General features: G+C 64.2%; 42 protein-coding genes and 1 pseudogene. 18 read left to right on the top strand and 25 right to left on the bottom strand.

Going from position 1 to position 40,586, the window contains the following annotated elements:
* Positions 1-2,497: TonB-dependent receptor (locus H0W65_RS04885; protein ID WP_367120126.1), on the bottom strand; the 2,497-nt coding region annotated here is incomplete at its 3' end.
* A gap of 749 nt (positions 2,498-3,246) precedes the next feature.
* On the opposite strand from H0W65_RS04885, the gene H0W65_RS04880 reads away from it, so the two are divergent.
* Positions 3,247-4,026 carry a Crp/Fnr family transcriptional regulator gene (locus H0W65_RS04880; protein ID WP_294004601.1) on the top strand — a complete coding sequence of 260 codons (780 nt, stop codon included), beginning with the start codon at positions 3,247-3,249 and terminating at the stop codon, positions 4,024-4,026.
* Positions 4,027-4,051: 25 nt separating this feature from the next.
* Here the strand turns inward: H0W65_RS04880 and H0W65_RS04875 are convergent, their stop codons facing one another.
* Positions 4,052-4,519 carry a vgr related protein gene (locus H0W65_RS04875; RefSeq protein WP_294004598.1) on the bottom strand — a complete coding sequence of 156 codons (468 nt, stop codon included), beginning with the start codon at positions 4,517-4,519 and terminating at the stop codon, positions 4,052-4,054.
* 214 nt (positions 4,520-4,733) lie between these two features.
* Here H0W65_RS04875 and H0W65_RS04870 point away from each other — a divergent pair, with 214 nt between their 5' ends.
* From H0W65_RS04870 to mltG, 3 genes are all read left to right on the top strand, one after another.
* The gene (locus H0W65_RS04870) at positions 4,734-4,970 is read left to right on the top strand and encodes an acyl carrier protein (protein WP_294004595.1); all 237 of its coding nucleotides are present in this window, start codon (positions 4,734-4,736) and stop codon (positions 4,968-4,970) included.
* Between the two features lie 105 nt (positions 4,971-5,075).
* Entirely contained in the window at positions 5,076-6,332 is a 1,257-nt protein-coding gene (gene fabF / locus H0W65_RS04865; RefSeq protein WP_294004592.1) for a beta-ketoacyl-ACP synthase II, read from the top strand.
* On the top strand, positions 6,329-7,291 hold the full coding sequence (gene mltG / locus H0W65_RS04860) for an endolytic transglycosylase MltG (RefSeq protein WP_294004589.1): 963 nt from the start codon (positions 6,329-6,331) through the stop codon (positions 7,289-7,291). The genes fabF and mltG overlap by 4 nt, the downstream gene beginning before the upstream one ends.
* Before the next feature lies 1 nt (position 7,292).
* Here mltG and H0W65_RS04855 read toward each other — a convergent pair whose 3' ends face one another.
* The 6 genes and pseudogenes from H0W65_RS04855 to H0W65_RS04835 all read right to left on the bottom strand — a co-directional run bounded on the left by H0W65_RS04855 (position 7,293) and on the right by H0W65_RS04835 (position 11,834).
* Complete coding sequence (locus tag H0W65_RS04855) at positions 7,293-7,574, bottom strand: hypothetical protein (protein WP_294004586.1); 282 nt, start codon at positions 7,572-7,574, stop codon at positions 7,293-7,295.
* Positions 7,575-7,593: 19 nt separating this feature from the next.
* Positions 7,594-7,950, bottom strand: a complete 357-nt coding sequence (locus tag H0W65_RS04850; protein ID WP_294004616.1) for a MarR family winged helix-turn-helix transcriptional regulator — start codon at positions 7,948-7,950, stop codon at positions 7,594-7,596.
* A 148-nt stretch (positions 7,951-8,098) separates the two neighbouring features.
* Positions 8,099-9,493, bottom strand: coding sequence for a M17 family metallopeptidase (locus H0W65_RS04845; protein WP_294004583.1), 1,395 nt, complete (start codon positions 9,491-9,493; stop codon positions 8,099-8,101).
* A 9-nt stretch (positions 9,494-9,502) separates the two neighbouring features.
* Positions 9,503-9,890 (bottom strand): annotated as a pseudogene (locus H0W65_RS12185) (CHRD domain-containing protein).
* Positions 9,805-11,196: a 30S ribosomal protein S12 methylthiotransferase RimO gene (rimO, locus tag H0W65_RS04840; protein ID WP_294004580.1), complete on the bottom strand. Its 1,392-nt coding sequence runs from the start codon at positions 11,194-11,196 to the stop codon at positions 9,805-9,807. Before rimO ends, H0W65_RS12185 begins: the two are co-directional and overlap by 86 nt.
* 62 nt (positions 11,197-11,258) lie before the next feature.
* Positions 11,259-11,834, bottom strand: a complete 576-nt coding sequence (locus H0W65_RS04835) for a cysteine hydrolase family protein (RefSeq protein WP_294004578.1) — start codon at positions 11,832-11,834, stop codon at positions 11,259-11,261.
* Positions 11,835-11,940: 106 nt separating this feature from the next.
* On the opposite strand from H0W65_RS04835, the gene H0W65_RS04830 reads away from it, so the two are divergent.
* From H0W65_RS04830 to H0W65_RS04815, 4 genes are all read left to right on the top strand, one after another.
* Positions 11,941-12,363 (top strand): Lrp/AsnC family transcriptional regulator, encoded by a 423-nt coding sequence (locus H0W65_RS04830; RefSeq protein WP_294004575.1) that lies wholly within the window; start codon positions 11,941-11,943, stop codon positions 12,361-12,363.
* 84 nt (positions 12,364-12,447) lie between these two features.
* A complete protein-coding gene (locus H0W65_RS04825) occupies positions 12,448-13,764 on the top strand; it encodes a UDP-glucose/GDP-mannose dehydrogenase family protein (protein ID WP_294004572.1) in 1,317 nt (438 codons plus the stop codon).
* A gap of 15 nt (positions 13,765-13,779) precedes the next feature.
* Positions 13,780-15,063, top strand: coding sequence for a nucleotide sugar dehydrogenase (locus H0W65_RS04820; RefSeq protein WP_294004569.1), 1,284 nt, complete (start codon positions 13,780-13,782; stop codon positions 15,061-15,063).
* 36 nt (positions 15,064-15,099) lie between these two features.
* Complete coding sequence (locus H0W65_RS04815) at positions 15,100-16,383, top strand: sugar transferase (RefSeq protein ID WP_294004566.1); 1,284 nt, start codon at positions 15,100-15,102, stop codon at positions 16,381-16,383.
* Positions 16,384-16,593: 210 nt separating this feature from the next.
* Here H0W65_RS04815 and H0W65_RS04810 read toward each other — a convergent pair whose 3' ends face one another.
* The 5 genes from H0W65_RS04810 to H0W65_RS04790 all read right to left on the bottom strand — a co-directional run bounded on the left by H0W65_RS04810 (position 16,594) and on the right by H0W65_RS04790 (position 21,749).
* The gene (locus tag H0W65_RS04810; protein ID WP_294004563.1) at positions 16,594-17,313 is read right to left on the bottom strand and encodes a hypothetical protein; all 720 of its coding nucleotides are present in this window, start codon (positions 17,311-17,313) and stop codon (positions 16,594-16,596) included.
* Complete coding sequence (locus H0W65_RS04805; protein WP_294004560.1) at positions 17,310-17,525, bottom strand: hypothetical protein; 216 nt, start codon at positions 17,523-17,525, stop codon at positions 17,310-17,312. Before H0W65_RS04805 ends, H0W65_RS04810 begins: the two co-directional genes overlap by 4 nt.
* Positions 17,526-17,876: 351 nt before the next feature.
* Positions 17,877-19,859, bottom strand: a complete 1,983-nt coding sequence (parE, locus tag H0W65_RS04800) for a DNA topoisomerase IV subunit B (protein ID WP_294004557.1) — start codon at positions 19,857-19,859, stop codon at positions 17,877-17,879.
* Positions 19,860-20,005: 146 nt separating this feature from the next.
* Positions 20,006-21,037, bottom strand: a complete 1,032-nt coding sequence (locus tag H0W65_RS04795; protein WP_294004554.1) for a phytanoyl-CoA dioxygenase family protein — start codon at positions 21,035-21,037, stop codon at positions 20,006-20,008.
* A 13-nt stretch (positions 21,038-21,050) separates the two neighbouring features.
* Positions 21,051-21,749, bottom strand: a complete 699-nt coding sequence (locus H0W65_RS04790) for a GcrA family cell cycle regulator (protein WP_294004551.1) — start codon at positions 21,747-21,749, stop codon at positions 21,051-21,053.
* Between the two features lie 62 nt (positions 21,750-21,811).
* On the opposite strand from H0W65_RS04790, the gene H0W65_RS04785 reads away from it, so the two are divergent.
* The 4 genes from H0W65_RS04785 to argF all read left to right on the top strand — a co-directional run bounded on the left by H0W65_RS04785 (position 21,812) and on the right by argF (position 25,529).
* Positions 21,812-22,639 carry an ABC transporter permease gene (locus H0W65_RS04785; protein WP_294004549.1) on the top strand — a complete coding sequence of 276 codons (828 nt, stop codon included), beginning with the start codon at positions 21,812-21,814 and terminating at the stop codon, positions 22,637-22,639.
* Between the two features lie 118 nt (positions 22,640-22,757).
* Positions 22,758-23,267 carry a hypothetical protein gene (locus H0W65_RS04780; protein WP_294004546.1) on the top strand — a complete coding sequence of 170 codons (510 nt, stop codon included), beginning with the start codon at positions 22,758-22,760 and terminating at the stop codon, positions 23,265-23,267.
* Between the two features lie 148 nt (positions 23,268-23,415).
* Positions 23,416-24,603 (top strand): aspartate aminotransferase family protein, encoded by a 1,188-nt coding sequence (locus tag H0W65_RS04775; protein WP_294004543.1) that lies wholly within the window; start codon positions 23,416-23,418, stop codon positions 24,601-24,603.
* Positions 24,600-25,529, top strand: coding sequence for an ornithine carbamoyltransferase (gene argF / locus H0W65_RS04770; protein WP_294004540.1), 930 nt, complete (start codon positions 24,600-24,602; stop codon positions 25,527-25,529). The genes H0W65_RS04775 and argF overlap by 4 nt, the downstream gene beginning before the upstream one ends.
* 61 nt (positions 25,530-25,590) lie before the next feature.
* Here argF and H0W65_RS04765 read toward each other — a convergent pair whose 3' ends face one another.
* The 4 genes from H0W65_RS04765 to secB all read right to left on the bottom strand — a co-directional run bounded on the left by H0W65_RS04765 (position 25,591) and on the right by secB (position 29,604).
* Positions 25,591-26,358, bottom strand: a complete 768-nt coding sequence (locus tag H0W65_RS04765) for a DUF4136 domain-containing protein (RefSeq protein WP_294004537.1) — start codon at positions 26,356-26,358, stop codon at positions 25,591-25,593.
* Positions 26,359-26,460: 102 nt separating this feature from the next.
* Entirely contained in the window at positions 26,461-27,456 is a 996-nt protein-coding gene (gene trpS / locus H0W65_RS04760) for a tryptophan--tRNA ligase (protein WP_294004613.1), read from the bottom strand.
* An 11-nt stretch (positions 27,457-27,467) separates the two neighbouring features.
* Positions 27,468-29,081, bottom strand: a complete 1,614-nt coding sequence (murJ, locus tag H0W65_RS04755) for a murein biosynthesis integral membrane protein MurJ (RefSeq protein WP_294004534.1) — start codon at positions 29,079-29,081, stop codon at positions 27,468-27,470.
* The gene (gene secB / locus H0W65_RS04750) at positions 29,053-29,604 is read right to left on the bottom strand and encodes a protein-export chaperone SecB (protein WP_294004531.1); all 552 of its coding nucleotides are present in this window, start codon (positions 29,602-29,604) and stop codon (positions 29,053-29,055) included. Before secB ends, murJ begins: the two co-directional genes overlap by 29 nt.
* Positions 29,605-29,741: 137 nt before the next feature.
* Here secB and H0W65_RS04745 point away from each other — a divergent pair, with 137 nt between their 5' ends.
* The 4 genes from H0W65_RS04745 (at position 29,742) to H0W65_RS04730 (ending at position 33,923) form a co-directional block, all read left to right on the top strand.
* Positions 29,742-30,458 (top strand): Tim44/TimA family putative adaptor protein, encoded by a 717-nt coding sequence (locus H0W65_RS04745; RefSeq protein WP_367120125.1) that lies wholly within the window; start codon positions 29,742-29,744, stop codon positions 30,456-30,458.
* Positions 30,455-31,636, top strand: coding sequence for a murein transglycosylase A (locus H0W65_RS04740; RefSeq protein ID WP_294004528.1), 1,182 nt, complete (start codon positions 30,455-30,457; stop codon positions 31,634-31,636). Before H0W65_RS04745 ends, H0W65_RS04740 begins: the two co-directional genes overlap by 4 nt.
* Positions 31,617-32,144 carry a Smr/MutS family protein gene (locus H0W65_RS04735; protein WP_294004525.1) on the top strand — a complete coding sequence of 176 codons (528 nt, stop codon included), beginning with the start codon at positions 31,617-31,619 and terminating at the stop codon, positions 32,142-32,144. The genes H0W65_RS04740 and H0W65_RS04735 overlap by 20 nt, the downstream gene beginning before the upstream one ends.
* Positions 32,145-32,522: 378 nt before the next feature.
* Positions 32,523-33,923 carry an EAL domain-containing protein gene (locus tag H0W65_RS04730; RefSeq protein ID WP_294004522.1) on the top strand — a complete coding sequence of 467 codons (1,401 nt, stop codon included), beginning with the start codon at positions 32,523-32,525 and terminating at the stop codon, positions 33,921-33,923.
* Here the strand turns inward: H0W65_RS04730 and dapE are convergent.
* A complete protein-coding gene (dapE, locus tag H0W65_RS04725; RefSeq protein ID WP_294004520.1) occupies positions 33,920-35,050 on the bottom strand; it encodes a succinyl-diaminopimelate desuccinylase in 1,131 nt (376 codons plus the stop codon). The genes H0W65_RS04730 and dapE overlap by 4 nt on opposite strands.
* Before the next feature lie 26 nt (positions 35,051-35,076).
* Between dapE and H0W65_RS04720 the strand changes: the two genes are divergently transcribed.
* The gene (locus H0W65_RS04720) at positions 35,077-35,526 is read left to right on the top strand and encodes a cupin domain-containing protein (protein ID WP_294004518.1); all 450 of its coding nucleotides are present in this window, start codon (positions 35,077-35,079) and stop codon (positions 35,524-35,526) included.
* 24 nt (positions 35,527-35,550) lie between these two features.
* Here H0W65_RS04720 and H0W65_RS04715 read toward each other — a convergent pair whose 3' ends face one another.
* From H0W65_RS04715 to H0W65_RS04685, 7 genes are all read right to left on the bottom strand, one after another.
* Positions 35,551-36,222, bottom strand: coding sequence for a glutathione S-transferase family protein (locus tag H0W65_RS04715; protein ID WP_294004515.1), 672 nt, complete (start codon positions 36,220-36,222; stop codon positions 35,551-35,553).
* Complete coding sequence (gene yihA, locus H0W65_RS04710) at positions 36,219-36,857, bottom strand: ribosome biogenesis GTP-binding protein YihA/YsxC (RefSeq protein ID WP_294004512.1); 639 nt, start codon at positions 36,855-36,857, stop codon at positions 36,219-36,221. Before yihA ends, H0W65_RS04715 begins: the two co-directional genes overlap by 4 nt.
* Positions 36,854-38,581, bottom strand: coding sequence for a membrane protein insertase YidC (gene yidC / locus H0W65_RS04705; protein WP_294004509.1), 1,728 nt, complete (start codon positions 38,579-38,581; stop codon positions 36,854-36,856). The genes yihA and yidC overlap by 4 nt, the downstream gene beginning before the upstream one ends.
* Before the next feature lie 36 nt (positions 38,582-38,617).
* Positions 38,618-38,830, bottom strand: coding sequence for a membrane protein insertion efficiency factor YidD (gene yidD / locus H0W65_RS04700; protein WP_294004506.1), 213 nt, complete (start codon positions 38,828-38,830; stop codon positions 38,618-38,620).
* Positions 38,827-39,150 carry a ribonuclease P protein component gene (gene rnpA / locus H0W65_RS04695; protein WP_294004607.1) on the bottom strand — a complete coding sequence of 108 codons (324 nt, stop codon included), beginning with the start codon at positions 39,148-39,150 and terminating at the stop codon, positions 38,827-38,829. The genes yidD and rnpA overlap by 4 nt, the downstream gene beginning before the upstream one ends.
* Entirely contained in the window at positions 39,150-39,284 is a 135-nt protein-coding gene (gene rpmH, locus H0W65_RS04690) for a 50S ribosomal protein L34 (protein WP_294004604.1), read from the bottom strand. The genes rnpA and rpmH overlap by 1 nt, the downstream gene beginning before the upstream one ends.
* 84 nt (positions 39,285-39,368) lie before the next feature.
* The gene (locus H0W65_RS04685; protein WP_294004503.1) at positions 39,369-39,713 is read right to left on the bottom strand and encodes a hypothetical protein; all 345 of its coding nucleotides are present in this window, start codon (positions 39,711-39,713) and stop codon (positions 39,369-39,371) included.
* Positions 39,714-39,858: 145 nt separating this feature from the next.
* Here H0W65_RS04685 and H0W65_RS04680 point away from each other — a divergent pair.
* Positions 39,859-40,586: magnesium chelatase domain-containing protein (locus H0W65_RS04680; RefSeq protein WP_294004500.1), on the top strand; the 728-nt coding region annotated here is incomplete at its 3' end.

Here is a 40,586-nt window from a genome sequence, read left to right as displayed (position 1 = left end):
TCACCGAGCCGTCCGAGCAAGTCTGCGTTGCCGGAGGAGGCGGCGGCGGCGGCGGCGGCGGGGGCGGAGGTGGCGGCGGCGGCGACGATCCAAATGCCTGGCGAACGGTCAGGCCGATCGTCCGCGGCTGGCCGATGTTATAGCCGAGGCGCGCTCGTCCGTCCCGCTCGCGGTCGAACGACAGCCTTGGATTTTCGTCGAAGACATTATTTGCGTACAGCGCCAATCCGAGCCCGCTGTCGAAGTCGACCCCGATAGACAGGTTGACCAAATTGTAGCTCGGCAACTTGAGGTCAACCGTCGTGCCCAAGCCCACCGGTATATTCCCAAAATTGGCGTCGATTTGGCGAGGTCGCGTCAACGGCGAGCGGTAGACGAATGTGCGCGGATTATTTTCCTGGTCGGATGGTTGAGTATAGCGGTTCCCAACGTGTTGGAGACTCGCCGTGGCGTGCCATTCCGCGCTGTCGCTGAACCTGGACGAGTAGGTCGCGGCGGCAGCCATTTGGAACTTGGGTACGGACGGCAGGCGGTTCCCGTCGCGGATACCGGTGCTGACCGCTAGAGCTCCAGGCAGGGTGGTGTCGAATTCGGCTTGGATCAAGCTTCCGGACAGGGACAAGTCGAGACCTTCGACAGGCTGGACCGCGAACTCCGCCTCGATGCCTTTGGTGTGCGCTTTCTTCACGTTGAAGACCAGGCGCGACGAGCAGCTGCCCGCGTCCAACGTGACCTGAAGGTCCTTGATGGCCGTGTAGAAGGCGGCGGCGTTGAAGGTGACGCCGCGACGCTGATATTTGACGCCCGCCTCATAATTCCACAGCGTTTCGTCTTTGTAAGATCCCGAAAATGGCCCGAAAATAGCGACGTCTTCGGGCCTACAGATAGGAATATTCAGAGGATCGTTCGCACCGCCAAGGCGGAAGCCTTTCGCCGCCTGGAGGTTGAGACTGAGGTTCCGGCTCGGCTCGTATGTGAGAATGACGCGCGGGCTGAAGCCGTCCGACTTCGTCGTCTGGCTAAGGGTGTTGCTCGATGAGAAAATGCCCCGATTGTCGAAGGTGCGATCTTCTTTGAAATCATAGTAACGACCGCCGGCGGTCAGCTTGACCTGGCCAAAGTCGTAGCTCGCCTCGCCGAACACCGCCTTTTGCTTAATCTTATAGGTAAGGAAGCTGTTGTAGGGTGAATCCGGGTCGGCGGTGCCTCCAGTGGGAATGCCGACTGCTGCTGCGTAACCGGGGGTGGGGAGAGTTTGGGAATAGTCGCGGTCGACGCTCGAATAAAAGCCGCCGAGGAGCCACTGGAAGGGGCCAGAACCCGTCGACGACGCGCGAACCTCCTGAGTCCAGCTTTTGAGGTCGGTCGTGTCGAACAGGTTCGATGGCAAGAGTACTGCAGAATCAGGCAGTCCGACTGCATCATCGGAAATGGACCCTGTCAGCGCCGAGGCGTCGCGCGACACGAGAATGTCGCGATTGATGTAGCTGGTCACCGACGTCAGCTCGACCGGCCCCAAATCATAGGAAGCCGTCAAATCCGCGAGCAAGGTGTCGTCCTTGAATTTTTCGCGGAGCAGCAGATATTGCTCACGCTCGTCCAAGTCGACTTTCGGACGCGTCGTGCTGAGCAGGTTGCCGTAGAGGTTGAAGAACTCTTCACGATTGAACCCGTTGGCTTTGACCTTTTGATAGACGACACGCGGAGTGATCTTGAGTTCGTCGGTCGGCTGCCACAGGATCGAGGCGCGGACGCCCGCGCGGGTCCCGTCGTTGATGTTCTTGCCGGCCGCCGGGCCGACGGCATCGACGAAGCCGGCGTATTTCTGATAATAGCCGACAATGCGGACCGCCGCGGTGTTGCCTAGCGGCACGTTGATCGCGCCCTTGAGATGGCCGCCGATGTCGCTTTCTTCGACCGTGTTGATATTGGCCTCGACGAGGCCCTCGGTCCGGCCCAGCTTGGGCTGATTGGTGATGTAGCGCAGCGTGCCGCCGACGCTTCCCGAACCGAACAACGTGCCTTGCGGACCGCGCAGCGTTTCGACCCGGTTCAAGTCGAACAGGTCGAAATCCGGAGTGAATAGTGACAGGGATACGACAGACTCGTCGAGATAGACGCCGACCTGTTCCTTGACGCCGGGCTGATCGCGGACGATCTGACCGGCCGATACGCCGCGCACCGACACCTGGCTCTGGCCCGGCCCGAGGTTCTGCACGGCAAGGCCGGCGACGTTGCGGCTAATTTCCTCGATGGTCGAAGCATTGGCGCGCTGGATGTCTTCCTGAGTCTGCGCGTTGATCGAGAAAGGGACGTCCTGCACCGTCGAAGCGCGCTTGGTGGCGGTGACGATGATGACATCGCCCTGACTATCGTCGGGCTGGTTGGCGGCCTGCGCCTGCGCTTCCTCGGCGGTTTGCGCCCACGCAGGGGCGGCGATGGCTAGGGCGGCAGCCCCAGCGAGTAAACTACGCGCGGCGTGGCGACGGATAGACATGAAAATTCCCCCCTTGGAACGTAACGATCACGGCTGAATAGGACGCTTCGCGCGTGTGAAAAAGAGGGGTCGGCGATTCGATGTCACATGTTGCGAAAGGGTAACAGTTTTCGTGAACGGCAGGCAGCCGCCATCCGTAAGCGCGCGGTTCAGTGGCTTCCTGTTAACGTCCGCCTTCGACCCATTGCCGACTTGAGGCTCACCGCGGCAACGCTTCAGCCACCGTCCCGGCAGCGAACCCACCGTCGCTCAGCAGCCCGTTGTAGAGTCCCGTCGTACGCTCGACCATTTCGTTTCACGCTCATACGGAGCTCGTGTCGAACGGCGTTCGAATCAACGAGGTCGAGCCGCAGCCCATTCGGCTCCAGCCAGGATTGCGCGACGCGAACGGGCACTTCGCGACCGCCGTCGCGCAGACGCGCCGAGACAATCGACGGAACGACCGTGTGGCTGATCACCAGATCAATTTCGGTCGGGTGACTGCCAGCCGTGCGACAGACAAGGCGGCCAGTTGCATGAGCGGGTGCTGCGGCCAGCAAAGACAGCAGTGCAGAAGTGATCAACATTCTCATTGAGGACCAGTGCGCCTTACTTACTGAACGGCCGCTTTCGATCCATTGCGAACACTGGCATCTGAAGTCGGGTTCCGAAATAAATCGGGGCATCACTTTGTGACGGTCAGGGCAGTCGCAAAACCTTTTCGCCAATAACTCCTAAAACTTGCTACGGCAGGGGTGAGAGGAGCGCGCATGGCATCTGACGGCGTCGCGGAGTTTCTTCGGCGTCTTATGCTGCGCTCGCCGCTGTCGGCCGAGGAGCAGCACGCCGTCCTGCACTTATCGGGTCAACGGTATGCAATGGCCTCAGGCCAAGACATCGTTACGCCTGGGCAAACCGTTGATCACGCTTGTTTGGTCGTGACCGGCCTTGCCGGCAGGTTCGATTTAGATGGGGAGGGCTGCCGTCAGTTTACGGCTTTCTATCTGCCGGGCGACATGTGCGATTTACACTCCGTGCCTTCACCGCACACCGGGTGGGGGATATCCGCCTTAGTTCCAATGACTATCCTCAGAATTCCTCACGCAGAACTCCGCGCCCTGGTTTCGCGATACAATGCCGTTGCGCTGGCGCTCTGGCTCGACACGGTCGTTGACGCATCGATCCTAGCTAAATGGCTTGCCATATTTGCTCATAAGACTGCGAAGGCTGGCCTCGCGCATCTGCTATGCGAAATGGGCATTAGAATGGAAACTGTCGGACTGGGGGCCAAAACCCATTTTACATTCGAGGCAACGCAGGAGCATCTGGCGGACACGTTGGGGCTAACGAAGGTGCACATGAATAGAACGCTACAGGCCCTAAGGAAGGACGGCTTGGTCGAATGCGTGGGGCGAGTGATCGATATCCCGGACTGGCCAAGGCTTGCGAAATTAGCAGAGTTTGATCCGGCCTATTTGCTACTTAAGCCTCAGCCTACTCATTTCACCGCTCAAATCCATGAGCGAGGGATCGCGGCAAATCCAGATTGAATGTCCGCTCCACCCATAGCGGACGTTACCCAATTCCAAACGGCAGCTTCCTCGCCAACATTGCTAAGGCCTCTTGACCCGGCAATGTTGTTCCCTGCCGACTCAGAAAAATGTGTCGCATAATCTCCGCTTGCTGCTCCAATCCGTAGCTGTCGAATGCTTTGCCGTCTCTTACCTCATAGCTATACCGACAGAACGGGTGGCGCATCAGAGGCAGGTAGAAGCGCCCTCGCTCATGGCTCTGCATCACATGCGTCATTTCGTGAATGAACAGGCCCTGCAACGACAACCGTTCCGCGGAAAAATCCTCCGACCATAAGGGGCTGTCGGGATGGAAGTGGATGTTGCCCGTCGGGGCCATGACGATGCCGCGGGGCTGAAACGGCCACCATTTGCGGCGAACCATACGCACGCGATCATAGTCGATGGCCTCGCCGAAGATCGATCGGGCGAGGGCGATCTCGCCGAGGGTGAGGGGGCGGGCGGATTTCATGTCGCGGAAACTATGGGCTGACGGACGCGAGGTCGAGGGCCGTGCTCTCCTGTCCCCCGGACAGGCTGCGCGCGAGGGCCGTGCTCTCCTGTCCCCCGGACAGGCTGCGCGCGAGGGCCGTGCTCTCCTGTCCCCCGGACAGGCTGCGCGCGCCCCTTGCCCAGTGCCTCGGCTCCCGCTAGGGCAGCGCCAAATCTAACGGAGGATAGTCCACATGAGCGAGACCGCCGATCGGGTGAAAAAGATCGTCGTCGAACATCTCGGCGTCGAAGCCGAGAAGGTCACCGAGGAAGCGAGCTTCATCGACGACCTCGGCGCGGACAGCCTCGACATCGTTGAGCTGGTCATGGCGTTCGAGGAAGAGTTTGGGGTCGAAATCCCGGACGATGCGGCCGAGAAGATTTCGACCGTCAAGGACGCGATCGACTTTATCGACAGTAACAAGAGCTGATCGGGACCGATCGGCTGCCGCCCGCCCAATGACGGCGGCACAAACGGCTTCCCGCTCGAAACGGGAGGCCGTTTGCATTTGGACGAAGCGACAAGGGGTGAGCGCATGCGCCGTGTGGTGGTAACGGGGATGGGTCTGGTGACGCCGCTGGGTGGCGACGTCGAGACGACCTGGGCGAACATCCTGGCCGGCAAATCGGGCGCGGGGCCGATTACCCGCTTCGATGCGTCGGACCAGAAGTGCCGCATCGCCTGCGAGGTCAAGCCCGCCGACCATCCCTATGGGTTCGACCCCGGCAAGCGCGTCGACCATAAGGTCCAACGCCAGGTCGATCCGTTCATCATCTTCGGCATCGACGCCGCCGGCCAGGCGATCGAGGACGCCGGCCTCCTAGAAATGGATGAGGCGACGCGTTTTCGCGCCGGCTGTTCGATCGGATCGGGCATCGGCGGATTGCCCGGCATCGAAAGCGAGAGCCTGGTGCTCCATGAAAAGGGGCCGAGCCGGGTTTCGCCGCACTTCGTCCACGGCCGCCTGATCAACCTCATTTCGGGCCAGGTCAGCATCAAATACGGCCTGATGGGTCCCAACCACGCGGTGGTCACCGCCTGCTCGACCGGCGCCCATTCGATCGGCGACGCGGCGCGGATGATCAAGGACGACGACGCCGACATCATGCTGGCGGGCGGCGCCGAGGCGACCATCTGCCCGATTGGCGTCGCCGGTTTCGCCCAGGCGCGGGCTTTGTCGACCGCCTTCAACGATCAGCCCGAAAAAGCGTCGCGCCCCTACGACAAGGACCGCGACGGCTTCGTCATGGGCGAGGGCGCGGGGGTGGTCGTGCTCGAGGAATATGAGCATGCCAAGGCGCGGGGCGCGAAAATCTACGCCGAAGTCGTCGGCTATGGCCTGTCGGGCGATGCCTATCACGTGACCGCCCCGCACCCTGAGGGCAAGGGTGCCGAGCTGGCGATGCGGATGGCGCTAAAGAAGGCGGGTATGGAGCCGTGCGACATCGACTATATCAATGCCCATGGCACCTCGACGATGGCCGACACGATCGAGCTCGCGGCCGCCAAGCGCGTGTTCGGCGACGATCTGTGCGGCGCCTCGATGAGCAGCACCAAGTCAGCGATCGGCCATCTGCTGGGCGGGGCCGGCGCGGTTGAGAGCATCTTCTGCATCCTGGCGATCCGCGACCAGATCGTCCCGCCGACGCTCAACCTCGATAATCCAAGCGATGGGGTGCTTGGTGTCGACCTGGTGCCGCACAAGGCCAAGAAGCGCTCGGTGCGCGCCGTGCTCAACAACAGCTTCGGTTTTGGCGGGACCAATGCCAGCCTGGTCCTGAAGGCGGTGTGAGGAAGCTGTTGGGACTGGCCGCGCTGCTCGTCCTGGGCGCGTCGGCGGCGATTGCCCTGCTGTGGTGGAGCGCCGGCTCGGCTTCCGGCCCGCATCGCGTAACTGTGGCAGAGGGCTCGACCCTTTCTTCGGTCGCGCAGCAGCTTGAACGCCAGCGGCTCCTCCCCGGCAGCGCCGCCACCTTTCGCGCGATGGCGAGGGTTCTCGGTTCGTCGGACCCGGTCCAGGCTGGAGAGTTCGACATCCCCGCGGGCACCAGCGCCGCCCGCCTGCTCGACATCCTCCAGCATGGGCGGCCAGTCGTCCGGCTGATCACGATCGCCGAGGGTATGCCGTCGGTCATCGTCCAGGAAAAGCTCGCCGCGCTGGCCGGCCTGAGGGGGGCGGCACCGCTGCCGCCGGAAGGGTCGGTCCTTCCCAGTAGTTACGACTGGCAAAAGGGGGAGGAGCGAAAGGTTGTGCTGGCGCGGATGACGTCGGCGATGGATAAGGCGCTCGCCGCGCTGTGGAGCAAGCGCAAGCCGGGATGCCCGGTCTCGACCCCGCATGAAGCGGTCACGCTCGCGTCCATCGTCGAAAAGGAAACCGGCAAGGCGAGCGAGCGGAAGTTGGTCGCCGGGGTCTATTGCAACCGGCTGACGATCGGCATGAAGCTCGACGCCGATCCGACCGTGATTTATCCAATCACCAAGGGCAAACCGCTCGGCCGCCGGATCAAGCGGTCGGAGCTCGACGCCATCACCGGCTACAATACCTATCGCGAAGCGGGTCTGCCGGCCGGACCGATCGCCAACCCGGGCCGCGAAAGCATCGCCGCCGTCCTCGATCCGGCGCCGACCAAGGCGCTTTACTTCGTTGCCGACGGCACCGGCGGCCATGTCTTCGCCGACACGCTGGCCGAGCACAACGCCAACGTCGCCAAATGGTATGCCATCCGCCGCGCGCGCGGGGAAATGTAAGCTAAACTCGGACCGCTTCGCTGCGGACATAACCGACGCGGCCGTCGGGGCCATAGCCCCATGCCCAGCCAAGACTGTTGTCGAGCATGAGCAGTTCTTCGCCGGCGTCGAGTTCGGAAACCAGCTCCGCGTCATCGGCGGGCGCTTTCATCAAGCGCGCGGCGACGGCGATGCGGCGCGCCAGCGGCTCGGCATAATGCGAGGCGATCACGCGTCCGGCGAGCGCGGCGTCGGCCAGATCCTGGCGATAGGCGTGGGTTGCCGGATCGGGCAGCTCCGACACGCCGGACAGCGCGAAACCCTCAACGGGCCGCGTAGGCGGGTTCCTTGTTGCGCTGGCCAATGGCGGGACGTGTGTCGGCCCCTTGGTCCCCGGCCCTAAGGTAACGCTTGAACCCTTCAAGGAAATTGGCCCCATCATTGGTGCGCACGACGAACACGTTGCGACGGTCGTCCTGATCACGTTCGCGGCGCAGATAGCCCAGCGAACCCAAGGTGTTCAAGGCGCGCGTCACGACCGGCTTCGACACGCTGAGCAGCCGGGCCAAGCCACGTACCGTATGGGGGCCGGGCGTCAGGTAGACCAGCATCAGCAGAGCCATCTGCCGGTTGGTCAGGTCGGGCTCGCCGGAGCGGACATAACCGATCAGGGCGCGCATCCAGCCGGTTAGCGAAACCTCGCTCATGGGGAGGGAATCTCCATCATCATTCAGTCGACAAAGACAACCGAACAGAGAGGGAATGGTTGCGTCGGCTACTTCGAAACCGGCGAAAAATCCGCCGCTTAGGCCGATCGATGCGGGAGCGTTACGCCCCGAATCTGGCCGAAACCGCCGCGAAAACGACGCGCAGGCCTATCGCCTCACCGCCCTTGGGCCGGCCTGGCCGCGCGGCAGGTCGCCAGGCAAATGTATCGAAATGGGCCCAGGGCACCCCCTCGGGGACGAAGCGCCGCAGGAACAACGCGGCCGTGATCGCGCCGCCCATCGGCGAGTCCGCGGCATTGGCGAGGTCCGCCAGGTCGGATTTGAGCATTTCGTCATAGCCGTCCCATAGCGGCATCCGCCACACCGGATCCGCCACCTCCTTAGCTGACCGTTCAAGCTCGTCCGCCAGCTCGTCGTCATTGACGAACATCGCGGGCAGGTCGGGACCGAGCGCGACCCGCGCCGCCCCCGTCAGTGTGGCGAAGTCGACGATCAACGCCGGCTGCTCTTCGCCCGCTCGCGTGAGGGCATCGCCGAGCACCAGCCGTCCTTCGGCGTCGGTGTTGTCGATCTCGACCTTGAGACCCTTGCGGCTGTCGATAATGTCGCCGGGCCGGAACGCGTTCGCGGAGACGCTGTTCTCGACCGCGGGGATGAGCATGTGGAGGCGGACCGGAAGTTTGGCGGCCATGACCAGCCGCCCCAGCGCCAGAGCATGGGCCGCGCCGCCCATATCCTTTTTCATCAGCCGCATTCCGCTGGCCGGCTTGATGTCGAGCCCGCCGGTGTCGAAGCACACGCCCTTGCCGACGATGGCGAGGCGCGGATCGCCTTCCTTGCCCCAGCGAAGCTCGATCAGCCGTGGAGCGCGGTCCCGGGCGGCGCCCTGGCCGACGGCGGCGATCATCGGATAGCCTTGCGCCAGCGTATCACCGCCGGTGACCTCGACCTTGGCGCCAAATTCGCTGGCGAGGGCGCGAGAAACTTCCTCCAATTCGGCCGGACCCATGTCGGCGGCCGGGGTGTCGACCAGGTCGCGGACCATCGCGGTGGCTTCGGCCAGGCGGACGGAGGCGTTAATCTCCGCAGCCTCCTTGGTGAGCAGGACACGTTGGCCGCGGTCGGGCCGGGGCGAGGATTTGTACCGGTCGAAGCGGTGCTGGGCGAGCAGCCAGCCGAGCACTGCCGGGCCGGGATTACCTTGGGCAAGCCGGTAGCGGCCTTCGGGCAGGTCCGCGCCGAGCTTGGCAAGGCACCAGGGCGAGAGCGCCGCAGCGTCGGCCACCGTCGTCACAACCTCAAATTCCCCCTTTGCTGCAGGCAGCAGAGCGAATTGATAAGCATTGGTGCCGTCGAAGTGAGTAGCCTTCAGCAGCGCGCGGCGCTCCGCGGGCTGAAGCTTGGCCCAGCCCTCGAAACTGGCCTTGTCGACGAGGTGAATGGCCCGCGCCGGTTCGTCGCGGTCGGGTATCAAGAGGGCTGCGAAGTCGGTCATCGCCCGCCTTTAGCCGAGGCGGGCGATGGGCGACAGGGTGCTACTTGGCCAGCTGCCCTGCGCGACTTTGACGCAGCCAGAACTTTGGCTGCTCGCCGGGGCCCTCAAGGTGACCACGACAGGCCCGGCAACTCCGGCGGCGCCAGCATGGATGTGGGCCATGGTCGCGGTGGCGATGTTGGACGCTGAGCTTGTAGCAGAGCTGGGCCTGGCCGCTATTGACAGTGACCAAGGCCGATCCGGTGGCGTCGCTATCGCCGGGCCCCGGCACTTCGGCGGTGCCGGTGAGCGTTGCGTCAAGCTTGCTAACGTTAAGCGAGCGCCCCGAACAGGTCGTGCTCGTCACTTTCTTCGATGACCACGCGGGCGATATCTCCCGGCGAAAGGTGGCCCGCATCGCGCAGATGGACTTCGCCGTCGATTTCCGGCGCGTCGGCCTTGGAGCGGCCGGTGGCGCCGCCTTCTTCGGCATCGACCGCGTCGATCAATACGTCAATCGTCCGGCCGACCTTGGCGGTGAGTTTGTCCGCCGAGATGCGTGCGGTCAGCTCCATCACTTGGGCGTAGCGCTCTTCCTTGACCTCTTCGGGCACCGGGTCGGGAAGGGCATTGGCCGCCGCGCCTTGGACCGGTTCGAAGCGAAACGCGCCGACGCGGTCGAGCTGCGCTTCCTCGAGCCATTGCAGGAGATAGTCGAAATCCGCTTCGGTTTCACCGGGGAAGCCGACGACAAAGCTCGAGCGGATGGCGATGTCCGGACATTCGCGCCGCCAGGCGGCGATGCGCTCAAGCACTTTCGCCTCGTTGGCCGGGCGTCGCATGGCCTTGAGGATCTTGGGAGAGGCGTGTTGGAACGGAATGTCGAGATAGGGCAGCACCAGCCCTTCGGCCATCAGCGGGATGACGCTGTCGACGTGCGGGTAGGGATAGACATAATGAAGGCGCACCCAGGGGGTTTCGCCTTCCGGCGTGCGCAACCGGCCAAGCTCGCGAGCGAGGTCGGTCATGTGCGCGCGCACGCTTGTTGGCTCATTTGGGATCGGCTCGGCATTGCGCGGCTTCCACGGCCAGGCGGCGAATTTCAGGTCGACGCCATAGGCCGAGGTGTCCTGGCTGATGACCAGCAGTTCTTTGGTCCCCGCCGCGACAAGCTTCTCCGCTTCGCGCAAGATGGCGTCGGGCCGGCGGCTGACGAGGTCGCCGCGGATCGAGGGGATAATGCAGAAAGCGCAACGGTGGTTGCAGCCCTCGGAAATCTTCAGATAGCTGTAATGGCGCGGGGTGAGCTTGATCCCCGGCCCGACGTTGGCCGAGGGGACGAGATCGAGGTAGGCGTTGGGGACCGGCGGAGCGGCCTCGTGCACCGCCGCGACGACGGCGTCATATTGCTGGGGGCCGGTGACCGCGAGCACGCTGGGAAAGCGCGCGCGGATGACGTCGGCTTGATTGCCCATGCAGCCGGTGACGACAACGCGGCCGTTCTCGGCAATCGCTTCTCCGATCGCCTCGAGGCTTTCCTCTTTGGCGCTGTCGAGGAAACCGCAGGTGTTGACCAGCACGACGTCGGCGCCGGCATAGTCAGGCGACATCTGATAACCGTCGGCGCGCAACTTGGTCAGGATGCGCTCGCTGTCGACCAGCGCCTTGGGACAGCCGAGCGAGACCATGCCGACGCGCGGCGGGGAGGGGAGGATGGTAGCCATGGGAAGCTGCCGCCCCTAAACGCTTTTTCCGGCAAAATCGAGGCGGGCGTTGGCGCCGTCGGTCAGGCAGCCTCTTTCAATGCCAGTAACTGCGCCGCGGGGATCGTGCGGCAGAATTCGAACGCCAGTGTCGCGACATGGGCGGCCTGAATTTGCTCGGCGGGAATCACGCCTCCCTGGCCGTCGGGAAGATCGAAGCAGTCGCAGGCGTCGGGGACCAGGATCATGTCCCAGCCCATGTTCGCCCCGGTGCGAATGGTGGTGGAAACGCAAATGTCGGTGGCGATCCCGAAGACGATGACATGGCGGGCGCCAAGACGCTTGAGCCGCAAATCGAGATCGGTGCCGATGAAGGCCGAGTTGACGCTTTTCGTTACCAGTGCCTCATCGCCGACCGGGCCGAAGCCGGGGCGGAAGCCATTGCCGGGGCTGCCGGGAAAGAGGTTGGAACCGGGCGTTAGCGAATCATGGCGGACATGAATGATCGTTCGCCCCGCGCTGCGCCATTCCTCGATCAAGGCAATTCCGTTCGCGTCGACCGAATCGTTCCAGCGTCGCGGCCACTGCGGCCCGTCGAAAGCGCGCTGCATGTCGATTGGCAGAAGCACGGTATGGTCGAGGTCAAGGTCCATGGTCATGAGGGTCTCCATTGGAAAGGATCGTTATCGCGGTTCCTTCGGCCGGTTTCCTTCGGCATGATGCCGGAACCGCCGGCACTATGCCGGTATTTGGCGGGGGAATGCTGTGGACGAGCGTGACCGATTGTTGCTGATGTTGTTGCGGCGCGATGCGCGGCGCTCGATCGTGGATCTTGCGCGCGCTATCAATCTGTCGCGAAGCGCGACCCAGGAACGGCTGGCGCGACTTCAGACGACCGGCGCGATCCGTGGCTTCACCATCGTCGAGAGGTCCGAGGGCGGCGACTCCCAGTCGGCCTATCTGACCCTCGGCTTCCACCCTAGCTATCGCTGCGCGCAGATCGTGCCCAAGCTAAAGGATATCCCCGGGGTCGCCCTGATCCATTCGGTAACCGGCGAGACCGACGTCATCATTCGGGTGGATGGTCAGAGTATCGCCGACATCGAGCGCTGCCGATCGGCGATTGCCGCGGTGCCGGGTATCGCGACGGTGGCGACATCGGTCGTGCTCGATAAGCATCTCGGCTAGGAAACCCCGCCGGCGGACTGGCCAACGACCCGAGGGCTGGCTAAGGCACGCGCTCGATCATTCGGCCGAAACGGACATTTTTAAATGCGTATTGCGATGATCGGCACCGGTTATGTCGGGCTCGTTTCAGGGACCTGCTTTGCCGATTTCGGGCATCATGTAACCTGCGTCGACAAGGACGTGACCAAGATCGACGCGCTGCTTGCGGGACGCATGCCGATCTGGGAGCCGGGGCTTGAATCGCTGGTCAAGTCCAATGTCGAGCGCGGGCGATTGGCGTTCACCACCGACCTGACCGAAGCGCTCAAGGGGGCCCAGGCGGTGTTCATCGCCGTCGGCACGCCCTCGCAACGCGGCGACGGCCATGCCGACCTGACCTATGTCTATGCGGCGGTGAAGGAGCTGGCCGGGTTGCTCGACCAGCCGCTCGTCGTGGTCACCAAGTCGACCGTGCCGGTCGGAACCGGCGATCGGATCGCGGAAATCCTGGCGGAGGAAGGCGCGCCCAAGGGCTGCTCGGTCGCGTCCAACCCCGAGTTTTTGCGCGAAGGCGCGGCGATTGCCGATTTCAAGCACCCCGACCGCATCCTGGTTGGCGCCGAGGACGATGGCGCGCGTGCCGTGCTAGCCGAGATCTACCGGCCGCTGTTCCTCAACAAGGCGCCGCTGCTGTTTACCAGCCGCCGCACCGCCGAGCTGACCAAATATGCCGCCAACGCCTTCCTGGCGATGAAGATCAGCTTCATCAACGAGATGGCCGACCTGTGCGAAGCGGTCGATGCCGACGTCCAGGAACTCGCCCGCGGCATTGGCCTCGACAATCGGATCGGCGGCAAATTCCTGCACGCCGGGCCGGGATATGGTGGCAGCTGCTTTCCCAAGGACACGCTGGCGCTGCTCAAGACGGCGGATGACGCTGGGGTCGAGCAGCGGATCGTGTCGACGGTGGTCGCGGTCAACGACGACCGCAAGGCGGCGATGGCCGAGCGCGTTCGGGCGGCGCTCGGCGGCAACCTCGAGGGGAAGCGGATTGGCCTGCTCGGCCTGACCTTCAAGCCCAACACCGACGACATGCGCGACGCGCCGTCGATCCCCTTGGTCGAGGGACTGCTTACCGGCGGCGCCAGCGTCGTCGCGTTCGATCCGGTCGGGCGGGTACAAGCTGAGTCGCTGCTGGGCGAAATCGATTATGCGGCGCGAGCCGAGGATGTCGCCGACGGCGCCGATGCGCTGGTGATCGTCACCGAGTGGGACGAATTCCGCGCGCTCGACCTGGCGGACTTGGCCCGCCGGATGCGCGGCAATGTGCTGGTCGACCTCCGCAATATCTACGACCGGTCGGACGCCGAACGGGCCGGCCTCGCCTATCGCGGCATAGGCCGCGGACGGCCCAATGCCTGACCGGGCTTGAGCGGCGTGGAGGGACAGTCTCGCCGGATCGTGATCGTCGGCCTTGGCTATGTCGGGCTGCCGTTGGCCGTGGCGCTGGCCAAGGCGCACCCTGGAGACGAGGTGATCGGATTCGACATCGATCGCGGCCGGATCGACCAGCTGGTTGCCGGCCATGACCGCACCCGAGAGGTCGAGACGGGAACTCTCCAGTCGACCCGGCTTACCTTCACCACCAGCGATGCGGACTGCGCCGGGGCCGACATCGTCATCGTCACCGTTCCGACTCCGGTCGACGCTGCCAACCGCCCCGATCTCGGCCCTCTGCTCGCGGCCTCGCGGCGGCTCGCCGGCTGGATTAATCCGGCGAAGCGGACCATCGTGGTGTTCGAGAGCACCGTCTATCCCGGCGCGACTGAAGAAGAATGCGGGCCGGCGATCGAGGCGGCGTCGAAGTTCAAGCGGGGCAGGGATTTCCGGCTGGGCTACAGCCCCGAGCGGATCAATCCCGGCGACAAGGTCCACCGCGTCGAGAAAATCGTCAAGGTCGTCGCGGGCGAGGATGACGAAACACTCGACGAGCTGGCCGAGCTTTACGGTGCGGTCACCGAAGCGGGTGTGTTCCGCGCCGCGTCGATCCGCGCCGCCGAAGCGGCCAAGGCGATCGAAAACGCCCAGCGCGACATCAATATTGCCTTCATGAATGAGGTCGCGCAAATATTGGCGATGACGGGCACTTCGGTATGGGACGTGCTCGACGCGGCGCGAACCAAGTGGAATTTCCTGCCGTTCGAACCGGGTTTAGTCGGCGGGCATTGTATCGGCGTGGACCCCTATTACCTCAGCTTTCACGCCGAAACCCTTGGTCACCACCCCCGCGTCATCCTGTCCGGCCGCGGCATCAACGACGGCATGGGCCGCTGGATCGCTGAACGGCTGCACGCGCAACTGGGCCTCCAGCCTAAACGAATCCTCTTCTTGGGGATCACCTTCAAGGAAGACGTGCCCGACGTGCGCAACAGCCGCGCGATCGATGTCGTTCGTCGGCTCGAGGAGTTAGGCCATCACGTGACCGTGGCCGACCCGCTCGCCGATCCGACCGAAGTCGCGCGCGAATATGGTGTGACGCTGGTGGCCGAGCCCGGCGGGGATTATGATTGCCTGTTCGCGGCGGTCGGTCACGCCGCTTATCGCGCGATGGGCGCCGACGAAATTGCGGGCTTGACGAAGGAGGGGGCGTTGGTCGCCGATCTGAAGGGCATCTGGCGGAGGCTAACGCTACCGGCGCATATCCGGCGCTGGTCGCTTTAATGGCAACTACCGGGACGGCCGCCGGTTAAAGGACTGATGATTCACGCCCCACCCACCATGTTGAAGACCCGCCGCAGCTTCTTCGCGCGGCAGCGGTTCAACCTGATGGGCGCCTTGGTGGTGACCGCCGGCCTGCCATTTTTCCTGCGGTCGCTGATCGTCCCGCAGGACACCTTCCTTGCAAGTTCGATCAATTCGCTGATGTTCAACGTCATCGCGGTCGCGGTGGCATTTTGGACGCGGTTGTCGATCGAGACCTATCCGGGCAACCGGTCGACCCATGTCATCCTGCCGTCGGTCATCGTCGCTCACGGGCTGATCGTAACCATATTATTGATGGCTCGCCTGCCTTACGACCGCCTCGCGTTGGTTGCTGGCGCTATCGGGCATCTCGTGTGGAGCTATGGGCTCTACGTCGCGGTGCAACGCCACATCCGTTACCGTATCGCGATCGTCCCCTACGGCGCGGTCGACCGGCTGGCGACGATCGACCAGGTCGACTGGCAGATGCTGGAGCGTCCCGACCTTGCCGAAGCGGCGACCTGCGACGCGCTGGTGGCCGACTTCTCCGCCGCCGTCCCGGACGAGTGGGAGGGCCTACTGGCCGACGCGGCGATCCAGGGGCGGATGGTCTATCAGGTCAAGCAATTGTCCGAATCGCTGACCGGGCGGGTGGCGATGGACCATTTGTCCGAAAACAGCTTCGGCAGCCTGGTTCCGGCGCGCGGCTATTTCCATCTGAAGTCGATCGCCGACCTGCTTTTCGCGCTGGCGATCCTGCCCTTCGTTCTGCCGTTGCTGCTAGTGATCGCCATCGCGATCCGGCTCGACAGCGAGGGTCCCGCGCTGTTCCGACAGCGCCGCATGGGGCAGGCCGGCACCTGTTTCGAAGTGGTCAAGTTTCGGACGATGGCGATGCGCTCTCCCTTGGACGACGACAGGGACAGCGCGATCACCACTCATGCCGATCATCGCGTGACACGGGTCGGAGCCTTTCTCCGCCGTAGCCGGCTCGATGAACTACCCCAGATTTTCAACATCATCGCAGGGCAGATGAGTTGGATCGGCCCGCGGCCCGAAGCGGAGGTGCTGTCGGCCTGGTACACCGGCGAAATCCCATTCTACCGCTACCGACACGTGGTGAGGCCAGGGATCAGCGGCTGGGCGCAGGTCAATCAGGGTCATGTGGCGAGCGTCGACGAGGTCCACGCAAAGCTGCAGTATGATTTTTACTACATCAAATATTTCTCGGCCTGGCTCGACATCTTGATCCTGTTCCGAACGATGAAGACGATGCTAAGCGGGTTCGGAGCGCGATAGGGCGCTAAATTGCGCGTTCTCGCGCCCGGATACGCCCGTTTGGACTCTAATTCGGCGCCCGGCCTGAGCGACCGTAGAGGCGAAAGCGGCTTAAAGTCACAAGAGTCACGGACCCAGCAGACGTTTTGTGCCGGAAACCCCGGAAAAGCGAGATAAACGCCAGCGATCGAATCGGCGCATTGTCATCGGGGTAGCGCATCCCAGAGCCACTCAATCCAATATGGCATCCGCCAGACTAAAGCAGTGGCTTGCTTGATAGGCATTCCGGCCCCGGTTCAAGTGGGTCAGATTGAACCTCCGAATGGCCCGCAGCGCGCGGGGCTCCATGAGGAATTTATGGATCGAGGCGGAGCCGCGGATTTTGATGCCGAAGGTGTCGGCTTTCCAGTTGAAATGGCTGACGTCCTCGGGCCGCGAGACGGATCGTTCGAGAAAGGCCTGGTCGAGACGGTCGGGTTCAGGCGAGCCGTCGGTGGTGAAATCCGACAGATGGACGATGATCCGCGCGCGGAGATGCTCGCCTGTCCCGAGCGGCGTCGCAAGGCCGTCCGGCAGTAAGGTGAACAGCTCCATCCAGCTCGCATTGACCCGGGCGAGCGGCTTGTCGGAGGTCGACGGCAGGCAGGACACCGACCAGAACCAGCGCTCGGTCTGGCGCGGGATCGGCAGGCAGTTTTCGGCGTAGCGGCGGAGAATGTCGAGGACGTCCCCAGCCTGAGGCTTGCGCAAAAGTTTCTCGAAGCGGGCGGCGTATTTGAAGCGCTGTTCGAGAGATTGCTGTTCGAGGGACTCCCGGCGCTCGTCAGGCAGGGCCGTTTCGCCTTCCATCCAGCTGTGCTGTTGTTCGGGACTCAGGAACTGGCGCAGGCCTTTGACGTCGCCGCGATCAGGCGAGCTTTTAAAGGGGGCGATGATCGGTCGCCCGCTCACCGATGGGCTTGAGTCGGCGGCTTTCCGTCGGACAGGAATGCTGCGCTGAACGGGCCCTTCCCGGTCGATGCGGTGCAGTCGATGTGGCTCGGACCGGCATAGAGGTTGGTGTAGGTGCACGTACCTCTCGCCGTCATTTCGTTGGAATGGTCAGCAGGCGGGCGGACTCCGGGGCCGACTTGATTGACGATCACTTCGTCCACTTGGACCATTCTCTCGCGCCCCTTGGCTGGCGCTTCAAACCCGGCGAACGTCACCATGCCGAAATCGCGGACCAGAAGTAGAATTCGGTGCCGGCGGTTGCACTGGACGAGCTTAAAAGCCTGCCTTCGCATTGGCCGCTTGAATCCTTTCCGCCGATGATAAGGCGCGAACAGGAACCGTTCACGGAAGTGAAATTGTGAGGTTTCGAGCCGCTGCGCTGGTTTCGGGCTGCGAAAGCGGCGAATGACCCGGAAGCCGCGAACATGATGCAACTCAAGACCAATAAGCGTCCGGTCTTCACTCACTTTCCCCTTGGTATAACCGCAGCCAGGCCAGCGCCGCGAACCGTTGGCCGTTGATCAGGCATCGATCGTGTCCTCGTCGACTGCGGCCGCGCTTGCCTGGATGAAGTTGAAGCGGTGCTCCGGGTTTTTGCCCATCAGGCGCTCGACGAGGTCCTTGACCGGCTGACGATCCTGCCATTCGCCGGGCAGGGTGATGCGGATCAGCGAACGGCTCGCCGGGTCCATCGTCGTTTCCTTGAGTTGGTCGGGGTTCATTTCGCCGAGGCCCTTGAAGCGGGCGACCTCGACTTTCTTGCCCTTGAACTCGGTCCGTTCGAGCTCCGCGCGGTGGGCGTCGTCGCGGGCGTAGGCCGACCTGGAGCCGCTGGTCAGGCGATAAAGCGGGGGCTGCGCCAGGAACAGATGACCGCGCCGCACCAGCTCGGGCATTTCCTGGAAGAAAAAGGTCATCAGCAACGTGGCGATGTGGGCGCCGTCGACGTCGGCATCGGTCATGATGATGATCCGTTCGTAACGCAGCGCATCCTCGATCCATTTGTCGCGGATGCCGCAGCCCAGCGCCTGCTGCAGGTCGGCGATCTCGGCGTTGGCGCGGATCTTGTCGGCGGTGGCCGAGGCGACGTTCAAAATCTTGCCGCGTATCGGCAGGATCGCCTGGGTCTTGCGATTGCGCGCCTGTTTGGCTGACCCGCCGGCACTGTCGCCCTCGACGATGAACAGCTCGGTCCCGGCGGCGTCGTCATTGGCGCAATCGGTCAGCTTGCCGGGAAGGCGCAGCTTGCGCGCGCTGGTCGCGGTCTTGCGCTTGACCTCGCGCTCGGCGCGGCGCTTCAAGCGCTCGTCCATCCGCTCGAGGATCGCGCCGAGCAGGGCGCGACCGCGGTCCATATTGTCGGCCAGATAATGGTCGAAATGGTCGCGCACCGCCGCCTCCACGAAGCGCGCTGCCTCCAGGCTGGTCAGGCGGTCCTTGGTCTGGCTTTGAAAATGCGGATTGCGAATGAACACGCTGAGCATCAGCTCGACCCCGTTGAAAACGTCGTCGGCGGTGATGTCCTTCGACTTTTTTTGCCCGACGAGGTCGCCGAACGCGCGGATGCCCTTGGTCAGCGCGGCGCGCAGGCCGGCTTCGTGCGTGCCGCCATCGGGGGTTGGAATGGTGTTGCAATAATAGGATTCGTTGGCACCCTCGCTCCACAGCGGCCAGGCGACTGCCCATTCGGCCGCGCCCTGCTCGTCGGGAAAGTCCTGCTTTCCGGCGAATGACGCGGAGGTGACGCACTCGCGGTCCTGAAGCTGTTCGGCAAGATGGCCGGCGAGACCGCCGGGGAATTGGAAAACCGCGTTCTCGGGAACCGCATCGCTCGCCAGCGACGGATCGCAGCGCCAGCGAATTTCGACGCCGGCGAACAGATAGGCTTTCGATCGGGCGAGCTTGTAAAGCCTCTCGGGCGAAAAACGGGCGTCCGCTCCGAAGATATCGGGATCGGGAACGAAGCTGACGGTCGTGCCGCGGCGGTTGGGGGCGGCGCCGATCTCCTCGAGCGGCGAGGTGGCGATGCCCTTCGAGAACAGCTGACGGTAAAGCTTCTTGTCGCGCGCGACCTCGACGATCGTCTCGATCGACAGTGCATTGACGACGCTGACCCCGACGCCGTGAAGGCCGCCGCTGGTCGAATAGGCCTTGCCCTCGAACTTGCCGCCCGAGTGAAGCGTGGTGAGGATCACTTCGAGCGCCGACTGCTGCGGATATTTGGGGTGCGGGTCGACCGGAATGCCGCGGCCGTTGTCGGTCACGGTCAGGCGATTGCCGGGCTCCAGCGTTACCTCGATCCGGCTGGCGTGCCCGGCGACAGCCTCGTCCATCGAATTGTCGATCACTTCGGCGGCAAGGTGATGGAGCGCGCGGGCGTCGGTGCCGCCGATGTACATGCCGGGGCGGCGGCGAACCGGCTCGAGCCCCTCGAGAACCTCGATCGAGGACGCATCGTAACTGTCGGGTGTGGGGGCGGAACCGGAAGCGAAAAGATCGGACATGCTGGCCCCGCTATAGGGGCCGCTCAAGCGCTAAGCCAAGCATCTTGAAATGATCATTTCATTCCATAAAATTCGACATGACACCCTCGTCGTTGGCGAGGAATCCGCCCCGGCCCGCGCGCGGCGCGAATCCGCGCTTTCCTCGCTTAGCGCGGGCGGCCCAGCGGAATGCGCCCGACCGCTCGCCAATGCTGTTGGCGCCAGCCTCCCCGGTCCAGCCAGTCGGTGATTGCGTAAAGCCAATCGATGCGGCGCAGCGCCAATCCCGGGAGGGACAAGGGGTCGCCACCGCTCCAGGGCAGGAACGGGGTGCGGCGGCGATATGCCCAAATCTCAACCCGGACAGCGGGGATGTTTGACTGGCCGCGGGCGTGGAACCCGAACGTATCGGCAACGACTAGCGTATTGGCCGCGACGGCGAATCGGGTTGGCTCTGGGAGTCCCAAGCCGGAAAGCTCGTCGCGCGAAATGCGGAACGATCCCCGCTGCGACAGCCGGTCGTCGATCGTTTGGACGACCATGCTCTTGCGTTTCTCCCAGGCGGTCCGGGCCGGTGTCAGGCGGTGCGATCCGGCGACATAGAGGAGGGGGCTTGCTCGATCATCGACTTCGGTCAGGAACAGCCAGGCCTTCAGCGCCGGTTGAAACGAGTCGGAATGGAGATTGAATTGCGGATCGGGGGGCCCATCGGGCGAGGTGATGATCGTTTGGAGATAGTAGAGCGGCTCGCCGCCAGTGCTGGCGACATAACGCATCAGGCCTTTCCAACGCCGACTTCGCAATAGGCCGCCGAGTTGGGGAACGTCGCGCACGAGGCGAGGATTGATCGCCACCCGCCTCGTGACAGTGCTACCTTGCTGTTGCTCCCGTGCCTCGAATTTAGACGAGAAAAGCGCGGCCTTCAGAGCGTTGAATTCAGCGGCCGGCAAAAAATCCGGAATAGCGACGAAGCCGTTCTGGTCGAAGGCCGCTCGGTCCCTCGGGTCGACCGCACCGGCTAGCCTTGACCGCCGCCACCAAGCCAGGCGATGCGCCAGCTTCATCCGCGCCAGGTGAAGCCCGCGCCGGTTGAGCGCGGGCGACCCAAGGAAGGGATTGTCGACGAAGCTTTTCGCGCCGGTGGCGAGCTGAAGGATCCACCAGGGTGCCTTCCACCAGCCGGGTAACCGGCTTTTCATAAGTTCGACGCCCTTAACGAACCCTTGGTCCACCGAATGGCAGCGGCGGAGGTGGTCGACGGTCGCGCCGGGGCAGCTGGGCCTGATAGGCAACCCCGCAATGATCGACGCAATAGGGGTAACCGGGATTGGAGGATTGGCCGCAGAAGTGGAAGTCGGGTTCGCCCGGATGGCCCATCGGCCAGCGGCAGACGCGATCGTTCAGCTCGAGAAGCGAGGTTTTGTCGGCGACGTCCGCCGACGGTTTGGCCGGGACCAGGCGGCGCGGCGGCGCAGGTGGAATTGGCGCCTGGGTGTCGCCCGGTCCTTGGCGGATGAAACCGCCAGGTCCGACCGAACGATACTGAATGGTGGTCTCACCCTTTGGCGCTGGCGAAGGCGGGGCGCCATCCGCAGGCGCGGCCTCGGGGGTGATCGCTTTGGAATCGCCGGACGCGGGCGCAGCCGGCATTGGCGCGGGCGCGGGAGCCGGGCGCGCCGCCTTGGCGACAGCCCCCGCCTTGGCTGCGGCTCCCGCTCGAGCGGGTGCTTTCCTGTCCTTTTCTTCGCCCGGCTTGACCGGCGATGGGCGGGCCTCGAGGCCGAGTCGATGCGCCTTGCCGATTACCGCATTACGGCTGACCCCGCCCAGCTCCTCGGCGATTTGGCTAGCGGTGGCGCCTTTGGTCCACATCGATTTGAGGCGCTCGATGCGCTCGTCGGTCCAACTCATCTAACTTTAAACTCCGTAAGGCGTGTTGCGTGCCGCCGCCGCTGCCGATAGGCGATTGTCCCGTGAACGACCAGCCTCCACCGTGGGTTCGAGCCGAACCCGGCAAACCAACGCTCGAAGGGGTTAATTGGGGCGGCCTTTGGACTCTCTATATCAAGGAGGTCAGGCGGTTCTTCAAGGTGCAGACGCAAACCGTCTGGGCACCGGCGATCACCACCCTGCTTTACCTGATCATCTTCACCGTCGCGCTGGGCCGCAGCAGCAAGACCGTGATGGGTGTGCCGTTCGCCGATTTTATCGCGCCCGGCCTGATCATGATGGGGATGCTGCAGAACAGCTTCGCCAACGCCTCCTTCTCGCTGATGATCGGCAAGATCCAGGGAACGATCGTCGATTATCTGATGCCGCCGCTGTCGGTCGGCGAATTGATCGCCGCACTGGTTGGGGCGGCGGTAACCCGCGCGTTCCTGGTCGGCGCGGCGGTGTGGCTGGTGATGACGATCTGGCCCGGCGTCCATGTTGGCGTCGCGCAGCCGCTGTGGGCGCTCTGGTTCGGACTGATGGGGTCGCTGATGCTGGCCTTCCTCGGCGTGATTACGTCGGTCTGGGCGGACAAGTTCGACCAGGCGGCGATGGTCACCAATTTTGTCGTGACCCCGTTGTCGCTGCTGTCGGGCACCTTCTATTCGGTGGAGCAAATGGCGCCGGCGTTCCGCGCTGTCAGCCATGCCAACCCCTTCTTCTACATCATCTCCGGGTTTCGCCACGGTTTCCTCGGGACGTCCGATTCGCCGCTTCTGTTCGGCGCGATTGGGCTCCTGGCGCTGAACACAATCTTGTTCGTCGCCTGCTACGCTCTCTTGCGCAGTGGATGGAGGATCAAGAATTGAACCTTTCCAAGGGCATCACGCAATAAGGCTGGTGAACGCTCGATAAAGAGCGCGTTCAGCACCCCCTCAACCGCGACGGTCCAGAAACAGCGCATTACAGCTCGAAAGGAGAGCCTACATGCGTAAGTTTCTAATCTCCGCGGCCATCCTGGCCTCGACCGTCGCCGTCGCCGCCCCGGCCGCCGCGCAATGGGCCCCGCCTGCTCCGCAGGGCTATGCCTATGGCTATAGCAATAATTATGGTCAGACCCGTCGTCTCGAGGTCCGGGTCGCCCAGCTTCGTCAGCAAATCCGCCAGCTCGACCGCCGCAACGTGCTCAGCGATCGTGAGGCCAATCGCCTGGATACCGAAGCGCGCAACCTCCAGTATCGCATTCGCCAGCTCGGCTATAACGGCCTCAACCGTCGCGAAAGTTACGAGATCGAGCGCCAGATTGCGCGTCTCGAACAGCGCATTCGCTATGAGGCGAGCGACGGCAACCGCCGTGCCGGCTACAACGGCTATAATAACGGTTATGGCGGCAACAACGGTTATGTCGACAACGACCGCGACGGCCGCGACGACCGCAACGAGCATGAGCGCTGGCATGAAAACCATGAGGGCGATCGTGACGATGACGACGATTAAGCGCGCGTAATGCGCTAAGGAAGGGGCGGCTCCGCAAGGAGTCGCCCCTTTCGTTTGACCTCTGTTCGGGGGCGGCGGTATAGGCGGCAACGGGCGGTCCGCGGGGGATCGCCCTTCTGTCTTTTCACGTCGCTCAACGAGGTTCCCCATGGCCATCACGCCGCTCATGCCTGTCTATCCGCGCTCCGAAGTGCGGCCGGTGAGGGGCGAGGGGGTCTATCTCTATGGCGAGGGGGGCGAAAAATATCTCGATTTCGCCAGCGGCATCGCGGTCAATTTGCTGGGCCACGGCCATCCACACCTGACAAAGGCGTTACAGGAACAGGCGGCGACTTTGCTGCATGTAGGGAACCTCTACGGCTCGCCGCAGGGCGAGAAGTTCGCCCAGCGGCTGGTCGACCTGACCTTCGCCGATACGGTGTTCTTCACCAATTCAGGCGCGGAGGCGGTCGAATGCGCGATCAAGACCGCGCGCCGCTACCACCACGTTAAGGGCCAACCGCACAAACACACGCTGATCACCTTTTCGAACGCCTTCCACGGGCGAACGCTGGGCACGATCAGCGCCACCGACCAAGCCAAGATGCGCGACGGGTTCGAGCCGCTGCTGCCCGGCTTTGTCGTCGTTCCGTTCGACGACCTGGCGGCAGCGCTGGCGGCGATTGACCAGAACACTGCCGGATTCCTGGTCGAACCCGTTCAAGGCGAGGGCGGTGTTCGTCCGGCGTCGAAGGAATTCATGGTGGGGCTGCGTATGGCGTGCGACGAGCGTGATCTGATGCTGGTGCTCGATGAAGTGCAATGCGGCGTTGCCCGCAGCGGCACACTGTATGCACATGAGCAATATGGTATTGTTCCAGACATCATGGCGTCGGCGAAGGGTATCGGCGGCGGCTTTCCGATGGGCGCCTGTCTGGCCACCGAAAAAGCCGCGGCCGGGATGGTCGTCGGCACCCATGGCTCAACCTATGGCGGCAACCCGTTCGCGATGGCGGCGGGGCAAGCGGTGTTCGACATCGTCGCCAACGACGAATTTCTCGCCCGGGTTCGCTCGATGGGCGATCGCCTGCGCGCTGCGCTCGAGCAAATGATTCCCAATCATGACGCACTGTTCGACAGCGTACGCGGAATGGGCCTGATGCTCGGCATCAAGATGAAGACAGACAGTCGCGCCTTCGTCGGATATCTGCGCACCAAGGGCATCTTGACCGTTGCGGCGGGCGACAATGTCGTGCGCGTGCTGCCGCCGCTGACGCTGGAGGAAGCGCATATAGCCGAGTTCGTCGAAGGCCTGTCGGCCGCGGCGGCCGATTACGACGTGCCCGAGGCCGCATGAGCCTGCGCCATTTCCTTCACCTGTCCGATGTCGGCGGGGAGGGAATAGCGCACATCCTTAACGAAGCGATGGAGCGCAAGGAGCGCCGCGCCGGTTGGCCCAGGGGGAAGCCCGACGCCGACAAGCCGCTCGAGGGCCATGTGTTAGCGATGATTTTCGAGCGGAATTCGACCCGCACGCGGCTGAGTTTCGACATGGCGATGCGCCAATTGGGCGGGACGACGATCGTCATCGACGGTGGATCGTCACAGCTCGGCCGCGGCGAGACCATCGCCGACACGGCCCGTGTCGTGTCGCGCTATGTCGATGCGATCATGGTCCGCACCGACCACCACGACAAAGCAGAGCTGCTGGCCGAACATTCGGACGTGCCGGTGATCAACGGTCTTACCGACCTCTCTCATCCGTGCCAGTTGCTCGCCGACATGCAGACCGTGATCGAACGTCGTGCCAAGCTGGCGGGCAGCCGCTGGGCATGGCTCGGTGACGGCAACAATGTCTGCAACTCGGTGATCGAAGCCGCCTCGCTGATGCATTTTGGCCTCGCCGTCGCCTGCCCCAATGGCTTCGAGCCCGATGTGGCAATGTGCGCCATGGCCAGCACCCGCGACGATATCTACTTCACCGATAACCCGAGGGAGGCGATCGAGGGAGCTGAAGTGGTCCTTACCGACACCTGGATCTCGATGGGCCAGGAGGACGGCGAATATCGCAACGAAGCGTTTGCGCCGTTCCAGGTCAACGAGGCTCTGATGGCCTTCGCCGCGCCCGGCGCGACCTTCCTCCATTGCCTGCCCGCGCACCGCGGCGAGGAGGTGACCGATGCGGTCATCGATGGACCGCAGTCGGCGGTGTGGGACGAGGCCGAGAACCGCCTTCACGCGCAAAAGGCGCTGTTGCTTTGGGCGCTGGGGAAGCTGGACTAAAGAGAAAGGCCCGCCCCGACGCTGATGTCCGGACGGGCCCATTAACCCGCTCAGTTATAGGTTAGCCCCGGACCCGGCGCTCGGGCGGAACGGTGATCTTGACCACTTCGCCATTGCGGCCTGGAAAGCCGATGAACATCGCCTCGATCAGGTTCGGAACCAGCGTGCCGAGGTTGTCGGTCGTCGAGCGCGCCTGCGCCTTGCCTTCGAACAGCGAGGCATTGTCGGCCTTGCGGCGAATATCGAGCTGCAGCTCACTGCGGTAATAGGTGTAGCTGCGGACGTCGCCGCCGTACCCGAACGGCGAATACCAGAACGGATCTTCCCAACCGTAGAAGAAGGCCGAGCGCGGGCCGTAATAGCCGTAGCGCGAGTAATAGGGCTGGTAACCGCCATAGCCGCCATAGCCGCCATAGCCGCCGTAGCCGCCGTAGCCGCCGTAGCCGCCATAACCACCGTAACCGCCGCCGTAACCGCCGCCGTAACCGTAGCGGCCATAGCGGCCGTGTGAGAAGGGATCGCTAACCACTTCGGTATGGCCCTCGTCGACCCCGTAGCCGACGCGCACGATCATCGATGCGGCCGCGACCGACGGCGCCCGGGCATAGCCCTGGGCCTGCATCGCCTGGGCTATTTGCTCGGCATAGCGCGAAAATTCAAGGCCGCCCATGTTACTCCCGTCAAGCGGCATCACGACGAAGCTCTGCCCCTGCGGAGCGGGCATCGCCTGGAACCGCGAGACTTTGGCCGGGAAGCCGGTGGCGCAGGCCGACAGGCCGAGCGCGGACGCGCCGAGCAACACCGCTGCGACAATTTTGTTGATACGCATGATTTTACCTCGACTCGGAAATTTCCGTTGTGAGGCGGGGGCATAGCATGAATCGTGCTGAATAGGCGATGAAGCGAGCGAGTCGGGCGTGTGACTCGGATATTAGTTCTTGAGGCCGACCGCCCGGTAAGCGGCAAGCAAGGTCGGCGCGGCGAGCGCAGCTGCCTTGGCGGCGCCTGCGGCCAGGATCGCGTCGAGCGCCGCCTCGTCGCGCCGGAGTTCCACCAGCCGCCGGCGCAGCGGCGCGATGGTCGCAATCGCCGCCTCGGTCAGCTCCGGCTTGAACGCGCCGAAGCCTTGTCCGGCATATTGTTGCAAGACAACGGCTGGCGTCCGGTCGGTGAGCGCGGCCATGATGCCGACGAGGTTTCTGGCCTCGGGGCGCGTGCCGAGCAGGGCCGGGTCGTCGGGTAGGGGCTCGGGATCGGTCTTCGCCTTGCGGATTTTCTGGGCGATCGCCTCGTCGCTGTCGGTCAGGTTGACGCGGCTCGCCTCGGACGGATCGGATTTGGACATTTTTACCGAGCCGTCGCGCAAGCTCATGACGCGCGCCGCGGTGCCGCCGCCAACGAAGGGTTCTGGCGCGACGAACAGATCAACATCGAAATCATTGTTAAACTTCAACGCGATGTCGCGCATCAGCTCGATGTGCTGCTTCTGGTCCTCGCCGACCGGAACATGGGTGCCGTGATAGAGAAGCACATCGGCGGCCTGGAGCACCGGATAGTCGAACAGGCCAACCGAAACGCCCTCGCGATTCTTGCCCGACTTTTCCTTGAACTGGGTCATGCGGCTCAACCATCCCATCCGCGCCGTGCAGTTCAGGATCCAGGCAAGCTCGGGATGGGCCGGCACCGCACTGTGCGCGAACAGGATCGACTTTTCGGGGTCGATGCCGCTGGCGATCAGCGCCGCCGCCATCTCACGGACGCTGGACCTGAGCTGTGCCGGACTAATGTCGACGGTCAGCGCGTGAAGGTCGGCGAGGAAGAACAGGCATTCAGCCTCATCCTGCATCTTGACCCAGCGCAGGATCGCGCCGAGCAAATTGCCGAGGTGGAGATCGCCGGTCGGTTGAATGCCCGAGACGACACGCATTGCCGGTTTCGTCATGCCGCGTCGCTCCCGCGCTTGCCGCGCCGGCGAAGCAACGCACGAATGTCGTCCTTACCCATCCCGCCGATCACCCAGACGAGTGGGAAATAGACCGCCAGGCCGCTGCCGATCAGCGCGCCAACGCCGATCAGCCGATGGCCGACCGATCCGGCGAAAAAGGGATTGAGCGCGCCTTTGACGAAATAGAGCATGGCGACCATCGCGCCACCGGCGAGAAGCTGTTTGACGATGCGGCTCGCCAGCCAGCCTTCGATCCGGAAATGGCCGCGGCGATGAAGGATGACGTAGAGAATGACGCAGTTGAGCCAACTGCAGATGGCGATCGCGGCGGCCAGGCCGTAAAGTTTAAAGGGCGGGATCAGCGCAAAATTCAGCGCGATATTCACCGCCAGAACCAGCAGCGCGATCTTGACCGGCGTGGCGGTATCCTGCCGCGCATAGAAGCCCGGCGTGATGACCTTGACCAGCACGTAGGCGGGCAGGCCCGAGACGATGATCGCCAGCACATTGCCGGTCACCCGCGCGTCCTCGGCAGTGAACCGGCCGCCCTGGAACATGGCCGCGATCAACGGCCCGGCGGCAACCGCCAGGGCGAGCGCGGCGGGCAGGCACAGCAGCATCGCCAGCTCGGCCGCCTGGCCTTGCACCTTCGCCGCTCCCTTCGGATCACTGGCGCCGACGAAGCGGCTCACCTGCGGCAGGATGGCGGTGCCGAGCGCAGCGCCGATCACGCCGAGCGGAAGCTGATTGAGGCGATCGGCGTAGTTCATATAACTCACCGACCCGGTCGGCAGGCGGGTGAGGAAGAAAGTATCGATGAACTGGCTAACCTGATAGACGCCGGCGCCAAAGGTGGCCGGGAGCACGACACGCACGAACTGGCGCACCCCAGGGGTCATTCGCGGGCGGCGCAGCTTCAGTGAGACCCCGGCACGCTTGGCCGCAAGCCATAGCAGACCGATCTGCAGAACTCCGCCGACGGTCACACCGATCGCCAGCGCATAGGCGGTCTTGGTCCCGCCGACCGGTACGAAGATCAGCGCGCTGAGCATGGCCAGGTTGAGCAGCGCTGGAGCAAATGCGGCGGCGGTAAAGCGGGTCAGCGAGTTCAGGATGCCCGAGAACAGCGAGACCAGGCTGATCAGCAGCAGATAGGGAAAGGTGATGCGCGTCAGCGCCACCGTCAGCCAATATTTGTCGCCCTCATAGCCCGACGCGATCGCCGCGACGAACAGCGGCATCGCCAGTTCGAACACCAGGGTGAACAGGAACAGGGTCGGCAAAAGGACCGCCAGCACCTCCTCGGAGAAGCGTTTGCCGTCCTCCATCCCGCCCTTGCCATGAAGGCGCTGGCTGAACAGCGGAACGAACCCGGCCGAAAAGGCGCCTTCGCCGAACAGGCGGCGAAAGGTGTTGGGCAGGCGGAAGGCGACCAGGAAGGCGTCGGCCGCCGCGCTGGCGCCCATGATCCGGCTCATCAACATCTCGCGAGCGAAGCCCGCGATCCGGCTGACCAGCGTAAGCCCACCGATCGTACCGGTCGCCTTGACGAGGTTCATCGGCTTGCCGCGCGGGGCGTCAGGCATGGCCGACGGGCGGCTCGCCATCGCCGCCGGGTTGTCCCTCGACTTGCTGCTGCGCCTCGACTTGCGCCACATAGGCGGCGCCAAAGTCGATCGGGTCGAGCAGAACCGGCGGGAAGCCCAGGTTTTGCACCGCCTCGGCGACGATCTGCCGGGCGAACGGGAACAGCAAGCGCGGCCCTTCGACCAACAGGAAGGGCGCCAGGGCATCTTCCGGAATATTGCGGAATCCAAACAAGCCGCCGTAGGTCAAATCGACGATGAAATGGGTGCCGCTGTCGGATTTGGCGTTGACCTCGATCTTGAGGATCACTTCATGCACGTCGTCGGCGACCTTGCCGCCATGGATTCCGAACTGGACGTCGAGCGCGGGCTGAGTCTGCCACTGGAAAACTTGCGGCGATGACGGGCTTTCGGCCGACAAATCCTTGACATATTGAGCGATCGTCGCAGCCTGCGCGCTCTCGCCGTTATCCTCGTCAGGGCCGGCCACGGCTGGAGTCGGGCCAGAGGCGGCTTCGGGGTTGATCGGATCCTGGTCGGCCATGGAGATTCCTTGATGTCGCAATAAGGTTGTGGTGCAAGGGAGGCCCGAACGGGGCGTCCGCGGTCGGGGCGAGCGACTAGCAGTAGCCTGTTCGAGGTGCAATGCTGCACGGCAGCGGTGGACCGCACTTTGAATCCATGCGTTATCCGCATTATGTTGCCCGTGACATCGACCTCAAGCGAACGGAACATCTGTTGACCGCCATTGTCATCCTCGCGCTAGTCGCCCTGTTCATCGGCCTTCGCCTCTACAGCGTGCTGGGTGAGCGCACAGGGCACGAGCAGCCGATCCTCAAGCCCGCCGATCCAGATCATGCAGATCCGCGAGTCGAAACAAAGACGCCGCTGCGGGGCGCGACGACCGTAACGCCAGTCGAAGGGGACAATCTTGCCTATCTGCCAACCGCGGGTCCCGGGGTGCGCGCGCTGCTTGCCGCCGATCCGTCGTTTGATGTCGCGCGTTTTCTGGACGGCGCCAAGGTCGCATACCGGCTGATCCTCGAGGCTTTCTGGAAGGGCGACTTGGAAGCGATGCGGCCGTTCGTCGACGCGCACGTGTTCGAAACCTTCGCCAGCGCGGTCGAGCAGCGGTCCAAGGACGGGTTGGTGCTCGACAATCGCCTGGTCACGGTCGACGAAGCGGTGATCGCTAGCGCGGAGGTCGAGCGCAGCGTCGCCCTGGTGACCGTGCGGTTCGAGGCCGATATGGCCGCGATCACCCGCAACGGCGCTGGCGAGGTAGTTGCCGGGTCCTTGTCCGACGCGGTCCAGACCCGCGACCGCTGGACCTTCCGGCGCGACATCGCGCGCCACGATCCCAACTGGCTGCTGGTCGAAACCGACGAGGAAGAGTGAGGGGCGTTCTTCGCGCCGCTGCGCTGGCCGCCAGCCTGGCGCTCACCGCATGCGCCACACGCACGCTCCCGCCGGCGGCGCCTCCGCTCCCGCCGGCAGTTCCGCTTCCGGTTCCCGTTCCACCGCCCGCTCCGGTGCCCGAGAACGCCAGGACGGCCGGCGTTGCGCTGGCGGTGCCGGCCGAGCTCAACCAGCTCGAAGCCGAGCGTGCGCTCGCCGCGTTCCGCGCCAGCTGCTCGGTGCTGGTCAAGCGCCAGGATACCAGCGGCTTGACTCTGGCGACCGATTGGCAGCCGCTTTGCGACGAGGCCGCGGCCCTCGCTCCGGCCGCCGCGGGTGCTTTTTTCCGCGATCGATTCGACTGGATCCGGGTCGGCAAGGGCGAAGCCTTTGCCACCGGCTATTACGAGCCAGAAATTCGCGGGTCGCGCACCCGCCTGCCAGGCTATGAGGTGCCGATTTACGGCGTTCCGGCTGATTTGGTGCGGTGCACACCGCTGGGCGGCATCGAGGGGAAGGGGAGGCTCGACGAGGCCGGCGCCTGCGTCCTCTATTTCAACCGCACCGAGATCGAAGATGGCGCGCTTGCCGGTCGCGGGCTGGAAATTGGCTGGGCGGCCGACCCGGTCGAGCTGTTTTTTCTGCAGATTCAAGGGTCTGGCCGGCTAAGATTACTCGACGGGGCGGTAATGCGCATCGGCTATGCCGGTCAGAACGGCCGCGATTATGTCGCTGTAGGCCGGCTGTTGCGCGAGCGGGGCGTGCTGCCGCCGGGCGGGGCTACCATGAAAGGCATCGTCGAGTGGATCCGCACCCATCCGGATGAAGGCCGCGCGCTGATGCGGGAGAATCCGAGCTACGTCTTCTTCAGGGAGTTGACCGGTCCCGGCCCGCTCGGTGCGCTGGGGGTCGCGGTCACGCCGCGCGGCAGCGTCGCCGCCGATCCGAAATTCGTGCCGCTCGGCGCGCCGGTGTTCCTACGCCTCGACCGGCCCGAGGCGTCAGGCCTGTGGGTCGCGCAGGATACGGGCGGAGCCATCAAGGGCGCCAATCGCTTCGATACCTTCTGGGGCGCGGGCGCGGGCGCCGAAGCCACCGCGGGCGGCATGTCGGCCAGCGGCCAGGCGCTGATTCTGCTGCCGAAGGGGACGGCAGCCCGTGCGCAGCCTCTCCCCTGAGGAAGCGGCACTGTGGGCAAGGGTCGCTGCGACCATCCGCCCCCTCTCGCGCGAACCGATCGATCCCACACCGGTAGAGGAGGTTCGCCCTGCACCTGCTCCTGCAGTTCGCGGGCGAATTCCGCCGGTCAGGCCTACGGCCGCCGCTCTGCCGCCGTCGCGCCGGCTGCAGGATGCGACCCTCGACGGAGGCTGGGACCGGCGTGTGAAGTCGGGCCGGATCGAGCCTGATCGGGTGCTCGACCTCCACGGCCACAACCTCGATCGCGCCTGGGCCGCAATCGACCTGGGGCTTGAGCAGGCGATTGCCGCGGAACAGCGAGTGCTGTTGCTGGTCACCGGGCATGAGCGCCGCGGCGAGCCGCCGCTCGAACGAGGCCGGATTCGCGCCGCGGTTCACCATTGGCTCGCCGCGTCGCGCCATGCCCGCCACATCGCCGCGGTTCGCGGCGCGCATCGCCGTCACGGAGGCGGAGGGAGCCTCTATATTATCCTTCGCCGCCGCTGACGTTTTGCACGCTTTCTTAACCTAGCTTGTTTAGTTCCAACTCTTCACGAGGCCGCCGCGATACGAAGTGAAGAGGGCAGGGCGATTTCCAGGGCGACAGAAGGCAAGGCACAAAAACTGAGCAACGCGCTTCTGTCCGGAGCGGCGGGGGTCGCCTCGTTCCTGTTTTCGCTGGTCGCCTTCCTCTACATTACCAGCTTCAATGAGCAGCTGATCGCCTCGATCGTCGCCGGAGCGTTCTGCCTGCTTATTTGCTACATCGCGTCGGAGCGGCCCAACAGCGAAAGCGCTCGGGCGTTGACGGCGCTGGGCGATCGTCTTTTGGCCGTCGAACAGGGCGATTTGACCAGTCCCACGCCGCGGATCGTTCGCGACACCATGCCCAAGCTCGCGACGGCGGTCGACAGCCTGTTCGCCGAAGTCCGTTCGTCGATCGAGAATGCCCACGCGCTTGGCATGTACGACCCGGTAACTTCGTTGCCCAACCGCCTTCATTTCCGTTCCGAAGCCGACAAGATGCTCGCGGCCCGCGCGGCGGCGACGCTCGCGGCCATGCTGTTCGTCGATCTCGATCGGTTCAAGAACGTCAATGACAGCCTGGGACATGCGCGCGGTGACCATCTGTTGATTATGGTCGCCAACCGGCTTCGCGTGGTGGTCACCGCCGAAGTGGGCGAGAGGCCGGGGCAGCGCCCCATCCTGGCCCGACTGGCGGGCGACGAGTTCACCATCTTCTTCCCCGAAATCGAAACCGTCGCCGATGCCGAGCGGGTCGCTCGCCGGATCGCGCTGGCAATTTCCGAGCCGTTCGAGCTGTCGGGGCACAGCATCGATATCGGTGCGTCGGTGGGCGTGGCCATCGGCCCCGACCATGGCACCACGATTGAAACACTCATGCGCGCCGCCGACATCGCGATGTATCAGGCCAAGAACAACGGTGGAGGCCGCTACTGCCTGTTCAGCGAGGAACTGGCCGCCGAACATCAGCGCAAGGTCGATACCGAGGCGGCGCTGGGCGAGGCCGTCCAGCGCGGCGAATTCCTGCTCGCCCTGCAACCGCAACTCAGCCTTATCACCGGCGAGATCGTCGGCGCCGAGGCGCTGCTGCGCTGGAATCACCCTCGCGAAGGGATGCGAGCACCGGCGACCTTCATTCCGATCGCCGAACAAACCGGAATCATCGGCGAGGTCGGCGACTGGGTGATCGCCGAGGTCGGTTCGATGCTGTCGGAATGGCAAGCCCAGGGCATCGCCCGGCGGGTTTCGTTCAACGTCAGCCCGCGCCAGCTAGACCGTGCCGATTTTTTCCAACGGCTGCGCGCCGCCTTCGTCCAGGTCGACGTGCCGCTGTCGCTGATCGAGCTGGAATTTACCGAGTCCGCTGCGATGGAAGTTTCGGAGACGGTCCTGGAAGAAATCGCGGCCCTGCGGCGTGATGGCGCGACGATCGCGATCGACGATTTCGGCACCGGCTATTCGAATATCGCGCGATTGCGCGCCATGCCGCTCGATCGGGTCAAGCTTGATCCGTCGTTGATCGCCGAGATCGAGACCTGCGAAAAAGCCCGCGTCGTGGTCCAGGCGGTGGTGCAGTTGATCAAGGGGGTCGGCGCCGAGATTGTCGCCGAAGCGGTCGAGAATGTCGCCCAGGCCGACATCTTGCGTGCGATGGGCTGCGACACGATCCAAGGATTCATCTTCGCCCATCCGATGTTCGAGGAGGAATTCCTCAACTGGACGAGGAACGCCGAGCGCGGCCGATCCCGCGACGTCGCCTAGCCAAAGACTTTTTCCAGCACGCGGCGGTAAATGCGGGTGAGGGCGCGAATATCTTCGACCCGGGCCTGCTCGCCGACCTTGTGCATGGTCACATTGGGCAGGCCGAAATCGACCACCGGGCAGAGCTGGATGAGAAAGCGCCCATCCGAAGTACCGCCGCCAGTCGACAGGTCCGGCTCGATTCCCGTTTCCTCGCGAATCGCCGACACCAGCACGTCGTAAAGCGCGCCCGGCGGAGTGAGGAACGCCTCGCCCGAAATCAGCGCTTCGACGGTTCCTCCGGGGGCGTGACGCTGGACCACCGCCCGCACCCGCTCGACCAGCTCGGCGCCGCGTTGCAGATTGTTGAAGCGGATATTGAGCCGCGCACCCGCCCGGCCGGGGATGAGGTTGGTCGCGCCGGGCGGGGTTCCAACCTCGGTGAATTCGAGGTTGGAAGGAGGGAAGGAATCGTTGCCCTCGTCGAGTTGCCATGCATCGAGCTCGGCGACGATGCGAGCGAGCGGCCCGACCGGGTTGTCGGCGCGGTGAGGGTAGGCGACATGACCCTGGGTGCCCGGCACCTCGATCCACATGTTGACCGAACCACGCCGCCCGATCTTGACCGTGTCGCCAAGGGTCGCGTCGCTGGTCGGTTCGCCGATCAGGATCATGTCGGGGCGGATGCCGCGTCGATTGAGCCAGTCGATGATCGCTACCGTTCCGTGCAGCGCCGGGCCTTCCTCGTCGCCGGTAATGAGGAGCGAAATCGTCCCCCGGTCGTGCGGAAGATCGGCGACCGCCGCGACGAAGGCGGCGATTGCGCTCTTCATGTCATTGGCGCCGCGCCCGGTGAGTAAACCGTCCTCGATGGTCGGCGTGAACGGATCGCCGTCCCATCCCTCGCCCGGAGGAACAACGTCGAGATGCCCGGCGAAGCCGAAATGCGGAAAACCGCTACCGCGCAAGGCCACCAGATTTTCGACGGGCCCGTCGGCATTCTCTCCGCCGATGAAGCGGTGCACCTCGAACCCGAGTGGTCGCAGCGCGGTTTCGAGCACATCGAACACTTGCCCGCTGGCAGGCGTGATGCTGGGCACGGCGATCAGCCGCGTCGCGAGATCGATGGGATCGATGGACGAATTCATCGCGCGGGGGTAGCAAGCTAGGCATCATGCCGAAAGTCGATCTTTCCACCGTCAAGGAAACCAACCGGACCGGCTATCCAACGCCATTCGATCGCGACGTTGACGGGCGCTGGTACCGGCGGATCGCCCTCGCCAGCGGGATTGAGGATTTCGGCGCGAGCCTTGTTCGCCTTGAGCCGGGGGCGTGGTCGAGCCAGCGCCACTGGCACGAGGGGGAGGACGAACTGCTATTGATGATCGAGGGAGAGGCGGTGCTGGCCGAGGACCATGGGCGAACGTTGCTTCGTCCGGGCGACATTGTTGCATGGCCCAAGGATGTCCCCAACGGCCACCACTTGATCAATGAAAGCGCCGCGCCTTGCCGCTTCCTGGTGGTCGGGGGGCGCAGCGGCCAGGACTGCCACTATCCAGACATCGACCTGCTCGCGGATGGCCGGAGCGGGCAATATCTGCACAAGGACCGCACGCCGTACTGACCAAAGATCGCCGTCCCGCGATGCCTAGGGCTTCTTGCCCTCAAATTTCTCGATTTCCTCGATCACCCACGGCTCGTCCTGGGCGAGTTCGATCCATTCGACCACGTCGGCGCGGTGGAGAACGGCCTCCATGTAGGTTGCGACGAACGGCGGGATCTTGACGCCATAGGTAACGAAACGGGTGACCACCGGCGCGAACATGATGTCGGCCGCGGTCCAATCGCCGAACAAATATTCGCCCTGGCCGCCGAAGCGGGCGCGCGCCTGCGCCCACAGGTTGAGAATGCGGTTGACCTCAGCTTCGACCCCGTCGGACAAGGGAACCGAGCCGAAACTCTTGCGCACGTTGACCGGCAATTCACGACGCAGGTTCGAGAAGCCCGAATGCATTTCGGCCGCCATAGACCGCGCCATGCCGCGCGCGGACTCGTCTTCTGGCCAAAAGCGCTCGCGCCCGACGCGATCGGCGAGAAATTCGATGATCGCCAAGGAATCCCATACCACGCATTCGCCGTCCCACAGGATCGGCGCCTTGCCGAGCGACGGGGCGAATTCGTCGCCCTCTCGCCGCTTTTCCCACTGCTCGTCGAACATCGGCACGACCAGTTCTTCGAAATCGATGCCCGACTGCTTCAAGGCCAACCAGCCGCGCATCGACCAGCTCGAATAAGCGCGGTTCCCGATGATCAGTTTCATGTGATGACCGCCTCCACGATCGCGGTCCGCAGGTCGGCGATGCCGGCTCCGGTTTCGGCTGAGGTCGGGAAGATCGCCGGGTGCGAGGCGGGATGCCTGGCCGCTTCGTTGCGCACCGCATCGAGCGTCCCGGCGAGCTCGGTCGGCTTGATCTTGTCGGCTTTGGTGAGGACGATGTTATAACTGACCGCGGCCTTGTCGAGCATCGCCATCACGTCGCGATCGACATCCTTCAATCCGTGGCGCGCGTCGACCAGCACCAGCGCCCGTTTCAGCACCTGCCGCCCGCGCAGATAATCGTTGATCAGGAAGCGCCAGCGCTTGACCATGTCCTTGGGCGCCTCGGCAAATCCATAACCGGGCATGTCGACCAGCCGGAAAACGAGCGGGCGGCCGACGTCGAAATAGTTGAGTTCCTGCGTCCGCCCCGGGGTGTTTGAGGCGCGGGCGAGCTTGCTACGGTTGGTCAGCGCGTTGATCAGCGACGATTTGCCGACGTTGGAGCGCCCCGCGAACGCGATTTCGGGAGCGTCGGGCGCGGGAAGATGCTCCAGCCTGGGGGCCGACTTCAAAAAGTCGATCGGCCCCGAAAACAATTTGCGGGCGGCTTCGGTTTGGTCGTCGGCCTCGGTCACGGATGCGCCGGCACCGCGCCCTGGGCGTCGCTGTCCTTTTTGAGGTCGTAGCGGTGATAGAGCCACTTTTGCTGGGCGATCGTCAGCAGGTTGGAGACGACCCAGTAAAGCTGCAGGCCCGCCGCGAACGGAGCCATGATGAACATCATCACCCACGGCATGATCGAGAAGACCTGCTGCTGGACCGGGTCCATCTGCTGCGGGTTCAGTTTGAACTGCATCCACATGGTAATGCCGAGCAATATCGGCAGCACGCCGATGGCGAGGAAGCCCGGCGGGGTGAAGTCGAGCATTCCGAACAGGTTGACCGGGGTTAGAGGGTCGGCCGCGGACAGGTCGTGGATCCACAGCGCGAACGGCTGATGCCGCATTTCCACGCTGACCGTCAGCACCTTGTAGAGCGCGTAGAACACCGGGATCTGGAGCAGGATCGGCAGGCAGCCCGCGGCGGGGTTGATCTTCTCGGCCTGATAGAGCTTGAGGATTTCCTGCTGCTGGCGCGGTTTGTCATCCTTATGGCGTTCCTGGATCGCCTTCATCTTGGGCTGAACGCGGCGCATCCCGGCCATGGAGCGGAACTGCTTGTCGGCGATCGGGAACATCAGCGTGCGGACAATCAGCGTCAGGCAGATGATCGCCACGCCGAAGTTGCCGGTGGCATGGAACAACCAGTTCAACAAGTCGAAGATCGGGCGCATGAACCATTCGAACCAGCCCCAGTCGATCGACTTCGACAGCTTGGTGATGCCCTGGTCCTCATAGCGGTCGAGCAGCGCTTTTTCCTTGGCTCCAGCGAACAGGCGGGCGTCACTGCTGACTGCCTGACCGGGTGCTACGGTGAACGGTGCACCCGAATAATCAGCCTGAAAGGCGCCGCTGCCACCCTTGCGGAAGCTCGCCTCGACCGGGGCGCCATCGGCCGGTACCATCGCGGTCAGCCAATATTTGTCGGTGAAGCCGAGCCATCCGCCGTGGCTGTCGCGGGTGACGCCGGCCTTGTCCTCGTCGAGCGTCTTGTAGTCGACGCCATAATCGGCCTTGCCTGCGAGAAAACCGATCGGGCCGACATGGTTGGTCCAGGTCGAGGGATCTTTGCTCTTGTCGGCGCGGCTGACGAGGCCGTAGCCGCGCAGGGCGACCGGCCCGTTTCCCGTGTTGACGACACGTTGCTTGATCGAGAACAGATAGCCGTCGTCGACCGAAACGATTTGCTCGAACCGCTGGCCGGTCGGGTTGGTCCAGGCTAGCGTCACCGGCTTGCCGGGCATCAGCGTCGGCGCGCTGGCGGTCCAGACACTGTTGGCGTCGGGCGCGGGGACGCCATCGCCGGTCCAGCCGAATTGGGCGAAATAAGCCTCCTTGGCCCCCGCCGGCGACAGCAAGCGGACCGGCGGCGAGTCCTTGGCCAGGCCCTCGCGCTGCCGAACCAGGACGAGGTCGTCGAAGCGTGCGCCCTTCAAATTGATCGAGCCCGCCAGGCTCGGCGTGGCGATACGCACGCGCGCGCTATCGGCGAGGACCAGCGCGCGATCGCGAATGGCCTGCGGCGTGTTGGCCGCGGGACTGGCGCTCGGCTGCGGCAGCGGCTTGACCTTGCCCTTGTCGACGGTCTGCGTCTGCGGGCCCGCGGTCGGCAGGAAGCGGTCGGACAGCAGGCTCCAGCCGAGCAGCACCAGCGCGCTCAGGACGATCGCCAGCATCATGTTGCGGTTATTCTCGTTCACGAACGTGTCCTTGTGCGTCGGGGGACCGGGGATTGATTACGGAACTGGGTCTGGGCCCTGGCCGCCCCAGGGATGGCAACGAAAGATTCGCTTCAGCGCGAGCCAGCCGCCCTTGAACGCGCCATAGCGCCGAAGCGCGGTGATCGCATAGGCCGAACAGCTCGGCTGGAAGCGGCATGAGGGCGCAAGCAGCTTGCTCGGACCTATTTGCCAGCCGCGGGTCAGCAGGATGAGGGCGCGGGCGATCATGCGGTCAGCTTAGCCAGCGCGCGCTTCAGGTCCGCGGCGAGGCTGGCATAGTCACGTTCGATCCCCCCGGCGCGACCGATCAGCACATGGTCGGCGCCGGCGATGCCATGGTCGGGGAAGGTCTCGCGCACCAGCGCGCGGAATCGGCGCTTCATCCGGTTGCGGACGACCGCGTTGCCGATCTTCTTGGTCACGGTGAAGCCAACGCGGATGGTTGCGTCCGAGTCATCGCGCGGGCGAACGAGAAGAACAAACCCGGGCATGGGCGCGCGTTTGCCGCGGTTGGCAGCGAGAAAGTCGGCGCGGCGCGTAAGGGTGATTAGGCGCTGAGCTTCTTGCGGCCGCGAGCGCGGCGGGCGTTCAGAATCTTGCGGCCGCCGACCGTCGAGCTGCGGTGACGGAAGCCGTGCCGGCGCGCGCGGACCAGGTTGCTCGGCTGAAAAGTGCGCTTCATCGCTCATGCCTTCGAAAGTCTAATGAAAAGGGCCGCCGAAGCGGCCGCTGTTATCGGCGCCGATACGTGCAGAGGTCGCCAAAGTCAACGCCGGTCGCCGACTTCATCGGCAGTCAAAGAGGGCTCCGGTTCGGCCGGCTGTTCCTTGCGTAGCGCTTCGCGGCGCTGGAAGCTTTGGCGGCGAAGCCCCCAGTCGGCCCAGCGGCCGGCCTTGGGTTGCCAGCGCTTGAAATGGACATAACGGCGCTTGGCCCACATGCTAGTCTTGAGAACCAGCGCCAACCCAGCCGCGAACACGAAGATACCGCCGGGTCCCGGCAACGCGCCGACCGGAATCGCAGCGATCATCAACAGGATCCCGGTGACGAAAAGGGTCCATTCGACCACCGGATGGTCGATGAACGTCCGCCACTTTTCCCGAGTCCACATCGCCGCGATGTGGGTGGAAGGCACCGGATAGGCAAGGGCGAACGTCGACGCTTGATTGCGCCGTCCTTCGCGCTAGGCTGACCGCGCCGAGCCAGGGGGAATTTTGCGTGTAGATTATTGCGCGATGCGTCGCGGGGCGCGCTGAATGGTCGCGACCGTTGCCACCGTGGCTTATTTGGGGCTGGAGGCGCGCGCCGTCGAGGTGCAGGTCCAGTTGTCGAGCGGGCTGCCGCATTTCGTCATCGTCGGCCTGCCCGACAAGGCGGTGGGCGAAAGCCGCGAAAGGGTGCGCGCGGCGCTCTCGGCGATCGGCCTGGCGCTGCCGCCCAAACGGATCACCGTCAATCTATCGCCCGCCGACCTGCCCAAGGAGGGGTCGCATTTCGACCTGCCGATTGCGCTTGGCCTGCTGGCGGCGATTGGCGCGGTCGATGCCGAAAGCCTGTCGCATTACGTCGCGGTCGGGGAATTGGGCCTGGACGGGCGGATCGCGGCGTCGCCGGGCGTGTTGCTCGCCGCGCTCCATGCCAGCGGGCAGGGGATGGGGCTGATCTGCCCCGCGGTGCAAGGGCCCGAAGCGGCGTGGGCGGGCAAGGTCGAAGTGCTGGCCGCGCCCGACCTCTTGGCGCTGATGGCCCATTTCAAGGGGACGCAATTGCTTCGCCCGCCCTTGCCGGGCGAGGCGGAGGCCCCAGTCGGCGGGCCGAACTTGCGCCAGGTCAAGGGCCAGGAAGTCGCCAAGCGCGCGCTCGAGATCGCCGCGGCGGGCGGGCATAATCTGTTGATGAGCGGGCCGCCGGGAGCCGGCAAGTCGCTGCTGGCCGCCTGCCTGCCTTCGATCCTGCCGCCGCTCGAACCGGGTGAGGCGCTCGA

This window comes from Sphingomonas sp., from assembly GCF_013816785.1.
Lineage (GTDB): Bacteria > Pseudomonadota > Alphaproteobacteria > Sphingomonadales > Sphingomonadaceae > Sphingomicrobium.
This window is presented reverse-complemented; position numbering and strand designations above follow the sequence as displayed.

What these genes read in the sequence shown, in the direction of transcription:
- H0W65_RS04880 (WP_294004601.1), top strand. Translation starts at nt 3,247, where the DNA reads ATGGCATCTGACGGCGTCGCGGAGTTTCTTCGGCGTCTTATGCTGCGC.
- H0W65_RS04875 (WP_294004598.1), bottom strand. Translation starts at nt 4,519, where the DNA reads ATGAAATCCGCCCGCCCCCTCACCCTCGGCGAGATCGCCCTCGCCCGA.
- H0W65_RS04870 (WP_294004595.1), top strand. Translation starts at nt 4,734, where the DNA reads ATGAGCGAGACCGCCGATCGGGTGAAAAAGATCGTCGTCGAACATCTC.
- fabF (WP_294004592.1), top strand. Translation starts at nt 5,076, where the DNA reads ATGCGCCGTGTGGTGGTAACGGGGATGGGTCTGGTGACGCCGCTGGGT.
- H0W65_RS04850 (WP_294004616.1), bottom strand. Translation starts at nt 7,950, where the DNA reads ATGCGCGCCCTGATCGGTTATGTCCGCTCCGGCGAGCCCGACCTGACC.
- H0W65_RS04845 (WP_294004583.1), bottom strand. Translation starts at nt 9,493, where the DNA reads ATGACCGACTTCGCAGCCCTCTTGATACCCGACCGCGACGAACCGGCG.
- rimO (WP_294004580.1), bottom strand. Translation starts at nt 11,196, where the DNA reads ATGGCTACCATCCTCCCCTCCCCGCCGCGCGTCGGCATGGTCTCGCTC.
- H0W65_RS04835 (WP_294004578.1), bottom strand. Translation starts at nt 11,834, where the DNA reads ATGACCATGGACCTTGACCTCGACCATACCGTGCTTCTGCCAATCGAC.
- H0W65_RS04825 (WP_294004572.1), top strand. Translation starts at nt 12,448, where the DNA reads ATGCGTATTGCGATGATCGGCACCGGTTATGTCGGGCTCGTTTCAGGG.
- H0W65_RS04815 (WP_294004566.1), top strand. Translation starts at nt 15,100, where the DNA reads ATGATTCACGCCCCACCCACCATGTTGAAGACCCGCCGCAGCTTCTTC.
- H0W65_RS04805 (WP_294004560.1), bottom strand. Translation starts at nt 17,525, where the DNA reads ATGGTCCAAGTGGACGAAGTGATCGTCAATCAAGTCGGCCCCGGAGTC.
- parE (WP_294004557.1), bottom strand. Translation starts at nt 19,859, where the DNA reads ATGTCCGATCTTTTCGCTTCCGGTTCCGCCCCCACACCCGACAGTTAC.
- H0W65_RS04795 (WP_294004554.1), bottom strand. Translation starts at nt 21,037, where the DNA reads ATGAAAAGCCGGTTACCCGGCTGGTGGAAGGCACCCTGGTGGATCCTT.
- H0W65_RS04790 (WP_294004551.1), bottom strand. Translation starts at nt 21,749, where the DNA reads ATGAGTTGGACCGACGAGCGCATCGAGCGCCTCAAATCGATGTGGACC.
- H0W65_RS04780 (WP_294004546.1), top strand. Translation starts at nt 22,758, where the DNA reads ATGCGTAAGTTTCTAATCTCCGCGGCCATCCTGGCCTCGACCGTCGCC.
- H0W65_RS04775 (WP_294004543.1), top strand. Translation starts at nt 23,416, where the DNA reads ATGGCCATCACGCCGCTCATGCCTGTCTATCCGCGCTCCGAAGTGCGG.
- argF (WP_294004540.1), top strand. Translation starts at nt 24,600, where the DNA reads ATGAGCCTGCGCCATTTCCTTCACCTGTCCGATGTCGGCGGGGAGGGA.
- H0W65_RS04765 (WP_294004537.1), bottom strand. Translation starts at nt 26,358, where the DNA reads ATGCGTATCAACAAAATTGTCGCAGCGGTGTTGCTCGGCGCGTCCGCG.
- trpS (WP_294004613.1), bottom strand. Translation starts at nt 27,456, where the DNA reads ATGCGTGTCGTCTCGGGCATTCAACCGACCGGCGATCTCCACCTCGGC.
- murJ (WP_294004534.1), bottom strand. Translation starts at nt 29,081, where the DNA reads ATGGCGAGCCGCCCGTCGGCCATGCCTGACGCCCCGCGCGGCAAGCCG.
- secB (WP_294004531.1), bottom strand. Translation starts at nt 29,604, where the DNA reads ATGGCCGACCAGGATCCGATCAACCCCGAAGCCGCCTCTGGCCCGACT.
- H0W65_RS04745 (WP_367120125.1), top strand. Translation starts at nt 29,742, where the DNA reads ATGCGTTATCCGCATTATGTTGCCCGTGACATCGACCTCAAGCGAACG.
- H0W65_RS04730 (WP_294004522.1), top strand. Translation starts at nt 32,523, where the DNA reads ATGCCCAAGCTCGCGACGGCGGTCGACAGCCTGTTCGCCGAAGTCCGT.
- dapE (WP_294004520.1), bottom strand. Translation starts at nt 35,050, where the DNA reads ATGAATTCGTCCATCGATCCCATCGATCTCGCGACGCGGCTGATCGCC.
- H0W65_RS04720 (WP_294004518.1), top strand. Translation starts at nt 35,077, where the DNA reads ATGCCGAAAGTCGATCTTTCCACCGTCAAGGAAACCAACCGGACCGGC.
- H0W65_RS04715 (WP_294004515.1), bottom strand. Translation starts at nt 36,222, where the DNA reads ATGAAACTGATCATCGGGAACCGCGCTTATTCGAGCTGGTCGATGCGC.
- yidD (WP_294004506.1), bottom strand. Translation starts at nt 38,830, where the DNA reads ATGATCGCCCGCGCCCTCATCCTGCTGACCCGCGGCTGGCAAATAGGT.
- rpmH (WP_294004604.1), bottom strand. Translation starts at nt 39,284, where the DNA reads ATGAAGCGCACTTTTCAGCCGAGCAACCTGGTCCGCGCGCGCCGGCAC.
- H0W65_RS04685 (WP_294004503.1), bottom strand. Translation starts at nt 39,713, where the DNA reads ATGTGGACTCGGGAAAAGTGGCGGACGTTCATCGACCATCCGGTGGTC.